A 57671-nucleotide genomic window follows, 5' to 3' on the forward strand; every position below is an offset into this window, starting at 1 on the left:
ATCAATGCAGCAAAAGCAACTATTGACATCATGACAGCACCCGAGCCAGAAGCTCAGGGTGTACCTACTCCAGCAGTTGCTAAAAAGTCTGCAAAAGGTGAAGCCTACGTAGCACCTGTACCGATTGCCCAAGGTGAGCCATCAACTAAACGTATTGATATTGTACAAGACGTACAACCAGCTATGGTTGATATTAACAACTATGCTGATGGTAAAGGTATTGACGGTGAGTACCTAAGCCGTATCGTTAGCAGAGCCAACACAGTGATAATGAATGGTGGTGAACCAGAAGCTGCAATCAATGCAGCAAAAGCAACTATTGACATCATGACAGCACCCGAGCCAGAAGCTCAGGGTGTACCTACTCCAGCAGTCGCTAAAAAGTCTGCAAAAGGTGAAGCCTACGTAACACCTGCACAGATTGCCCAAGGTGAACCGAACATTCCAAGTACATCGGATAACTACGGTACTCAAACTGACCGAGCATATGGTCAGTATATTGATAACATTCAAGAGGAGCTGGCTCTAGAAGAATCAATAGCCTATGCCGAATGGAAGCAGAAGGAAGCCGCCGCCGATTCAACGGCTGAAGCAGATTCATTTCAAGATAGTTTAGATTCACAAACTTACACTGAATCTAAAAAAGATGAACAGGCAGCATTATGGGATAGCTATGCTGAGCATGAACACGTTCTAGAAGCAAAGGCAGATGCGATATATACGCCTGACGATTTGGGGCTTATTGATAATTCTTTCTCTAGTGAAGAAGTCACCGTGGGGACTATACCTGTAGCTTTAACTCCGGAAGTAGTTAAACAGCAGTCCGCATTACTTGAGTCTGTATGTTTGACCAATACACAGCAGTTTGTTGAAACGACAGGTAACTCTACCAGAGGCGGAATAATTATAAATGATGTTCAACTGAACCTTACTTCTGATGAAGATAGACTGAGTTACAGCATGGAAATGTTCGCTATGCTACAGCAACTTTTGGCAAATAACCCAAACTTTCAACAAGCTGAAGCCGGCGTACTTACTGGGAACGGTCGCGGGAATGGGAACCGTAATATCAGAGACAACGATAAAAGATGGACGTTAACAATGGATACTGGCGCCAGCTATACATTATCGACGACTTCATCTCTAAGCTATCAACCGACTATCGAAATCGTTGTAGATAGTAACGGTGCCATTATTTTTAGTGATAGCAACGGCATAGAATCTGCCCGTATTGTTTCTAACAACCCAAATGGCGACTGTACTAACGCATCATATGACGTACAGATCACTCAATACTGATTAGTAGTAAAACCAATGCCCGCTATACATGGGCATTGGTGTATCTATAGGGCCTAAGCTTAGTCCATTAGGTTCAAGCCGACTCTGTGTCGGTACAGAACAGCTTTGTCCTCTTTCACACGGTTTTTAATCACATCAGAAAAATAGACATATCAATGGACAAGATTAATTTTAGAGAGTCTTTATCATGACCGGAACAGCACTAATAATCGGCCTTCTCATCTCAAATATGCTTTACGTTGCTTATAAACTGAGAGCAGATGTTACAAAGAAAAATTTGGATAAAAACATTCGGAGAGAATGGGAAACTCAAGCTCGCACCGCCAATGTAGAATATATAAAACAACAGAAGATTCACGCCGAACTTGCATACCGAGATTTCACGAATAGCGTAAATGAAGGAGCACCTAATAAGGTGTTAGCGACCAAAGCTATAAATGCTATTCAACAACTTGACTTGTTACGGGAACTGGAAGACAGCGTCGATACACTTTGTCTATTCATTTACGTTGATCTCGCTGAGCGTGACGTGCCACTGCTAAAAAAAGTAATTACAGAATTAGGTAAAGAAGAACTACCAATTATTACCGATGTAATGCAATACAGTCTTAATTTATCCTAGAAGCACATAACGATACGTCACCAAGCTTTGAGCTTACCCTGTTTTTATGTGTTTCACGACAGTAAAAGTCAAGCTAGTCAACGCTAATAGTTCAAGTAACCAAAATAGTGGAATCAAACCAAACGGTTCAATTAACACTCCATTTTCATCTATACGTGCACCTATGTAGATGTAGGCAACCAAACACAACCAACCAAGAAGGCTGAAAATGATACTTATCTTATATTTATTAACTATTTTCATATCAAATGCCCCACAACTTAATATGTGACTTATTCAGCAGATAGTTTATTGTCTTGTTGAGTCAATAGTAAAAACTAAAATCCAACTAAGCCCTACGCTCGCCAACTTCAATAAGTGCTTCTTCTGATGTTGCCAGTGTCTCGATGTCATCTCGCTCAATGATACGTGTTTTTTTCCAGCTACCGCGTGCATACCATGCAACCGCAACAAGTGCGACCAATACGTTCGTGACTGTGAACGACCACCAAATGCCTTTTTCTGCTAAGTAGGTATGTTTCGATAGAATGTAAGCCAGCGGGAACTGGAACACCCACTGAGTCAGCAGTGATAGCACCATACTGTTCGTCATGTTTCCCGAGGCCCGGAATGCAGACATGATAGAAAGTTGGACACCGATAAATCCCCAGGACAGACACATCACTTTTAAGAATTCAGCACCTTGCTCAATGACTTGCGGGTTATCCGGTATGAAAAATCTCACCACACTCGGTGCCATCAGGTAAGCAAAAACACCGATAAGCGTCAGCATGATAAAACTCCAGATCGATCCTATCACGGTAATTTTCGCTGCACGGTCAACTCGGTTAGCACCTAGGTTTTGTCCGACGAGTGTCGATACCGCCATAGACAAACCCATCGCAGGTATCGTAATTAACTGGAGGATGTTGGAGCCAACGCCATAAGAGGCAATGGTTACAGTACCAAAGCTCGCAACCAAAAATGACATAGTAATGAGCCCTAGTGCCCTTGCTGATAATTCTACGGAACCGGGAGCGCCCAGGAAAAAGGCACGCTTAATGTATGTCCAATCTGGCGAGAGATCTTTCCACTTAAGGTGTATACCGTGGCGTCCTTTAGAGAGGATATAGAAGCCCGCAAAGGCAGCAAGCGCCTGCGTAACCAGCGTAGCCAAAGCAGCACCAGATACGCCAAGACCTTTGAAAGAGCCCAAACCGAAGATAAACAGCGGATCTAAAACAAAGTTCAAAAGTACCGTTGCCAACACAATATAAAGAGGAATTTTTACCTGCCCAATCCCTCTCATCAGGGCTTGAAACATGTTATAGACAAAAACAAAAATCACGCTGATAAACGAGATGTGCATGAATTTTAGTGCGTTATTGTAAACCGCTTCTTCAACACCAAGCAAAGTCAAAAAGTAAGGTGATAACAGATATCCTAAGCAGCCAAGCACTACGGAAGTAATAAAAACCATCAACATAGTTTGCCCGGCGACATGGTTAACCTTATCCATTTGTCGTGCGCCCATGTACTGGGCTGTGAGTGTTGCGCCAGCCATAGCAAGACCAGCGCCTAACGCGATGACCAGAAACGTGACAGGCATGCTCACCGATACGGCGGCGACTTCATTGGCACCCAATCGACCAACCCAAAAAGCATCGGTTAGCTGATAGGCGGACTGCAACAACTGACCAAACACGATTGGAATCGCAAGAGACAGCAACGCTTTGTTAATCGGACCTTCAATCAAATGCTGTGTCTTATTCATCCTACCCACCTGTATTTTCAACTCTTATCTTTCATTCATCATAGCCCGAGATTTGAGTGAGTTATACCCGATTTCAGATAATAAGTGAGAAAATCAGAATGTTAGATTATGAAATTCAGTGTCATCTATTATGACTATTTTCCAAAGGAAGGGACCCACCAAATTCGATATTTTGGTGGGTTAGATGGCTAAGAAACTATTATTACTTCACTGCAGATAAAAAGCTGCGTAATTCGTCAGTCTGCGGGTTATCGAAAACTTCTTCACTAGGGCCACTTTCCCAAACTTTGCCCTGATTCATAAAGATGACTCTGTCACCCACTTCTCGTGCAAAGTTCATTTCGTGCGTAACCAGAATCAGCGTCATCCCTTCTTTCTTTAATTGCTCTAGCACTTTTAACACTTCACCTACCAGTTCTGGGTCGAGTGCAGAGGTTATTTCGTCGCACAACAGTACCTTAGGATTCATTGCAAGTGAACGTGCTATGGCAACACGCTGTTGTTGTCCACCGGATAAATTGGCCGGATAGGCGTCGAACTTGTCAGATAAACCTACTTTTTCAAGAAGTTCTCTCGCCTGAGCTTCACAAGCTTTCGCCTCCTTTTTGAGTACCAGTTTTGGCGCCAGCATTACGTTTTCACCCACTGTCATATGAGGAAAAAGGTTAAAACTCTGGAAAACCATGCCGACACTTCGACTCAGCAGACGTAACTTATAATCGTCATCTTCCACTGCCTGGCGGTCGACAATGATGGCTCCTTCCTGATACGTTTCCAATCCATTCATACAACGCAACAATGTGCTTTTACCAGAACCACTGCGGCCAATGATAGAGACAACTTCACCTGCCTCAACTTTAATGTCCACACCTTTTAGAACATGGTTCTCACCATAGTATTTGTGTACTTGATCAACACTAACGAGAGACATAAGTTTTTTTCTCCAAATGACGAGCGAATAATGACAGAGGGAAACAGATCACAAAGTAAAGTAAGGCAACCATGGCGAATACTTTAAATGGCTGGAATGTGGCGTTGTTGAGCATGGTTCCGGCTTTGGTTAACTCGACAAAACCGATTATCGAAGCAAGAGCGGTACCTTTAACGATTTGAACCGAGAATCCAATCGTTGGTGCAATCGCAATGCGGTAAGCCTGAGGAATAATGACGTTGCGCATGGTTTGCATGTAAGTCAGTCCCAGTGTTCTACATGCTTCCCATTGCCCCTTTGGCAACGCGTCAATACAACCACGCCAGATATCGTGGAAATAGGCACTGCTATATAACGTTAATGCTAACGCTGCCGCCGCCCATGCACTCACTTCGATACCCAGCAGAGACAAGCCAAAAAATGCCATAAATAGTTGCATTAAAAGAGGTGTGCCTTGAAACAGTTCAACATACAGTTGAATGCCTTTTCCAAGGTGAATGTTTTTCATACTTCTGAGTAGTGTAAGGCCAAGCCCCACCAGACCACCGCCAACAAAAGCAATCATCGAGAGCAAAACCGTCCAACGCGCTGCGAGCAATAAATTGCGCAGGATATCCCAGTCTGTAAATTGCATCATAATCGTTTTCTCCTACAGCGCAGGGTTCTTGAATACACGAGCTTTGATTAATGCAAATAATTGGCGCATCAAGACCGCAAGAACAAGATAAATGAGCGCAGTAACCGCATAAGATTCAAAACTTAAAAAGGTTCTGGATTGCACGAAGTTAGCCGCGAACGTGAGTTCCTCTACAGAGATTTGGGAAACGACCGCTGAGCCGAGCATAACAATAATGCACTGACTGACTAACGCCGGGTAAACCTTCTGATAGGCCGGAGGTAGAACAATACGTGTGAAGATTTGTCGTCTGGTTAATCCTAACGTTTTACCCGCTTCCCACTGGCCTTTGGGTGTCGCGTCAATGCCCGCACGTATTATCTCCGCACTATACGCGCCAAGGTTGAAAACCATTGCAATACAGCCCGCCTCCCATGCACTTAGCTTCACGCCTAGCCCTGGTAAACCAAAGAAAATAAAAAACAACTGGACAATAAATGGCGTATTGCGTGTTACTTCTATGTAGCTTGCACATAACCAACGTAGCCAGGCTTGCTTACTCGTGCGCCCTGCTGCACACAAGGTTCCCACGGCTAAACCTACAACCGTTGAAATAACGGTGAGTTCAACGGTTGTCCGTAGACCCGCCACAAACTGTGGCAGGTAGGGAGCCAAGCCAGTAAAGTCTAACTGGTAACTCATTGAACTTATCCTTATGCGCCAAGATCTTTAGGGAAAGGAGCTTTCAACCATTTTTGTGATAACTCCTCTAACACGCCTTCTTCTTTCGCTTTTGAAATTAGCTTATTCACTTCTTCAACTAGCTCACTTTCTCCTTTCATCACACCTACGTAGCAAGGAGAATTCTTCAGCATAAACTTTGCTTCCGGAGCTTTAGCTGGGTAACGTGTTGCAATTTCCGCAACCACAAGGTTACCAGTTGCGATTAGATCAATCTGGCCAGATAGAAAAGAAGACAGCGTGGCATTGTTGTCTTCAAAACGTTTTATAATGGCACTGTCTGGCGCAATCTTGCTTAGTTCAATATCCTCAACAGAACCACGAGTAACACCAATGATTTTTTGCGCTAGATCAGCGGCTTCACCCACTTTTTCATCTGACGTACCGAACACTCCCAGGAAGAATGGAGCATATGGTTGACTGAAGTCGATGGCTTTTTCACGTTCTGGATTTTTACCCATACTAGAAATCACCAGATCCACTTTCTGAGTTTGCAGATAAGGAATACGGTTGGCACTGGTCACTGGCACTAATTCCACTTTCACGTTGAGCTCTTTGGCCAGATATTTCGCCATGTCGATATCATATCCCTGTGGCTGAAGATCAGTGCCCACAGAACCAAAAGGTGGAAAATCCTGAGGAACGGCAACTTTTAGTACAGCTTTTTCCTTGATAGCGTCCAGCTGATTTGCTGTCGCAGTAGAGATATTGGTGACTAACGCTGCCGCAACGGCGACTAAAGACATTAACTTACATACTTTCATGGTTATTTCCCTATACAAAAAAGATACGATTGAAACACTTTCTAAATACATTGCAACGATCGTACCCATTTGGAATAAAAATAATAACCTTCTGTTTTAAAAGTAAATTAACTCATGATTAGTGTTATAAATTTATAAAATGATAGAAATGCATTAAAACGAAGATCATTTTTGGTGCAAAAACCACCATAATGCAGCAATGCAGATCAACGTTGTTGGTATTCCACTAATTAGTGATTAGTTTCAGACTGGATCGCTGCTTTTCGGTTAACTGCATAACCAAAGTTGGGTAAATTGGAGAGGATATAAAGTGGGTAAGAATGTCTTATTCAAGTTCACTTAGCAGGCGATAATTGGAACTTATCGTTTGGCTGAGATTGGAAGCCTCTTCCTTTAATAACATGAAGGCCTCATTTACAAAGTAATGAATAAGGCTCATAGGAACAGCATAACTATCCAGAGGTAGCTCGTTATTCATATAGCAAACGAAGACTTCGTTTACCATAGACGCATATTTCTGGCCGGATTGATCGGTGATCAATAAGCAATCATAGGGTTTAAGAAACTCTACAATTTGTTCAAAATTCGCCACACGACGACGGATGCCAAATAAAATCACAAAGTCATCTTCACTTATAGACGTTAAGTCTTCACCAATGGTCTGCCCTGGGAGAGGCAGCAGTTCAACCCCTTGACGACATTGAGCCAGTTGCTGACGAAAATGCATCGCTAATGGATAGCTGTTCCGGTAGCCAATAATTTTGACCCGCTTGGCTGTTGTTAGCTTTCTTATAATGTGTTTCGTATTTCCTTCCGCTAACTGGATCCACAATTTTTCAAGAGAAGCAGCGTCCTGACAAAAGCCTGTATCTTGTAGATCACCAGTTATTACAGGATTGCCTTTATCGCGCTCAGACATCATTTCATTTCTCAACGCCACATGATCGTCATAACCCAATTTACGAATAAACCGACTAACACTTGTCTTGGAAACCAGACATGCCTCTGCGATTTCACTGGTGGATAACATCAATATCTTTTCAGGATTTACCTGAAGAAAATCCGCTATTCGTCTATTACCTTCGCTGAGTGAGGAGTAATGCTCCGTAATGCGAGCACTTAATGAGTTGTTATTCGTCATTAGCTATATTCCGTTCATTCACTTAACGACCTCGTCGTTATTATCAATGTCTGTAGTAAATGTTCCAATTGCTAAGACTCTGCTCAGCTATATTCGCGTGACAGAGAAGCAATTGGAACAATATAGCCAAACCTTTGCAACGATTGTACCACCCCAAAATAATAAATTAACAATTTGATTTATAAGAAATTTAATATCATTCACATTCCAATTACTGCTAATTATTCATTATTCCCCTTAAATAATCGGCTTTTAAGTGCATCAATCACCAATATGGGGCGACACAAAATTTGACCTCACTTTCAACCTGTCATTGAAGCGATCATCAGCTTTACAACACTAATCCGCCATCAATCTTTAACACCTGCCCTGTAATGAAACTGGATTGATCACTTGCTAAAAACTCTACGCCATTGGTGATGTCTTCTACGGTTCCCATTCTGCCAAGCGGCGTTTTCTGTTTCATTAGTTCGAGGACTTTAACTGGTAAATCAGATGTCATCGGGGTTTCAATAAATCCCGGAGCAACACAGTTAGCACGAACCTGAGCACCTTTACGTGCGAACTCCTTCGCCCAGCCTTTGGTCATCGCAATCACTCCGCCTTTTGTCGCGGCATAGTTAGATTGGCCAATGTTACCGTCGGTCCCCACCACCGAAGACATGGTGACGATGGAACCATAATTATTGGCCATCATAATTGGCGCGACTGCCTGTGTCAGGTTGAACACACCTTTGAGGTTTACATCAATCACGAAGTCCCAATCCTGCTCTGTCATCTTGTCGAGCAGTGCATCACGAGTGACTCCCGCGTTATTCACCAAGACATCAATTCGTGAATGGGTTTCTCTTATGTGCTCAACCAGCTTTTCTATCTCGTGGCGATCGCGGATATCAATAACAACAGGCTCTACATTTTCATAATCATTAAATGCGCTTTCTAAGCTTTGAGCATTTACATCTAATGCGTAAACATGCGTTGCACCATTAGTTGCAAACCTTTCAACAATGGCTCGGCCAATCCCTTGAGCCGCACCCGTTACTAAGCAGACTTTGTTCTCAAACATTTTCTAATCCTTAGGTGTAAATGAAATAGTTATCCAGCGTTTATAGAGTAAATTCGAATGATGGCTGGAAGATGGCAATTGGCATTACTTTCAGTGACGGACTAATGGCCGGTGTAAATTCCATCTGCTGCAAAATGTCTTTTTCTAAATCCACGCCCGGGGCGATTTCAATTAACTCTAGTCCCGATAGGGAGAGTTGGAACACAGCACGCTCAGTAATGTACATCACGGGTTTATTGTTACTCAGCGCTTGCGCAGCACTAAAAGTGATTTGCTCAACCTGATTAATGAACTTTCTCTGCCTGCCTTCTTGAGTGACAGTAACTTTCTGATTATCCACTTCAATTTGTAAACCTTGCGCAGTAAAAGTGCCGCAGAAATAGACTTTTTTCGCATTCTGGGTAATGTTGATAAATCCGCCACAGCCAGCAATTCTGTTCCCAAAGCGCGACACGTTGATATTCCCCGTGACGTCACTCTGAGCCAAGCCAAGAAACGCTTGGTCTACCCCACCACCATCGTAAAAATCAAACATTTGGTCCTGACTAATTATGGCTTGCGGTAAACAAGATGCACCAAAGTCTAGGCCACTTTGCGGTGTGCCACCGACGGCTCCGGGTTCAACAGTCAAGGTAAATTGATCGAGTATTCCGGCCTGCCTAGCGACCTCAGCGATGTACTCTGGTGCCCCAATGCCCAAATTGAGAATTGAACTCGGCTCCAGTTCCATTGCGGCTCTGCGTGCAATGATCGTTTTTGCATCTAGCTGGGGCTCAGATGAATGGGTTTGCTTTGACGTAACCACATTGTTTCTGTTTTTAATGCCAACAAACTCCGGGTTCATCATGGTCGCGAAAGTTTGCATGTGTTCATTGGGGTCTTCACACACTACGACAGCATCGACGAAGATGCCCGGAATTTTGACTGCATGGGGATCGAGTTGACCCGCAGGTACTATCTGCTTGACCTGCACAATCACCTTACCGCCGTTGTTGCGTGCCGCTTGTGCAGCAGCAAGGCTTTCGACGATCAAACATTCGTCTTCCATGGTGATGTTGCCATTTTCATCTGCTGTGGTGCCACGCAGTATAGAAACGGTAACAGGTAATTTGTGATAAAAAAGGTGTTCCTGACCGCCTAATTCAATCAGTTCTACCCAATCCTTTTCCGTCGCCTTATTGATTTTCCCGCCTTCTAAACGGGGATCAACAAAAGTACCCAATCCGACCTTACTAATTGTGCCCAGCTTACCTGCTGCAGTATCACGTAACAGATGGGAGATAATACCTTGCGGTAAGTTGTAGCCTTGAATGAGGTTATCTACCGCTAATTGCTGCAGTTTCGGAACCAATCCCCAGTGCCCGCCAATGGCACATTTTACTAATCCCTGTTCCGATAAATGGTTGATCGCACGGCCTTGGCCGTCTCCTTGCCCTGCGGCAAATAGCAAGGTTAAATCTCGTGGAGTCTGGGTTTTTCTGAAGCGTTCCCCTATAGCCCTCTCAACCGCCTCTGGCACCACACTACCAATAAAACCGCCAAGTAATATGGCATCACCGTCTTCAATCCAGTACGCCGCTTGTTCTGCCGTTAATTTGGTAACCACATTAACCTTCCTTAGTCACTCTACTTTGTTGACTCTTAGCTTAGTGCGATGTTACCAAGATGTTAATTGCAGAAATAGAGATTAAGAATTTCATATTAGGAACAGTCGCGTAACTCATTCACGCGCTGATAGAGATAAGCTTTAAACCCGTTACAACGTTCTGGCATTGGTGTGCGGGGACGGTAAAACATGTTGATGTCAAAACTGGCGCATTTATGATCCTGAAGAATATGAATCAACTCACCGCGTTTAATCGCGTCAGAAACCAGCGAATGCGGAAGATAAGCAATCCCCGCGTGTTCCAGTGCAAGATCCATCAGCATTTCACTGTTGTCACACTCCAACGTGTCACAAATGGTCACGATTTCTACGTTACCCTGAAACTCAAAACACCAACGATTTCCACCGACCAAAGTACTTGCGTACAGACAACGGTGTTGACTAAGTTGCTGTGGATTCTGCGGTGTCCCATGCTGCTCTAAGTAGTGTATGGAAGCACACAGATATAACGGTTCACTAAGTAGACGACGCCGAACCAGCAGCGAGTCTTGCTCTGGCTCCCCCTGATAACTCGCGCTGGCGCGAAACGCGAAGTCGACATTAAGCGGATCAAATTCTCCTGCCTCAATGAAAATTCTGAAGTTTACCTGCGGATGCAGCGTCATATATTCAGCCACGATCTTGGTTAAATATTGACGCGCAAATAGCGGTGTTGAAGAGAGTTTTATTTCACCTTGCTGCTCCTCAGCCAGGTTCTGTACCTCTTCACATAAGCTGGCAATATCGGGGAGCAAAGGTGCGAATTTGTCATAGAGAAGTTGCCCTGCCTGTGTTGTAACGAGTTGACGTGTACTACGTTTTATCAGTTCGACAGAAAGCGCATCTTCGAGTTCTTTTACCCAACGGCTTCCCGCAGCTGGAGATATTCCCTGCTGTAATGCCGCTTCGCGAAACGATCCTAAACGAACCACAGCACAAAAGAATACAACCTTGTCTAGAATCGGTTGGCGACTGGAGAGTAAGTTGGCAACCATTAGCTGACCAACCCTTTTTGTAAAGCAAGTTTCACTAATGCGGCGGTAGAACTGGCACCGAGTTTCTTTTTTATCCTCAGACGATGCGTCTCTACTGTGCGAACACTTATGTGCAATGAGTCCGCGATCTCCTTGTTACAGGCTCCATTGGTGATGGCTTTAAGTACATCCGACTCACGCTTCGATAAAGTGTTATCGCATGTTTGCGGTTTCTCATTAATTTGTTCAAGAAGTCGATCAGAAGCTTGTGAACACAGATACGATCGGCCCTGAGCAACTTGATTTATTGCCATGACTAACTCTTCCGAACCCACATCTTTTAAAACGTATCCTTTGGCGCCAGCTTTAACCGAACGCATGACATAGTCACGGCTATCATGCATTGAGAGCATAATGACGGCAGTTTTGCTGGGACTTTTCGCCAGCCTCTCTAACACTTCAATTCCATTAAGCTTCGGCATATTGATATCAAGCAGCAACACATCTGGCTTTAAAGTTAATGTGCTGTTGAGAGCATCCTTGCCGTTGCCTACACAATCGAGGATCTCTAAGTTATCTTCACGCTCTAAGCGTGACTTCAGCCCATCTTGCATTAACCTATGATCATCGGCTAAGACCAACTTAATCATATAAACTCCATGTTTAAACTCACACGTATTTCCGTGCCCTGCCCTGGTTCGCTAGTGACGTCAAACATGCCGCCAATGGCTTGAATCCGTTCTTTCATGTTTTGCAGTCCCATATGCTCAAAAGTCGAACGCTTGGATTGATACGCTTTGAGATGGTTTGCTGGTATCCCAACTCCGTCATCACTGACAGTCAGAATCAACATTCGTCCTTCACGTTGCATTATCACATCTACACCTTGCGCATTGGCATGCTTCTCGACGTTATGCAGCGCTTCCTGTACCACCCGATAGAGCGTCGTTTCCACTGGAGAAGCGAACTCTTCGCCTTCGATATCGTGCTCAAACACCAGTTCTAATTGGGTGCGCTCACGTAACTCATTAATATAGGCTTCGATGCCCGCAACCAAACCTAAGTCATCTAACTGAGGTGGCCGCAAGTCTTTCGAAATCCGTCGAACCTCTACAATCGCCTGCTCCATTGCATTTTTGCTGGCGTCTAATTCGAGCTCTTTCTTGTATTCATCACGCTCTTTGGTGACGTTGTCTAATCGGTACTTCGCCGCCACCAGCAATTGGTTTACGCCGTCATGTAATTCACGTGAAACCCGATGACGCTCGTTTTCCTGCGAATCTATAATCTGCTGGTTCAGGACACTGAGCTGTTCATTGGCTAAACGACGCATGTTAAGGTTCAGTGAAGCCCCCAGAGCAGCAATTACCGTTATCGCGACAAACATCAACACAAACAGAGCACTACTGGTTTTCCCTACATTCTGGTCGAAGCCATTTTCCATTTGTGCCACTTGTTTTTCGATATCGTCTATATAAACACCGGTTCCAACCATCCATTGCCACTTATCGAGAGATATCGCATAGCTCAGCTTAGGTAATGGTTCTTTTGTCGATGGTTTATGCCAAAGATAGTTAACAAACCCACCACCCGCTCTCCCTGCTTGAATCAACTCCTGAAGCAACTTTTTGCCCGTAAGATCTTCTACTCCCCACCAGTTTCGACCAACCCTTTCTGGTTGATAAGGCAGAACTAAGGCATCACCCTGCCAAGTGTAGACAAAAAAGTACCCGTCCTCTCCATACGTGAGTTGGCTCAACTTTTGAGCAACAAATTGCTTAGCAGCGTCTTGAGATAGCGAGTCATCTTCGTAGTACGGCGTAATACTTTTCACTGCCATTTCTACGTACTGCTTCAGCTCTTGCTTTTTGACCGACAAAACATTTTGTCGAGTTAATGCGACCTGGTCTTCAACCAACTGTTTTGCCTGACTAAATAAGATACTCGCCACAGTCACTACGACCACAATCAGAGGAACAATAGAAAGCAAAATAATGTTTATTGTAAGTCGGCTGTTACTAAGCAATCCCATTTTTCATTCCAATCTAGTACGTATTTCTACTTAATTTCGGTGCTAATTTTTGCCTTTAGTACTGACACAATTTGCGCAATTTTGCTAATAGAGAGCATCCAATCTACTGCCTACACTAAAGCTCAATGTAACATTTCGTTAACATAATTTAATGCACATTGTTCACATTTAACAAGATTAACAAGGAATACCCAATAAGGAGATCTCCATGAAATTTAACAAAGTTGCCATCGCTACTGCGTTAATGCTTTCCGCCTCTACTCTTTCTATTAGTGCAAACGCTGCTGATAAGAATGTACTGCTGAAAACCCCTATTGCCTTCGGTAGCCACCTTCCTGCTTTAGGTACGCCTATTCAATGGTTTGCAGATAGAATTGAACAAACGTCCGGCGGCACCATCAAAATGAAAATCTACGAGCCGGGAAAATTGGTTAATCCACCAGAAATTCTTGACGCGGTATCAACGGGTAAAGTGAATTCCGGCTACGCTATTTCTGGCTACTGGCAAGGTAAGCTCCCTGCTTCCGCAATTTTTTCTTCGATTCCTTTTGGCCCGGAAGCACCTGAGTTCATGGCATGGTTATTCTTTGGTAACGGCTTAAAACTCTACCAAGAGATGTATGACCAAGGCGGCTTTAACGTCAAAGTAATGCCTTGTGCAATGAACTCTCCTGAAACATCTGGCTGGTTCCGTAAACCGATCGATAAACCGGAGGATCTAAAAGGTCTCAATATGCGTTTCTACGGTCTCGGCGCTTCTGTTATGGAAAAATTGGGGGTAGGCACCGTTCAAATACCTGGAGGTGAGATCTTCGGCGCGCTTGAAAAAGGTGCAATTGACGCTTCTGAGTTTTCTCAACCTGCTGTTGATGACCGCTTAGGTTTCCATAAAGTTGCTAAATACAACTACTTCCCGGGCTGGCATCAGCAATCAACGGTCTTTGAACTGCTGATCAACAAAGACACTTGGAATGGCATGAGCACAGCTCAACAGTCAGCTATCGAAACCACCTGTATGGCGGCCATGACGTACTCGATTGCAGAAGGCGAAGCGATGCAATACGCCGCAATGGAAAAAGCAAAAAGCAACGGTGTAGAGATTCGCTACTGGAGCCCGGAGATGTTGAGCCTGTTCAAGAATACCTGGATGGAAGTTGTAGAAGAGAAGAAAGCTGAAGATCCATTCTTTGACAAAGTTTGGACTGACCTGAACAACTTCCGTAAAGGATACGCACTGTGGTCGGCGAACGGCTTCTTACCTCGTGAAACTCAGAAACAATAGTCGATGTAATGAAAGGCCGGCGTAGCTCGCTGGCCTTTTATTGTAAGGAGTAGTCAATGAGCAAAGTGCTGTATTCTTCCCCTACCGTCCCACTCTATTTTCAGATCGAGAGACTGGTTATTTCCGCGAGTAAAGCGTTAGCCTGGACAAATCTCGCATTGATCGCGGTGATCATCATCCAGGTTGTACTTCGCAAAGTCTTTTCAAATGGCCAAATTGCTCTTGAAGAGTTGCAGTGGCATCTCTACGCCACCGCAGTCATGTTCGGAACCGCCTATGCGCAGGTGACCGATTTACATGTTCGTGTCGACCTGTTCTATCACAAGTTTTCAGCTCGTAAAAAAGCGTTGGTCGATCTGTTAGGTATGATTTTTCTTGCTGTGCCGTTTGTTGTTGTCGTGATTCTGCATTCTTATGACTTCGCTTACGAATCGTGGCGAGTCAATGAGAGTTCGGCTTCGCCGTCTGGTTTACCATACCGATGGATGATCAAAAGTGTCATTACACTGAGTTTCAGTCTGTTGTTGCTTTCGATATTGGCGAAAGTATTACGCGATCTCGAAACCTTATTCAAAGGAGACAGCCATGGAAGCTAATGAGTGGATTGTTCTCGCCATGTTTGGCTCATTTATCTTGTTGTTATTCACTGGTATTCCCGTAGCGTATGTACTCGGTGGAATCGGAGTCGTCTTCGCAGCCATCGGCTACTTTGCTGATCTGTATTTAGGTACGTTTACCGGGCTGGATTACACCAGTATAGGGCTCGTGGTTAACCGCATTTATAAGGTGATGGACAACTGGATCTTAGTTGCTCTGCCGATGTTTATATTTATGGGCAATATGCTCGATAAATCAGGCATTGCTGAAAAGCTGATGTCATCAATGCAGGCGTTATTTGGCAAGGTTCACGGTGGATTAGCGATTACCGTGATGGCTATCGGTATAATCCTCGCCGCTTCTACTGGCATTATCGGTGCGTCAGTCGTGCTACTTACCGTCATGTCTCTGCCAAGTATGATGCGTCAGGGCTACCACCTTCCTTTGGCACTCGGAACGGTTGCGTCAGCAGGTACGTTGGGGATTTTACTTCCTCCATCAATCATGCTGGTTATCATGGCGGATCAGTTAGGGCTATCTGTCGGAGACCTGTTTATGGGAGCCATCATTCCGGGTCTGCTTTTGGGCGCTCTGTACATTATTTATATCCTTACCGTGGGGAAATTAACCCCTCACAAAGCGCCTATTCCGGAAAATGTTGAGCCTGTGGATTGGAATCTCATCCTACAAGTATTTAAAGACATCACCCCGACGGTGCTCCTCATCTTCTGTGTATTAGGTTCTATTTTCGCAGGGATAGCCACGCCAACAGAAGCATCCGGTATCGGCGCTTTAGGAGCCACACTGCTCGCGGCTTACAATAAAAAGCTCAATATGACTGTGCTTAAAGAGGTACTGCTCTCGTCCTACGGAACCACAGCCTACATTTTTATGATCTTCCTCGGTGCTTCCTGCTTTGCACTGGTGTTACGTGAATTAGGCGGTGACGAACTGATTGAATCCTTCCTCAGCGGCTTACCATTCGGTCAATATGGCATCATTGCCTTCATATTGATGATTGTGTTTCTGCTAGGGTTCTTTTTGGATTGGATAGAGATCACTCTGATTGCGTTACCGCTTTTAGCACCGGTAGTGGCTAGTTTGGGTATTGAGCTTGATGGGCATGGTGTGGTGGATAACCCAAGTCTGGTCTGGTTCGTTATGCTCGTAGCAATGGCGCTGCAAACCAGTTTCCTTACGCCTCCTGTTGGCTTTGCCCTTTTCTACCTGAAAGGCGTTTGTCCTGAAGGTGTTTCACTGAAAGACATCTATCGCGGCGTGATTCCGTTTATTGCGATCCAGCTAATCGCGTTAGTTTGTTTGGTGATATGGCCACAATTGGTTCTGTGGTTCCCTAGCGTAGCCTATGGGTGAAAATAAAAACCGCCAGAACACTCTGATGTTCTGGCGGTTTTTATAATTAATTGAGATTGCATTTATTTCTGAAGCTTCTCTTTTGCTTCTACCACTTTTGAGAAGTCCAAGCCTAGTTCTTCAACCGCTTCTTTAATCAATACAGGGCTTTGCATTACCTGCGCCATCAACGCTTGAAGCTGTTCTTGAGGAAGGCCTAGCTGGCTGATGGTCATCATTGCTGCCAGAGGGTTTTGCGTCAACGTCTGGAAAAGCTCATTAACCTGAGCATCACTGATATTGTTCTCTTTCAACATTGCAAGAATCGGGTTCATCAAATTACCTTTAAACTTAAACACTAAGTAAAACAGACGCGTAGTTTAGCACTTGGTTTTGTCTGTTTATAGTAAGACTTGTCCACCTGTGTGCCAAACTCCATATAACCTGAGTGATTCAGGACTCATTTGCTATTAATTCTTGCTGTGCAGCCAGTTCCGCGCTTAACGCTTGTTTCTGTTTTGACTTGACCGCTTCCCAGCTACTACCGGACTCGATAGCAGACACCCGCTCTTCGTATTTCTTACACGCTCTATCCAGCACTTTGCGAGGGTCAATGCCTTTCTCTCTTTCCAGCGCCTTTAACACGTTGAGATAGTTCCAGAGTACGTCACCAAGTTCATCCTCAAGATAACAGAGACGATCTTCCGCAATCTCTTCACGTACCTCTTCCACTTCTTTTCCAATCGCAACCAGATAAGTCTCTACACCTTTAAACCATGTGTTCGTCAGGTCAAACTCTGACTTTCTTGTTGCTATTGAAAGCAATTCATCGAATTCTTTCATATTCCCTCCATGGAATTACACCACTACTAAAGCACAATGCTTATCTTCTTTGACACGACGTGCAACCACGGCAAGCTGAACGCGTCGTTTGATCCAGTAAACTACGTTGAACTTTACAGTAAGCGTTTTTTAATGCCCGACGTGCTGAGAACCAATCATCGGGTTTAGTTAAGATTAAGTAACCGTTAAATCGCTTCACTAAGTCAGTACGATTGCTCTCAATAAACTGGCTATCGAATTCTATCTCGAAATAGTTCAGTGCCTCTTCAATGCACGCAAAACTGGCGATTTTGTCTTGAATAGCAGTTTGGGTCATTACCCTGCACCTCAGTTGGCTAATTAATCGCAGTCTAGTTGCTATTGGAAGTACTTTCTTTGATTTTTAGTTTCTTATTTAAAGCTGACTACTTGAAGATACGTGGATCGAACGCGAATTCAAGCTTTTCGGCTTTGTTAAAAATGTCTTTCATCTTTGGATGATTAGGGTTTACAACGTAATTTTTATCACGTGGAGATATGGTCGATGGCACTTGTAACGCAGCAAACTCAGGATGAGGATCATTTAAGAACTGGTCACCGATGAATTGCGTCGACTCACTGGCTGGTATCGATCGCCAGGAAATAGGAAGGTCTTCATCATCCAGTGTAGCGACTAAATAATCTGGCATTTCGATACGATACAAATCATATAGTCTTGTAATCGCTGGATCGTTGTTGACGTGGACAAATACCTCAAGTGAGCACAGTGATTCCGATTCAGAAAAGTAAAGCGCTTCAGTCCCTTTTGAGTTCCATCGTCCACCAAACAATTTTGCGCCAATCGGGCTGAATGGGGAATCCGAAAACTTCTTTTGTGTCAGTCGGTAGAGCTTCATACTAAGAGAATACCCCGTGCTCTAAACGCCCTATCAAATCTTTTACGATTTCAAAATCAACCGTCGTCGAAACCATATCTAACGGTCTTTTACCGCCTAAACCGTAGACATTTTCTTTCATCCACTTGAGTGCCCGATCTTCATCGTCAAACAGCTCAGTGGCAAGTTTGAGTAACATAGCCAAACGATAGATCGCATCACTTTCCTGAGTATTGAAACGCTCATCATTTTTTAAACGGCGCTTAATCGTGCTGACAGGAATAAGGGTAACGTGTTGAAACTCATTCTGCGAGAGCTTAACCCGATCAACAATATTGCGATAAACTTTTGGCTCAAAGCCTTTGTGAACCGCATCAGTACGACCAGTTTCGGCATCTTCAATGCCCAGCATAAACCAAAAGTTTGCCTTGTCAGGCCGCTTTGGTTTAAAGCTTTTTAATGCTGCACTTGCCATATTGCGCTCCTTTGGTCCATGTGGCCTTGTAATTATGGTCCAAATGAGCTTGACGATCAATTAGGAATAATAAAGAAACAGGCGGACATCATGTCCGCCTGCTTTTATTGTGTGACAATTAACTAGGTTGTTTAAAGCGATTGTGCGTTCACTCGATTACAAATCAAAACGGTCAGCACTCATCACTTTTGACCATGCGGCGATGAAATCAAGAACGAATTTTTCCTGATTATCATCTTGTGCATAAACTTCAGCGTACGAGCGTAAAATGGAGTTTGATCCAAAGACAAGATCGATTCTTGTTGCTGTCCACTTCACAGCATCCGTTTTACGGTCTCGGATTTCATACTTATTCGCACCTGTCGGTACCCACTTGTATGCCATATCAGTTAAGTTAACGAAGAAGTCATTCGACAAGGTGCCAACTCGATCAGTAAATACACCATCTGCACTACCGCCATAGTTGGTTCCCATTACACGCATACCACCAACAAGCACCGTCATTTCTGGCGCAGTCAGTCCCATAAGTTGAGTACGGTCAAGCATCAACTCTTCCGGTTTAACCACATAATCTTTCTTCAACCAGTTTCGGTATCCATCTGCCAATGGTTCCAGAACGTCGAAAGAATACACGTCAGTCATCTCTTGGCTCGCATCACCACGACCCGGCGAGAAAGGAACCGTGACGTTGTAACCAGCAGCGCGAGCAGCCAATTCAACACCAACATTACCAGCCAATACGATAGCATCTGCGACGCTGCAGCCTGATTCTGATGCGATATTTTCTAGAACAGGTAAGACTTGACTTAAACGCTGTGGCTCATTGCCTTCCCAGTTTTTCTGAGGAGCAAGGCGGATTCGCGCGCCATTAGCACCACCACGACGGTCTGAACCACGGAAGGTACGGGCACTGTCCCAAGCGGTACTGACCATATCAGCGATAGATAAGCCGCTGGCTTCAATCTTGGTTTTGACCGCGTTAACATCATAGCCTGTGCTGCCTGCTGGCGTAGGATCTTGCCAAATCAAATCTTCACTTGGAACGTCAGGGCCAAAGTAACAAGATTTTGGTCCGAGATCACGGTGAGTAAGTTTGAACCATGCACGCGCAAAGGCATCTTCGAAAGCCGCTTGGTCGTTTTGGAATCGCTCTGAGATTTTGCGATAGTCAGGGTCCATTTTCAGTGCCATATCAGCATCTGTCATGATCGGGTTGTAACGTTTCGAGCCGTCTTCAACATCGACAGGCTTGTCTTCTTCAGCAATGTTGACAGGCTCCCATTGATGAGCACCAGCGGGACTCATTTTTTGTTCCCAGTCGTACTTGAACAAAAGATGGAAGTAACCGTTATCCCATTGAGTAGGATGTGTCGTCCAAGCCCCTTCCAGACCACTGGTCACGGCATCACGACCAACTCCGCGAGTCTTGTTATTCATCCAACCAAGACCTTGTTCTTCAAGATCCGCACCTTCCGGATCTGGGCCAAGGTTTCCTGCATCACCGTTACCGTGACATTTACCAACAGTATGGCCACCAGCCGTAAGTGCGACAGTTTCTTCATCATTCATTGCCATGCGTGAGAAAGTCACTCGCATGTCGGCTGCGGTTTTTAACGGGTCAGGATTACCGTCGACACCTTCTGGGTTGACGTAAATAAGACCCATCATTACCGCTGCAAGAGGGTTTTCCAAGTCGCGTTCACCAGAATAACGTGTACCTACACCGCCACTTGGTGCGAGCCATTCTTTTTCCGAGCCCCAATACGTGTCTTTTTCTGGATGCCAGATGTCTTCACGACCGAAGCCAAAACCAAACGTTTTGAAGCCCATTGACTCATATGCCATGTTACCGGCGAGGAGAATCAGATCAGCCCAGCTAATTTTATTACCGTATTTTCTTTTAATTGGCCAAAGTAGTCGTCGTGCTTTATCGAGGTTAGCGTTATCTGGCCAGGAGTTGAGAGGAGCAAAACGTTGATTACCCGTTGAACCACCGCCACGACCATCGGCTATACGGTAGCTACCAGCCGCATGCCATGCCATTCGAATCATCAAGCCACCATAGTGGCCCCAGTCTGCTGGCCACCAGTCTTGACTGTCTGTCATGAGGGCTTTTAAATCTGTTTTCAACGCATCAAAATCTAACGTTTTCAATGCTTCTTTGTAATCGAATTCCTTTCCATATGGGTTTGTTTTGGTGTCATGCTGATGCAGAATGTCTAAATTCAAGGCATTCGGCCACCAATCCATCACTGACTTGTCTGTAGATGTTTGCCCACCATGCATAACCGGGCATTTACCTACCGAACCGCCACTTGTGTCGCTCATAAAGTACTCCTTTGTTAAGGGCACAGAAGCCGCCAATAAAAATATTCACTCGATCAAATGAATAGAAAATATTCATTTATAACAGCGTAGTTCAAACGCCAGATTGCTGTTGGTTTTTTAGTTAGTGATTTTGATGAGTAACCATGTCGAAAATGTTATGCCCAGCCGACTTCTCACCTATACTTTTTATGGGTTTTATACTCGTGGAGGCTTTATGACAATCGCAACCCGATTAGATCAATATCTGACTGATCACAACATTCACTTTCAAACAGTGAATCACAGCCATAGTCATAGCTCGCTTCAAAGTGGTGTATCAGCAGGTATACCTTTGATGAACTTGGCGAAAGCCGTCATTCTTGAGGATCATGAAGGTCATCACATGATGGCTGTCTTACCTGCTAATAACAAAGTTAGTTTGTCGAGATTAAACGACGAATTCAACGCTACCTTCCATCTGGTTAAAGAAAGTATGGTGTACCGACTATTCAGGGACTGTGAACACGGCGCGGTTCCACCAATTGGTAGCCCATATCACATGGCAACTGTCTGTGATGAAAGATTAGCTAATTTGGATCACGTCTATCTCGAAGCGGGCGATCATGAAACATTGATCAAACTCGACAGACAATCGTTCAGAGAACTGATGAACGACTGCAAATATCTAAGGTTTAGTAGCGAGGTTCTACACTAAAGTAACCTCAAAGCCTGTCGTTGTTAGAGTGAAAAAGGCTCTTATTGAATATTCATTAAGAGCCTTATTTTATGTACCGCAGGCCTAACGCACCTTACGCTCGCAAGAATGCATTGGTATCCCTTAGTGCTAGTTTTCCAATAGGTGTTTATTTCGATAAACCCGGGTTGGCCGCCCTACTTTCCCGTGTTCCAAAAACGCCACTAGCTCGCCTTGCTCAACCGCTTTGTCCAGGTAACGGCGAGCGGTACTTTTACTGATGGGCAAATGGTCAGAAACACTGGTAGCGGTATGTTCAATATGAGCATGAGTAAATAATTCAACGACCTGACGATACATAAATGGATCAAGCCCGGCCAAATCAATATGCGTCGTTTTTCCGGAATGAAAAAGATCATCTAATTGAGACTGACGAAAAGTCTCTTGGCTTCTCATGTGAATTTTAACTTTTGCAAATCTCTCTAAGCTTTCCGTCAAACGCGAATAGTCAACGGGCTTAACCAAATAATCGAACGCACCGAATCGATGCGCTTTTTGAACAGTAGCCGCATCATTTGCAGCCGTCACTAAGATACATTCTGGCCTGTGCTCGCTATTGAGCCAGCGATAAACTAAATCAACGCCCAGACCATCAGGAAGATAATTATCGACAATAACCAAATCAGGCTGAATCCTTTCAACCAATTGTTGTGCAATATGGATACTGGAAGCGATACCCACCACCTGATATTGATCAACGAGTTCGACAAAGTGGTGATGAAGCTCAGCAATATTAGGGTCATCTTCTACGATGACGACTTTGATCATGAGATCTCCTTGGGAAAATACACGGTGAATGCGGTTTCTAACTCGTCGCTATCAAGTTCCATATGACCAAGGCCTTGTTCAACAATTGAGCGGACGATATGCATGCCAACGCCATGTTCAGATTTAGTTTCCTTAGTGGTATAACCAAGCTCACACAGGGTATCGAGGTCACTTTTGACCATCGGCCCATTGTTGATAACTTGAATTGTATACTCAGCCGCACATTCTGAAATATGAATATCGACACAACCACCATCACCGTCTCGACCTTTCACCGCATCTAATGAGTTTTGCGCTAAGTTACCGATCAAGCCACACAGTTGCTCTTCTGACAAACGTTTAGAAAGATGACTTAAATCGCTTTGACAGTTGATGCGAAACAAAGTGCCAGCTTCATTTGCTTTGCTTGCTTTAGCCAAAATCAAAGCCGATAACGCAGGTCGATTTTGTAGAGAATGTAAAGAATCCAGTTGTGACTGACTCGCTTTAGCTTGGGACAAACATACAGACAATGCTTTGTCATAAGCCCCCATCTGCAATAAACCTGAAATAGTTGAAAGCTTATTTTGATATTCATGCCGAGTGACTCTCATGCTCTCCATGTATTGGTTTACCTGACTGATTTTCTCAGAGAGAACATGCATTTCATTTTGATCGCGCAGACTAAACACAGCGCCATAAGGTTCACCGGCAGAGGTCCGCAGTGTCACTCGGTTAACCACCAAGTTTTTTCCATTCACACGAATTAAGCCATTGATGTAATCTTCTCCTTCAAGGGAGAAGCTGCCCGGATTATCAATACGGTCTAAAAATACCTCTCCGCGCATATCGTTATAGTTGAGCATTGAACGAGCAGAGTCATTAATGAGGTACAAATGACCTTCAGAGTTTATCGCAACCAGCCCTTCATACGTGGCTTCTAACACCCCCTGATACGTCTTTAATGCCTGTTTAAGCTGCCATGGTTCCATCTCCTGCATCTGCTTCCTGACATAGTGTGAGAACTTCCAGGACAACCAAATACAGATACCGACTGCGCCACATCCGAACACAAGCAAGGGTAAGAGTCGTTCGCTGGTCCAAAGATCGAGTGTATCAATCAGGTATCCGACTTTTATCATGCCAATAATCTCACCATCACTGGATAAAATCGGTGAAATATAACGAATGGATGGACCTAATGAACCTACACCATAAGACAGATAAGACTCACCACTCTCAAGTGCTTTTTCAATATCGCCACCAGTGACATGCAGACCAATTCTGTTTTCGACTGGGTGAGCCAGCCTGATACCGTCTCGATCACTCACGGTAATGAAATCCGCATCACTCACCGCCTGTACGGCCGTTATAATATCTGAAACCGCATCAACGCTGCCAGACTGAACTGCTGCCACGAGACTCGGTAACTGAGACAACTGCTGAGACTGCACTTGAGCACGCAAACTGATTTGCTGAGTAAGAATTTCATCCAACTGGTAAGCGCTGTAACTCCACCAGCTCAACATACCGAAAAGCATAACGCTACTAAGTAGTGCGGCCAGTTGTTTGGTGAAGGAGAAAGAGGTGAACGACACGACGGTATTCCTAAAGTTTGAGTGGTTCAAGCTTACCGCAAGTATGGGCAAATTATTGGCTCTGGCACAAAAAAATTTTGAGCCAGGTCTCAATGATGACTTTTATGATTTTTATTAATTTAATGCGTTTATTCTCAATTCATTTTCAGCAATAAGTTGCCGCAACATGCAAGTTAAATAAATACTCAGACAACTCGTTCAGAGAATTGATTTTCCTCAGTTTTCTTATACATCCAAACATTATGATTAGCCAAAATGAAACTTGGAGATGGATGTATGAATAATTCCAAAATGAAAATGATTCTACTGGTGGCGATAGGCTGCATATTGTGGTTTATCCCAACACCAGAAGGACTTACCGATCAAGCATGGCAGATGATGGCGATATTTGTCACCACTGTACTCAGTTTGATCCTTGCCCCATTGCCACTTGGCGCGATGGCCTTAACCGGATTAACAGCAGCAACACTACTTGGTGTATTACCAATTAAAACGGCACTGACTGGTTTTGCTCACCCTACTATCTGGATGATTGCAGCCGCGTTCTTTATCTCGCGTGGTTTTATCACCACTGGATTCGGACGTCGAGTTGGCTACTGGTTTATCTCACGATTAGGCCATAACTCTCTTGGTCTTGCGTACGGTCTGGTATTAACCGATTTGCTCTTTGCTCCTGCGACTCCGAGTACAACTGCACGTTGTGGTGGCATTATCTCACCTTTGTTCCGTTCTGTTGCCAGTGCGTATGACTCTGATCCGGAAAAAGGCACAGAAAATCGAATTGGTGCATTTTTAGTTCAATGTATTTTCCAATGTAATGCGATCACTTGTGCGATGTTCCTGACCTCAATGGCGGGTAACCCTCTGGCAGCTAACTTTGCAAAAGAACAAGGTGTCGAGATTACGTGGGCTGGCTGGGCAGCAGCGGCTATCGTACCTGGGCTACTGTGTTTATTCCTTATCCCGCTAGTTATGTACTTAGTGTTCCCACCTGAGTTGAAGAAAACTCCGGAGATGCGTGAGATTGCTCGTCAAAAACTAGCAGAAATGGGCAAGATGACGCGTGATGAGATCATGGTCGGCATTACCTTCATCGGTATGGTGACACTGTGGGTACTTGGTCCAACATTAGGCATTCATGCGACCGTAACCGCATTGTTGGGTTTAGTGTTCTTACTTCTTACCCGTACTATTACATGGGATGCCGTACTTGGTGAAAAAGAAGCATGGCACACCATCACTTGGTTCGCCGTATTAGTGATGATGGCAGCTCAACTAAATAGCCTTGGCTTTATCGGCTGGTTCAGCCAATCAATGAGCGAGTCCTTATCTGGCTTCGGTTGGGTCACGACCCTCGTCGTTCTCTTGCTGGTTTACTATTACAGCCACTACCTGATGGCAAGTGCCATGGCTCACATCAGCGCCATGTATTCTGCTTTTCTTGCTATCGCGATTTCTGCTGGTGCTCCACCTATGCTGGCCGCTATCGTATTGGCTATTTTCAGTAACCTTTACATGTCAACGACTCACTATTCATCAGGTCCTGCACCGATTCTGTTTGGTGCTGGTTTCCACACTCTGCAAAACTGGTGGAAAATTGGTTTCATCTTCTCACTCATCGTTATCCCAGTCTTCATCTTCGTGGGTGGCGCATGGTGGAAACTACTTGGCCTTTGGTAACGCCTTCATTTACCTCTAAAATAAAAACCGCCTTCATTGGCGGTTTTTTATCCATTCACGTTTAACAGCAACTCATACACACCAATCCGCTTGGAACGATCGAGCATATCAAAGTCATGATCCAAGTAATGTTTTAATTTTGCACCGGAACGCTCCGCTATTTTTATGCTTGCCAAATTGTCTTCTAAGCAGTGGAACTGGATCGAATGAGCGTTTCCTCTTTCTTTAAGGTAATGAATAAGCACAAGCAGAACCTGATCAATAACATTATGGCCTCTCCCCTGATCCGCCAACCAGTAACCCACTTCTGTTACCCGGGTTTCTGGATGAACCCCTTTCGACCCAATAACACCTGTAAAACGACCATCAAAGTAAATAGCAGCCCAATATGCATCAACAGCGTTAGTGCTAACTCTTTGAGATATGTAGTGACAAGCTTCTCGTCGGTTTGTGACAATATCGGTCCAAGGCAAGTAACCAGCAAGCCTCTTGCGATTGGTATTCACTACGTCTAGCAGTACAGAAGCGTGTTTTTTGGATAATGGTTCTATCGATATTCGGTCTGATACCCAAAAGCGTTGCTGTAATTGTTCTGTTCGAAACATAGGAGCCTTTATTTCTGTTCTATCAACGTAAAAGGTGTTAACTGTTTTTTATCCACGTAGTGCATCCACACGTGTTCATAGAGTTGATGCTGATTGGCAAAGGGCGCTAATTGTTTCGCTTCATCTAGCGAGCACCAGCGATAGTCCGTATGCTCATGATTCAGTGTGACACGTTGGTTAGGAACACAGAAAATAACAAAGCAAGGGATCACCATTATTCGGTTCTTTTTAGCTTCATAAAACTGCTCCAAAAAGTCGGCCGTGTGGAGCTCTACTTCTTGAATTTGCGTCTCTTCTTTGAGCTCTCTGAGAATGGTTTGCCAACCCTTCTCTCCTTCTTCGACACCGCCAGCGACGTGACACCAGTAACCACCTTTGACACGTTTTAATAACAACATTTTCTGAATGCCGTCGATTTCTGAGATGACTACGCCTGATACATGGGAAGCTTGTATTGGAATCATGGCTATACCTTCAGCGCTATGTTCATATTTTGTTGTCGTACTGCTCAAAAGTCAGTAAACACATTTATCGGTGATGAATGCTTAATTGATTATGTAAATACATTCTTATTTTATCGGCGGATATGTTTTTATCTAGTAGATTATTTTGATCATTTAGTATGTTAAAGTGAGACCTCACGCAACAAATGAGCACTCGCATGTCTAATTCATCAAGCACCATGATTCCCATTGGTGTGCGCTTTATGGTTCTTTCTGCCTTTGGTTTCGCCTTAATGTCTGCGACAGTGAAACATGTCGGCCAATACGGTCTTCCGGTCTTTGAGATCGTGGCAGCAAGGGCACTGGTTTCTCTGATAATCAGCTACTTAGACGTCAAACGTAAGCGTATTTCAATCTGGGGAAATAATAAACGCTTGTTACTCACACGCGGTGCAGTCGGCACGGTAGCACTGATATGTGTTTACTATTCAGTAACGACATTACCTTTGGCAGAGGCGACTATCTTCCAATATATTCACCCCGCTTTTACGGCCTTACTCGCAGTGTTTTTCTTAAAAGAGCGCATTCAATCTTCGACATTCATTTGTATCGCCTTATGTCTACTCGGCGTGTATGTCATGATACGTCCTGAATCCGGAGCCTCAGCAGAGAACGTACTGCCAACGCTGAGTGTTGCTGCTGCTATTACGGGTGCGCTGTGCAGTTCTGTCGCTTACGTGATCGTAAGAAAACTCAGTCAGACAGAAGACAGTTCCGTTATTATTTTTTACTTCCCATTGGTCGCTCTACCTACATCCATTTTATTAATGGGTGATAACTTCGTTATGCCAGACCTTTACCTGACCGTCATGCTGGTATTGATTGGTATCTTTACACAAATCGGTCAGTTGGGAATGACCAAAGCGATGCAAACTCAGGAAGCGGGCAAAGCGTCAGCGTACTCTTATATTCAGATTATCTTCTCAGGACTCATTGGTATTGTGATCTTCAATGAACTGCCTTCGGTCTGGACTTATATTGGTGGTGGTTTAATAGTGACTGGCGCACTGATTAACGCGTTTGGCCGACACCTGCGATTGCCCTTTTTAAGCCGAAGCGCATCGTAAATGAGATAACGACAAAACTCGCAGCCACTGAATGACAGGCAAAAAAATGCCAACCACAATGCTGTGATTGGCGGTATGTATATGTGAACAATTGGGTTCACTAACAACGTCAGTTGGCTAGGTGACCCTCGGCTTAAAAAGGGTCACTTTATACATAGCACTATCTATGCCAGTTATTGCTCATGCAACATGTGCCTGATATTCAACCAAGTTTATTGAATCGACATCAATAGCGATAATTTGCTTAAGCATTTTGTTGCAATTTGCAAAGCAAACTTAGCATTTAGCAAACAGAAACCATACTATCGTTAAGATTGTTAAAAACAAATCAGGAGGCAATGTTGAGTTACTTACCAGAGCTTGTCATACGGAAGGTAAATCAAATTCAGAACCACTAGCGCGGTAATAATAAGAAAAGTCAATTGCATCCCCTTCACGCGCCCTTTAAAACTCTGTTTAAGAATGCCTCTGGCGTGAATCATTCGTCCAATAACAAATATGACACCAGTCAGGTGAATCCACACCGGTTTTGCACCATTGAACTCCAATAACGCCATTAGAATCAGAGTAATTGGGATATATTCACTGGCATTACCTTGCGCAGTGCGCACTATTTGAAGCGCTTCTACCCCACCATCGGCATAGGCAACCTTATTGACTCGTCTTTGCTTGATGACTTGGATAGCCAACCAGACAAGCAGTACAGCTAAAACACTGGCATAAAGAGCGGTGATCATATCTGTTCCTTTTTATGAACCTGACAAAATGTAACCTAAGTATACTCAAGTTACATTTCTATGCTGCGCGCAAAACCTAGTGAGTTAATCCTTGAACGATCGCAGTAAAACCGCTGACAAAACACAACAAAAGCGCACCAGCACGGATTTTTTCTTTCGGCAGAGACTGAGTCGTTTTCATTGCCAACCAGTAACCAAGTGCAGCAGCAGGTAACAGTGGAAGCGTAAGAATCAGATGGTGTAGTGTAAAAAAGCCTGCAGGAATCTGGACGATAAGCGAAATGATCGAACTAAAGACAAAGAAAGCTGATAGGTTACCGCGTAACTGATTGGCTTCTTGATGTTGTAACAACAATGCCATTGGCGGCCCTCCAATCGCCGAACTGGTGCCAAACAACCCAGAAAAGAAACCAGCTAACGTCATGCGCTGCGGTGTAGGCTCAATTCGAAATGGCAGCACACTCACCAGAACGGCAAACAGCACCAGCGCACCAATCCATAATGTGAGTGCTTCCGTAGATACAAAGAACAGCATAACTCCACCAGCAATAGAACCTGGAATACGGCCGATCAACGCCATTTTTAAACCGCCTATTTCAACACTGCTACGATGCTTCATCACATTCATCAATGAAATAAACAGTGCAACCAAACAGATAGGTGCAGGTACATACTCTGGAGACCAGATAATCAGTAGAGGTGCAGCAACAATCGCCAAGCCAAAGCCAATTGCCGTTTGAACATAGGAACCCAAGAAAATGAGTCCTATTGCTACCGGGTTTATTGTGTCGAATTCCATCGAGATCATTCTTATATTTAACGGGACAACAGAAGCTAGCCACGTACTTAACGGTGTTTGGCAAGCTTAACGTATGTAGCATTCATTAAAGTCGATTAAAATACAACGTATATAAGTGCTTACGTAAAGGTGCTTGGATAACTTCGCTGCCCTTTTATACATCTTCTTTTATACATTGTAAGAGCAAGACTGCCGTTGTTCATGACTTCCCAAGTTTAAGTAGGAATCTTCCGACAATGGAAATAAATTAATTATTTCAATGTATTAAGAAAAATAAGCAAACGCCGGCACCCTTGACCTGACTGGTCAAATTGTACACGATCAGGTCTGTTTTCTAACACCTGATGACCTCAAATTATATGACTTCTAACCCTTCCTTAAATACCCGGTGGTTACTCAATTTTCCTAAAGATAGGCGAGTTGATATGGCAAACGTGTACATCGAAACCATGGGGCAGGATCTCTCTTTGCTGCAAGAGTTATTGGAAGTCTCCCCCATAGGGATAGCTTCGACTTTAACCGTAGTCCACAAGATAAAAGGTGGCACTATACAAATAGGTTTAAAAAAAATTAGTCAAATTGCGAGAACGGCCGAAGCGCTTGGCAAGTTGGAGTCACCTGACTATCCAAATGCTTTGTCCATTCTGGTGAAAGAGATTCAGCAAAGTATCACAGATGTTCAGGACTGGAAGCTTCAAAGCATCAAGAAGCCAACATCGACGAAGCTGTATTGTTACTAGCATTGTCAGATATTCCAATATGTTCATCTCATTAATTACGTTTGACTCCTAGAGGATAGCGCTTATGTCTCTTAATCTTGATACGTGTAAGATTCTGATCGCCGATGACTCGAAAATCATTACGAGTTGCATCACATCTATTCTTAGTCAATCAGGGAAGAATGACATTTACTGTGCTCATACCCCTTGTGAGGTTATCAATTTGTGTCAGCAAATGGATTTTGATCTCATCATCAGTGATTACAACTTTGAGGCACCTATCAATGGTTCCCAGCTACTGGAAGAATTAAAACATACAAGAACGCTGCCTGCGCATACCACATTTGTGTTTCTCACCAGCGAAGATAATCCAAAAGTTGTCAGAACCATCGCCGACAGTGAAGCTGATGACTACTTATTAAAACCAATAAACGATAAAAGCTTTTGTGATCGTTTATCAGCAGTGATGAAGAGAAGAAATACTCTTTTACCCATTTTTGAAAAACTTCAGGCCTTCGATTTTGCAGGAACGATTGAAGCCAGTAACGCCTTACTTCCCGCTCACCCAGAATATGACGTTTACATTCGAAAATGGCGTGCAACTGCCATGGTGAACAACAAACAATTTGATCGCGCGCTTATAGAATATGAACAACTCAATAACGAATTCGGTCTAGACTGGATGAAGGTTGCTCTTGCCAATACTTTGATAAAAAGCGAAAAGCTGGATCAGGCACGTCAGGTGCTGGATACCGTTCACAACAAACAGGGCAACCCCTCTTATCACGACGAGATGTCAAAAATAGCCGTTGAAAATGATGATTTCCCAACCGCCCTTAAACACTTAAAACAATCCATCATGTTGCTTGATTCCGGTGCTGAGCGCGAATTGGTGATCACCAACTTGTCGTTGGCGAACGAGTCATACGACGATGCTGTCACTTACATTCAGCGTTATTACGAAAAGAATCTTCACACGTTCAGAAATGACATTTATACAAAACTCAACTTTACGCGATGTTATCTGTATCGTGCTCTGGATAACCCACTGAGCGTCTGTTTCAACAGCTTATTGTCGGGGCTGAACCCGTTAATCAGTGATATAGAAAATGACAGCCAGTTAAACACGCATTCTATTTTACTTTCTGCACACATTGCTCTCATTAGGGGAGATCTCAGCACGGCAAAATCCAACGTCAAGCAGGTATTGTATGCAAAAGATTTAACGCACTTCTACGACCTTTACCACCTTTGTATGCTGCTTGAGCGTTGCTCATTATTAAATGAGATGGAACTGATTTTACCAAGAGCGCGCGCTTCGATTTCTGAATTGCAACACCCAAGTATTCGTCGTAGTCAGATCCATATGTTGAAAAAATTAGAATTACGCTTACTTGAGGCAAAGGCCAGAGTCGATGTGATAAGAAAACAATTGTATGCGAAGTACAAGCTACGCGAGCATGTGCAAAATGGTCAGAGCACTCAGGCGGTAACCACTCTCGCTTAGCGACAACAAACTCTCACAGCGCTATTGAAAACAATTTAAATCAGGCCATTAATAGACATTTAATGGCCTTTTCCTTCTTTGTCGATCGCGTTTCAACAACGTGATTATTTTCAATATTAAGCCCCCTTTATAGAGGTGAATTTCATTTTTTGAAAATGTCATTTTCCTTCACTTGAACCAGATTTTTCCTACAATCCTAATCAATCCGACGAATTTGTATCCGGACAGACAATTAAGTTAAAAAATTAAATGAGGTCCAGTGTGAAAAACGTTCTTATTATTGATGCACAACCACTTTACAGCGAAGCCCTTGCTTCTCTGGTAAAAAGTGTCATGGACAATGCTGACGTAAAACAGTCAACAAATAGTTCAGAAGTGATGGATTTAGTTCGAAATCAACGGATTGATTTAATTATATTAGATGTCGTGATTGGTGACCGCGACGGTATGCGTCTAGCCAAAAACATTTTGGCTACTGGCTTCCAGGGTAAAATCCTTTTCATTTCTTCAAAAGACTATTCGAGCCTTTCTAAAGCCGCATATGACCTTGGAGCGGATGGATTTTTGAACAAAAATGAAGCTAAGCAAACCATTATGGATGCTATTGTCAGTGTTTCGCGTGGCTATTCGATGTTTAAACTACGCCACACACCATCGTCCAACAATATCGCCTTGTCGAAAAGAGAAGCGATGGTATTCCACTATCTCGCACAGGGCTACTCGAACAAACGTATCTCTGAACAGCTCTCTTTAAGTGCGAAAACCATCAGTACTTATAAAACAAGAATTTTGAAAAAGTACCATGCGACGTCGCTTATCGAATTACTGCATACGCTTCCGAAATCAGAGCAAGTTCAGGTTTACGGTTGAATCGGCATATATTTAGCAATTGCACCAGCTAACAGTTGGTGCACTGCATCGTAACGGTGACTCTGCTTCATCTGTAAAACTACCTTTGGCCGCCCATGCGGAAAATACGATTCAGGCACGCGTATAAAACGATACCCGTCTATGGGGGATTGGAACTCGTGAAGAACCGTTGCAGCTCCCATCTCTTTTACTAATTTCAAAACGGTACTCACATTATCAAACGTGGCAACGCGATTGATAGGTATACCCTTATCTACCATGACTCGCTGGATAATGGGATCCTTGTCTTTCCACCCTAGCATCCCTAGCATGACAAAAGGTAACTGTGTCGCTTGCTCCACTGTAGTAACATCCAACTCTTCTGGCACCACCACGACAACTGGTGCATAACCAATAAAGTGCTGATAAATGGATTTCGGCAACTCATCATTAAAGTAATGCAATTGCACATCTACTTTGCCGAGTAATATATCTTCAACGGTATGATCATTGTTGGTCATCATCGTAATATGCGCTTTGGGAAACAGCGCCATGAGTTCTTTAGCCAGATGGTGGCCAAATGAATACTGAGCAACTTGCGGTAAGGAAATTGTAATCTCTTTATCGTAATTTTCTGGTCGAAATTCAGAACGGACCAAGCATCTTTCTAACTGATCCAGTGATTCAGCGATTTCAGGCAATTGTCGTTTCAGGAAGTCTGTTGGTTCCAAATGGTGCGGATGGCGAATAAAAAGCTCATCGTTAAGCTGAAGCCGCAATCGAGCAAGGTATTTACTGATCGAAGCTTCACTTTTCCCTAGTGCTCTTGCAACAGGCTTTAGCTGACGATGTTTTTCTAACAACACCAGTATTTTTAATAAATTCAGGTCGAGTTCTTTATTCAAAATGAGGCACCACTTACGTCCAATATTCTTTCGCAGAAAAGTAAGGCAGCCACCTATGAAAATAAGTGGCTGCCCTAATATAAAAGACTAAAGTTACCGTTAGGTCAAATTTATCAGATAGTTATGTGGATATCGAAATTAACAGCACTGCAGTGAACGTTTTCAATATGCTTGACTTAATGTCTCAATCTCGCCTTTTTTTCATTTCATACAACTCTTCATCGGCTCTGATGATGACCTCTTCAAGAGTTTCATACTGCGTATTTGTTGCTAAGCCAGTACTCACACTAATTTCAATATCAAGCGTTTTTAAGCGGTTATCCTTTACGACTTCCTGTAGTTTATTAGCCAACAAGGAGGCCTTACTTAGGCTACAACCAGGTAAGATGGCCAAAAACTCATCCCCTCCGGTTCTGACAAGGTAATCACTATTTCGGAACACCTTCTGCATTGATTCGGCAATAATGGCAATGGCGTCATCACCCACGTGATGCCCATATCGATCATTAATTCTCTTGATCCGGTTGCCATCTATCGCTATGACCGTGTAAGGCCCTTCAGTCAAACGATTATGAAAGGAATCATCCTTAAACAGTTTACGATTCGATAGTCCGGTTAACTCATCTGTTGTCGACTCATTCAGTGCAACTTTTAACCGTGTTTGGTTCTCTTTCGACTCATGGGCCTTAGATAAGTAGGACAGGCTAACAATAAAAAAGATAAAAAACAGATAACTATAATCCACCAACACTTTGCTAAACGGGTACTGATACACAATTAAGTTATTGTTGTCTGCCATAAAAGACTGGGTATAGGCGAACTGACGCCAGGGATAATCAGGGAAGTAAATGATGAGTTGTTTGTTACCATTGTCAATGACGGAATCTACCGCTTTACCTTCTTTGTATAACACAGTCAGATTCATCTGTGTGGAAAACTCACCCACTAACTCATCGTTGTAATAGATAGGACTCATGATACTGATAGCGAATTCATTAGTCACACTGCTTTTAAAAGGCTTAGAGAATAAGACTCTGTCCGATAATTGCCCTTTCCAAGCGGTCAATACGCAAGAGATGGATACTTTGCATACTTCCAGGTCAAACACACTTTTATTGTTTTCCAGGCCATCTTCTGGTCGCTCCAATATGAGCTTATTGCCTGTATAGGAGCGAAAATAAAGTATGGAAGAATACTCCTTGTATACGTTCGACAAATACTCTTCTGCTTGGTGGAATACTTTACGGGCGACAGTTTCTACGTAGTTTAGTTTCTCATCGGGGTTGAGTGAATAAATCGCGTCCTGAAAACTATAATCTGTCTTTGATTCAACCTCTTCTATCGTCGCCCCTTCATATTGCTTGAGTTGCGACTCCGTGAGTAACCCCAGCAGAATAACCTGCTGCTTTACTTTTGACACCCCTTCTACATAGGAGTGGAACTGCTTTGTTTCATAAGAGAAAAGCAATGCACCAATCGCAACCACTGAGGTTACATAAAGTGTTGTTGCAATAAATAACGACAAAGAGAGATTTCTTAGATTCACGCTCATACCGCGTCCTTTATATCTCCTGCGACTCTTGTCAATTCAACGATGTTGTTAACATTAAATTTATCAAGAACGCGTCGCTTATAGGTACTGACGGTTTTGTCGCTGATCGATAATACCTCAGCAATATCGCGATTTGATTTTCCCTGCAGCAAGTACTTCATAACGGAACTTTCTCTGCTCGATAACTGTGGAAGATCTCTGGCTTCGCTTGAAACTTGCCTGAATTTAAAGAAAGAGTAACCTTTTGATACCGCCTCGATAGCATCTTTGAGTATTTCGTGATTTTCTGACTTACAAACGTATCCGTCAGCGCCCGAACGAAATGCCATCTGACTGTACATTTGACTCGTTTCTGCAGAAAAAAAGATAACTTTTCCTGCGTATCCATGTGATTTAATTCGTTTATAGAAATCAAAGCCATCACAGTCGGATAAATTGACATCTAAAATGAGTAGTTCGATATCGTCTTCTTTTATTGCTGTCAGCGCAGATTTTGAAGAAGTTGCGGTTACCACTTCGTTTGCCACGCCCAATTCTTCCAGCAAGTATTTAATAGCAACACAAACAAGAGGGTGATCGTCGAAGATTAAACAATTCAATTTATTCATATTTTAACTCAGTATGGTTATTGCTTCTAAAGGCATTGGTTTGTTGATATAGAAACCTTGGCAAAGCTCGATTCCGTACTCACGCATAACTTTCAGAGTGGCCTCGTCTTCCACCCCTTCAGCGACAACATGAATATTCAAACTTTTAGCTAATGCACGTATTGCACTCACGATATTTCTTTTTTTCGGATCGCTTTCGATGCCATGAACAAATGAACGATCGATTTTTAGCTCGTTAAAAGGCAATTGCGCTAATTTCTCAAAAGTCGATGAACCTGTTCCAAAATCATCAATCGATACAGTGACACCGTTCATACGAAGCTTGAGTAAGTTCTTATAAATCGAAGAACAGGCTTGGTATGTATCCCGCTCAGTAATTTCGATCGTGATTTGTTCTGGTTCAATGCCATGCTCATGACATCGCGTAAGAAAACGGTGAGCAAAAAGACCATCTCCCAGATTTGCGTGATCAACATTGACCGAAACTTTCTTAGTGAAACCGCGATTTTTAATATCGTAGATAACATTACTGAATACAGCATTAAACAGATCAGAAGACAGGCGACAGCGCTCGACAATGGATAAAAAATGATAAGGCGACAGCACACCGTGAATCGGATGAATCCAGCGCGCCAGTGCCTCATAACCTAATACTTCACCACTTTTTGTACTGACCAGTGGCTGATAATAGTTTTTTATACGCCCTTCACTTAACGCTGAGATGAACTCATGATCTTCGACATCAATCGGTCGGGAAAACGTCGCTTTCTTTGCAGTCTCTTGCTGCATCTTACGAATGATGTCAGCCACCTCAAGTTGGTCGTAAGGCTTCTGCAGTTTCCCTACCACTTCGAAACTGAATTCACTGCACATGGCTTTTACCGCAGAGATGATCGTAAGATCCATCGCACTGACTATGACTACCTTACCCTGGTAATGAATATGATTAAGCAACTCCATCATGTCGACCCCATCTCTTCCAGGCATCATGATGTCACAAAATATCACGTCAAAATGCGCGGTTTGCGCGTACGAAATCGCTTCATCAACACAGTTAAAAGGGGTAACATTCGCACCATGTCTGCGCAAAGCATGCGCTAGCAATGTTGTCTGAAGAGGATGATCATCGATCACCATCGCATTAAACTGTCTGTTCATTTATTTCTGCCCAACTCTCTATATCTTCGATCTCCTTTTCGATGTGTAAAATCAACTCTGTCGCATAATTATCAAGGTCCTCAGCAGTGACCTTCTCTGCTTCTATGCAGAGATTTGTCAACATCGAAATACCGATGGCTCCTACCGCACCCTTAATTCCGTGAATCACGCGTTTTTTATCTTTATCAGTTGAAGCATTCTTCAACTTGGTAACATCTGCCGCCATTGACTGGCTGAAAACCTGAGCGATCTCTTTGGCATCCTGTGAGGTAAACTTCTCTAGCCAAACTGGAGATGAAGATTTATCTTTCTGTCCGATGAACGGCAACAGTACGGATTTCAATCTACTTAAGTCGTAAGGTTTAAAAAGTACATCATCCATCCCACTCGCTTTAGCTTTCTCACTTGCCAGTCTGGAATCTTCTGCCGTTACGCCAATCACCGGTAAAACAGCATATTTGGAGCAAGACTTCACACGTTTGACGAGCTCATACCCATCCATCTCTGGCATATGAAAATCGGTAAGAAGAGCGATAACCTGATCGTTTTGCTGAATGTAGTCCCATGCCTCACGACCGTTATTGACGATAACCGCTTCGAGGCCAAGTTCATGCATCTGCATAGCAATGATGCTCTGGTTTATAGGATTGTCTTCTGCGATTAAAACGGTTCCCTTCGCCCAATACACTTCATCTTGGTGCAACTCAGCAGGCGTAACATCTTGATGGCACAGGTCAAACAAACTTTGCAGGGCATCTGGGTAATGCATTTCACGCTGCGCAAGACAAACTGGCGGCATTCCGTCCTGACTGAACTGTACACCTTTACAACACCCTTCCAAATCAAGCACAGGTGTCAGATTCGCAAATTCCGTTGACTCATCAACTAGAGGCTGCATCTGCCACAATTCGCACCACTGACGTACATTCAACGGAAGCTCACTACTGTAGGTCCACTGTGGGTAGTGTTCGCTGTTAAGCTGACATACCGTCACAGGCAATTTCACGACAATTGAGGTGCCTAATCCATATTGTGATTCAATAGAAAGTTCACCACCCATGCATTGAATCAGACGATCGACAATACTTAGCCCCAAACCTGTACCGCCGAACTTACGAGTGATAGTGTCATCAGCCTGGACAAACGGATTCAAGACACCAGCTAGTTGGCTTTCTGTCATCCCGATACCAGTATCTGTTACTTTTAAAACCAACTTACTATCGTGCACCATTGCACTGATGCCGATTTCCCCTTCTAACGTAAACTTGACGGCATTCGACAGTAAATTCGTAATGATCTGGATTAACCTTAACGAATCGATTTCCACAAGTCGGTGACTAAAAGGTTTAATCGTCACCTTGTAGACCAATCCTTTATCTAAGGCTTTAGGCTCAAAGCTACGGAACACATCACACAGTGTTGAAAGTAAATCTGTTTTCACCGGAACTACAGTTAGCTGCCCTGACTCAAGCTTTGAATAATCCAGAACTTCATCAACAAGAACATTTAAGTGATTGAGTGAACGCATCGCTTGAGCAATCAAAGATCGGTTCGATTCATTGTCAATCTGGCGTTCAAGCAGATCGAGAAGACCATGTGCTGCTGCGAGTGGTGTTCTTAACTCGTGACTCATGGTTGCCAAAAAATTCTCACGAGCACGTACTGCGGTTTGAGCCTTTTCTTGCGCATCCATAAGCGCTTGTTCACGTTGTTTTTGTTGTGTAATGTCTTGAATTATCGTCAATACAAACTTTTTGTTACCGCTAGGCGACGAAATAGCTTTTCGCTCGCGGTAAACATGATTGATGCCTAAGTTACAGCCAGATGACGCCACTTCCTCCATGATCCGCCCACCACCGATGACCTTGGCTAATTCATTTTCGTTATCAACAAGGCCTATTCCAGTAACACAGTTTTTAAGACAGCACTCCTTGCATTGCTGATTTTTGTAGCGCGCGCAGTTACTCATCTCCAGTTGGTTATTTTCATCATGAATAAACACCAAACTATTGATTTCCTGAATGATATCGACCAACCATTGCTTTTCTTTTTCTTCATTGTTCGCATTGATCTCAGCCAGTTTCACCTTTAATCTCAAGTGCTCCAATACCAGATAAGCCACAATTATCAACACAACAAAGGCGACAGTCGCAAACAAAAAGACTTTTGCCATGTGTTCATTGTCATAGCCATACACGAGGTTAAAGTTTCTATGCGAGCGAAGTAGCTTTTCGATCTCATTCGAGTCAATTGTGTTAATAACGCTATCGAGCAGGTTTTTAAGCTGTGTATTGTGGTTTGCTACGGCAAAGGCGATAGAGAATGTCAGTACATCGTGCTCGTTAACAACAAAACCATCCACTTGATCCTGTGCAATCAAACTCTGAACAATGTCATCAGGGAGGTAAGCGATATCTAATTTGCCTGATTTCAGGTCCAGCAGTAACTGTTTTACGTCATCGTAACGAGTGAAACGATCATGTTTCCAAGAGTCCAGATGTACCAGACCCTGTTTTTTTAGACTGATCAGAATGCCCAGTTTTGAGTTTTCAGTTACGTCAACGTTACGCTCCTCCGCTCGAATAGAGACAAAATTGTTGCGCATAAAAGGTTTGGTTACTAGCCAGTCGGAGACTGGCATTTCGTCCACAAACGCAACTGGCACGAGGTCAGAATTAAACGATGTCAGGCCACTGCTTAAGATAGCGTTAGGCTTAACATACTCGAATGCCAAGCCAGTGCGAGACTGAAGTAACTCAATGAAGTCAGGAAGAAAGCCGTCTAGTTGACCGGATTGTTCATTCTTAAATAAGAACGGGTATGCTTCTTCACTACTACTGTAGGTGATTTTGTGGTCAGATCCGATATTGCGGCGGTACGCCACCAACATCTTGTCGTTAATATGGTATGGATTTTGGGATGCGACTGAGCGAATATTTTTGCCGCTTTTTTCCCAACTCAGAATCTTATCAATTCTATCAATCAGATTTTGATTACCGAATGAGGTTATGAAACTGACCTGCTCTTGGTTTAGCCAGTCAGGAACGTCTACCTCGCCTTTTACAATATTGTGTTCATCCAAATACTGGTTGATCACAACATATGTCGAAATCAGTGCATTGGCACGACCGCTACGCACTTCATCAAAAGCTTCCAGCCGAGTTTTGACAAAATTAACGTTGTGAAAACCACGAGCAATTAGATTGTCACAGTAAGAGCTACCTTCAACGCACACCCATTTGATGTCTTTGCGATCTCGTTGCTTCTGTTGGGCATCGCTGTACCAAACGGCAATCGTGCTGGAAAAGAACGGCTGGGAAAAGAGAAAACGCTTTTCTCTATCATTTGTTTTGCTAAAACCTACCGCACCATCAATTACACCATTTTCTACATCCTGCAACATTGGGGGGATACGGTCGTAGGCGCGAAGTGCTAGCTTTAGGTTGAGTACTTTTGCAATGTTGTCTAAATAATCGAGGTTGATACCATAAAAAGGACCAATACCGTCTAATAATGAGTCTGTCGAACCACCTTGTGTAATCACACCCACTACGATAGTGTCTTTTTGGTGTTCAATTGCAGATGCATTAAAAGAAACCGCGACGCTAATAAACGTAACGATTAACAGCATTAATTTTCTTAGAATGCGTGACATAAAGACTTCCTCTGATTGGGAAGTCAGACTAATCTGAACAGCTTAAAAGTCAAATTTACAACCTTGACCAAAGGTGTAGTATCTATTTGTTTTTAAAAAATTAAATATGATTACGTAAGCAGATTCCTACAGCACTTTCCACCTTAGACTACATGTTATTTGCGCTCGAAATCTCAGCAAATAATATTTGTTTCATTGACTGTCTCACTTTCATTTACATCGTATGAGCGGCTATGAGACAACGTAAAATAAATCCTTCAGAAGTTCTTTACGTTAATTTAGCCGTGTTGCTGCGCGCAAAGTTCTGCCATAAACCGATTTACAGAGCAAGATTTACCCGCTCTCCTATTTCAAGCTCCCATCCGCTAAGGCTAACTAAACAGACTGGTGAAAGAATCTAATTGAGTGTTTACTGATGCACCAGACCTTGAGTTTGACTTAGCGGCTTACCAAGGTGCATGGCTGATGTCATGAACACTCGCACCTAAATCATTTAATCGCTTTGCATCTAATGATGGTGCTCTACCGAACATGCGCGTGTACTCTCGACTAAACTGGGAAGGGCTTTCATATCCGACTTCGTAGGCGGTTTCACTCACCTCTTTTCCTTCAACCAACAGTTTTCTGGCTTCTTGTAACCGCAGCGTCTTCTGATACTGTAAAGGTGTCATGCCCGTAGCAGAACGAAAGTGACGGTGTAATGAAGCCTGACTCATCCCAGCCTGCTCCATAAGATCTTTTATCGTCATTGATTCATTAAAGTGGTCTTTTACCCAATTAATGACTTCTCGGACTTTATTCACTCTAAAATCATTTCCAGATATCTGGCGCAAGATAGCGCTATGTTCACCCCGTAAAAGTCGATACAAAATTTCCCTGTCTACCATAGGAGCGAGAAACATTACATCATCTGGATTTTTGAATAGATCAAGCATGCGTGATAACGGTTCAAGTAAATTTTCGTCTGCGCAAGAGAGTAAGAAACACTCATCACTACTCCCTTTGAGGTTACTAACCTTAGTCTCAGTAATGATCTGAGCAAGCTTATCCGGGTCAAGATTTATGCTTATTGATATATATGGTTGGCTTAGACTCGATTCAATAATTCTGGTTGAGATGGGAAGTTCTACAGAGTTAATGAAATAGTCTCCGGGCTTATACGTAAATACCTGGTCACCAACACTCACTTCTTTAGAACCTTGTAAAACTAAACAAAGCATCGGTTTGTATAACACCGTTACCGGGCAGTTCGTGCCAGTCGCAGCGAAAACGCTATAACCCGGATAAAATTCGGCACTTTCTCCAAGCGAAATATGTTGTTGAATTTTATCTCTTAGATTTATAACTAATCTGTCCATACTCTGACCTCACATTCATTTAGCCGTTAGTCTCCCATAACCAGTCGTTGATAGGATTAGGCATACTATTGAGATTATCAGGAGAGAAAAGCGTTTAAAAGATGGAGTAAATTAAATACTACAACACAGAATTATTTTTACTGCCTTCTTAATAGACTTAAAAGGAATCTATCATGACAAACTCGACAATCCGAGTAGGCTTCATCGGTCTAAACCCAGACAGTCACTGGGCTGCAATGGCGCATTTGCCAGCACTGCAATCTCTTGGAGGCAAATATCGCGTTGTTGCTGTTGCCAATAGCAGTCTAGAAAGCTCACAACGCACTGCGAAAGCGTTAAACCTGCCTCATGCCTTTGCTTCCGCCCAAGAACTCGTTCAATCAGATGAAGTTGATCTGGTCGTAGTCACAGTTAAAGTCCCTTTTCACTTTGAGTTAGTCTCTGCGGCATTAAATGCTGGCAAGCATGTTTATTGTGAATGGCCATTAGGAAATGGACTTGAAGAAGCGCGTCAGCTTACCTCACTTGCCAAATCTAAAGGTGTTGTTGCGGTAGCAGGAACTCAAGCGCGCACTGCTCTAGAGGTTGAACATCTCGCCCAATTAATTAAAGACGGATACGTAGGTAAAGTGCTCTCTTCCACCATTATCGGTTCTGGAGGAAACTGGGCAGCAGATACTATTGAAGAATATTACTATCTGTTCGAAGATAAAAATGGTGCAACGATGCAATCTATTCCACTGGCACATACATTGGCAGCAGTAAAAGATGTTCTGGGGGATTTTGCAAAGTTAGACGCTCAGTTTGTGAGTAATTTTAAGACGGTCAATGTATCTGATGCAAATGAAATCCGACCTAAATCTACACCGGATCAAATCATGGCTCAGGGTACGCTGGAGAGCGGTGCCGCCATTTCTGTTCACTACCGCGGCGGAGTGTCACGAGGAACCAACTTATTATGGGAAATTAACGGCACTGAAGGTGATATCCAAGTCACTGGGGATTTGGGACATGCACAAATGATCCAACTAACCGTTAAAGGTGCCAAAGATGAGAATAAACAACTAGAGCTACTGATGCCGGATAACTCACATTACGAAGGCTTGCCAGAATTTGCTGGTGCTCGAAATATAGCGGTTATATACGATCGTTTATATGACGATATCCAACACGGTACAGAAACTGCTCCAACATTCCAGGACGCGGTAAGGCTGCACGAAATTATTGACGGTATTGAACAATCGGCAAACCGTAACAACTGAGCAAATTAAAACCATTCTCCTACTCTAAGGTCATAGCAAATTCATGGTATGACCTTATAAGCTAGCCTGAGGCGTTTGTGATATCGTCAATCAAGTCTCGAGGGAATATTATCCACGACCAGATAATTTGCATGTACAACGATCGGATGACATTTTTGCCTATTTCTACGGACATTCATCTTTATAGGCAAAAATCGTCCCTATCACACACATAAATCTACATGTCCATACTCATCATCAGAGGGACTAAAAGGACTTACATGCAAGGCACTCAGCAACCTCAGCCTTAAACTCTTCAATTTTTCCTTCTGAAACGTCCATAACATCATAAAACGCTAACGGTTCTGCAAAGCTCATCCCTACATAGAGAGCACTCGCTTTCATCGGTGAAGTTATCTCCGCAATCGTACTTTGAACCAGCCCAGAATGAGAGTAAGTATGTTCACTTGCGCCTGCAGTCACAATCAGACGCATTTCTTTGCCCTTAAGTGCATCACCTTCCGGACCAAATGCCCATCCATAACTCCATACCTCATTTAAATACGCTTTCAGCATAGGAGTAAGGTTGAACCAATGAATTGGAAACATGAACACCACTCTATCCATTCCGGCGTAAGCCGCTTGCTCTGATGCGACATCAATGGCGCTGGTATTGTTACCATAGAGCGACTCTAGATTTCTTACTGTGATACCAGCCATGTCATGGCCGACTTGCTCCAGAGATTTAATAACGTTTGATTGTTCCGGATATGGGTGAGAAACAATGACTAAAGTTTTCATATAATGTTTTCCTCGGAGATTAATCTTTTTTTTATAATTCCAATGCTATCGACGAATGCTTAGCTTGCGATATGCTATTAATATTTCAACGTTTTTGAGTGGTGCTGAATCCATAATTTTCTGAGTGATGGCTATTGCTTGTATTGCATGACAAGTATCTAAAAGTTCGCAGACGGACATTTAATGTCTATTTAAGCCGTAAGGATATGAGCTATAGATATGACCAACATGAGTTACGAGTTAGCATTTAATATCTGCTTATTATGTGTAGATCTGCGCGCTCTCAATATAATGAAAAGAAGCAAAGCAATACTGGCCATTAGTCCACCAGCATAAGAGACATATGAATAGCCTAAATCTGCTTTCAGGACACCACTGCCAACCCCTGCACCTAAAGCGTTTCCTAAGTTAAAACCAGCAATATTGATAGATGCAGCTAAACTTGGCGCGCCTGATGCCGCGTTCATCGCTCTTATTTGCAAAGGAGGGACAATAACAAAAGCAGCCACTGCCCACACAAACATGCCAATAACAGCAATTAAGGGGTTAACCGCGAGACTCGGCATTAAAATAAGAGAGCTCATTAATAACGTAAAACCAATGATTGTTGAGCCATCCAGTGACCAATCACTTAACTTGCCACCTAAATAATTGCCGAGGGTCAGACCTAAACCAATGATCACCAAAGCCATGGTGATGTAATTGCTTGAAGCATCTGCTTTGTCTTTTAAAAATGGCGCTATGTATGTGTAGAGAGAAAAGAATGCTCCAGCAAACAGCACGGTGTAAATCATTGCTACCAGCATATCAGTGTTCAGAACTGACTTAACTTCCGAGTAAAGGTTGACGGTTTGTTGTTTTTCATCGCGAGGCAAATTTTTGAATAGGCTTAAAAATGTAAATATCCCAAGAAGAGTAATCCCCCAGAACGCGACTCTCCACTCAGCCTGCTGACCAATGTATGCAATAGCTGGAACGCCAATAATATTAGCAATGCTTAATCCCATAAACATGGTCGCAATTGCGCTACCTTGCTTTTCTTTAGGTACAACACTAGTCGCAACCACTGCGCCAAAACCAAAAAACGCGCCTTGACACAAACTGGTAATCACTCGGCCTGCAATAAGAGAGAAAAAGTTTGGGGCGATTGCAGAAGCAATGTTACCAACAATAAAAACTCCCATCAGTCCTAATAAGGCAGTTCGCTTGCTTAGCCTGCTTAACAGTAAGGTGATAATAGGCGCACCGATCATTACGCCAATGGCATAGGCTGTCACTATCATCCCTGCATCAGGAATAGAAACAGATAAACCTTCTGCGATATTTGGCAGTAACCCCATCGGAGCAAACTCGGTAGTCCCAATAGCGAAAGAACCTAATCCAAGAGCTAATAGTGACTTGTTAACGGAAGTTGAACTGGAAGCCAATTTAAATTTACCTTTATAGTATTCAGACTAGATTCTGAAATTCAAATATATGCTTGACCACAGATAAAAAAGACAGACCTAAGCTGCCGTTTAATAAGCTAATTGCGTTTGTTAATCTGCATTCAATAGAAAGATATTAATGGCAAAAATGAAGGAAGTGACCTAATTAGAGTGTCTTTAATCACAACCCATATTTAGCAATATCGTACCAACGTATATTAAATGAATATCGCAAAGGTACGTTTGCCTATACCTCTATAATCAATGCACATAACTACAATTTTGTTAGCTATTGTTTGGTCGTAACCAAAAGATATGTCAGCGGAGATGGCTTATTGCGTTGACGGCTTGCTCAACAGAAAGCTCTCCATCTGTCAACTCTAGAATCTCACGTCGAATAGTTGGCGTATCTATTAACTTAGCAAGAACAGATGCCACATTGCCTCGCTTAACTGTGCCATATTTGATTGCATGTCCTAACGTAACTCGATTATCGGCTTCATCGTGTAATAGTGTTCCGGGTCTAACAATCACCCAATCTAATCCACTATTAACCACAGCGACATCGGCTTCTTTTTTAACTCGCATATAGTGTTCGAAAGCCTCGCCAAGATTGTTGTTACGAGCTGACTCCGGAAACGCAGAAACCAAGTAAACCTTTTTAATACCGTTCTCAGCCGCAGCCTGAATCATTTTAACCGGACCTAACCCATCGATCACCGACGTTCTATCAACACCGCTACCTGCAGCCCCAGCGGTAAACACAATAACATCGCTGCCTTTTGTTAACTCCGTAAGTTGCTCAGACGTTATATCCATTAAATCACCCTGAACAGGGTAAACCCCCAGGTCACGTAACGCTTCAGCTTGATCTTGAGAACGGTGTAAGCCAGTCACATTATGACCATTATTAATAAGCATCGGACATAAGTACTTACCAACTCCTCCGGTAGCTCCAATTACAAAAATGTTTGCCATAATACGGTTATTCTCCTATCAGAAAGTTTGCTAGCTAGTTTGTTAAGTAACGTCTACTAGTTACTTTTCATCCGGTTCAATGTATAAACATAATCGTTGTCGGCTTGAGATTTATGACAAGAAAAACAACGTGATAAGTTTTCTTCTGTATTCACTGAGCGATCAGCATGAAACGCCTGATACTCCCACTCGCCGTTACGCAAATCATCTGTGTATTGACTTCCCCAGCCTGCTCTCTTTTCCATCACGACATAGCGATATAATTCATTATCACGATAATCAACTAACGTAATGACAGTTCCACTTGGGATTTCCAATCCGTTTTTCACTGCTTCAATGGCTTCCTGATTTACATAAATATCTTCTTTTATGTTACCCCTATGTACGGTGGTATAAAGAATGCCGTTAGAATAATCATTTGGAAACTGGACTAATTCACCACCCGCCCATACTGAGGCGCAAAGTGAGAACAATCCAAAATATAATAAAGACAGACTTCTATAAAAACGTAACACTAAAGTCACTCCTTGATTATTAATTTCTTCTTTAACAATAGTTCAAAGTGCTAACTCAATTTAATCGTCACCACGAAGCTTCTTCTCTCGATAAATAATTGTGTTTAAATAAATCGCGATGAAAAACACGCCGTTAAAAATTGAAGTATTGAAATGACACTGTCCAAGAAAGAGAAATGCGAGTAAAAACTCAGGATTTCTCTCTGAATCACGCACCTTGAAGTTATTTATCTATCTGTCTAAATAGTTGATGAATCTATAACGTAACGATATCTCGCTTCTTTATTCACAACGCTTTTCCATGCATCAGAGACTTTCGACGCATCAATAATTTGTATCTGCGGGTATATCTTGTTTTCAGCACAGTAGTCCATAACATCCTGAGTCTCAGCGATGCTACCAATCAAAGAACCATTGATATTGACTCGGTTACGAATCATAACGAAATTATTTACCGTTAACTGACCATGAACAGGCATACCGACCTGAGTCAACTGATGGTACGGTTTAGCCAGACTCGCATAAGACGCTATGTCAAAATCATATGGGATCGTCGAGATAACATAGTCCATCATTCCATTATATGGACGCAGTTTACTGATGTTATCGACAACAATAACCTCTTTCGCACCAAAAGATTTAATATCCTCCACTTTGGAAGGTGACGTAGTGAATGCGTAAACTTCAGCGCCTTTTGAAACAGCTAACTTAACTGCGATATGTCCCAGACCACCAATACCAGCGACTGCAACTTTATCGCCTGGCTTAAAGTCCGCCTTAATAAGAGGAGAGTATGTCGTTACACCTGCACACAATAAAGGCGCAGCATGCTGTAAATCAATGTTATCAGGAATGCGGATCGCGAAATGGTCCCGAACAACAAGGTTGTTCGTGTAGCCACCTTGAGTAATACCAGAAGGCGACGTTTCATCTGGGTAACCGTAGGTCCAAACGGTTTGCCCTCTAGCACACAAGTGTTCTTCACCGCCCGTACAGCTAGCACATTCCATGCAACTGTCGACCATACAGCCAACACCGGCTTTGTCACCTACTTTGAATTTAGTAACATTCTTGCCTACAGCAGAGACTATGCCAGCTATTTCATGCCCCGGAACTTGAGGATATTTCTGAGGGCCCCAATGCCCCATCTCTTGGTGAATATCCGAATGGCATATACCGCTGTATTTAACTTCGATAAGAACGTCATTATCACCAACAGCACGTCGCTCAAATTCCCATTGGCGAAGTTCGCCAGACTCATCGAAAGCCGCGAGACCTCTGCTCTTAATACTTTTGTTTAATTCTTCAGCACTCACACTTGATGATTGTAGTGCAGCCCTTCCAGCCAGTGCCATACCTGCACTTGCTAGTACCGTCTTTTTCAGAAACTCACGACGTCCGTTTACTTTGTTATCATCCATTTATCAAACTCCTAATCGCTATGGTCTTAACGCATATTTACTGCGTACCCCTCGACCCGATGTTGAACTTACATTACAACTATCAACTCACATGTTTAACGTGTGAGCACAGATAAACAAAAGTCTCTATTAGTATCCTAAATGAATCGTCACAAATTACATTTGCCTAATGCTGTTTAATTATTGCTCACTCCTCCAGTAATTGAGTTGATAAACAAAGCAAACATCCATTACTGTTTATCCGTCTGACGACAGCGTAGATTTGTGGTTTCAAATAGCTAAGCTGATGAAAAATGAAATAAGGCGGGAATAAAGCAAACTCAAAAAGAGATTTAATCAGTCAGCTTTATCTGCAAGCTAGATAAATACGCACCGCAAGGGTGGTCACCGTCTTGCCTTCAGGACTCCCCGGTTAAACCGGGGAGTGGTTCAAATTGAATTACGGCGCAACACATTGATAGTTACTGGCATTATTCTTATCACCGCCAGTAAACTTGGCATAATTAGGATAAGCACATAATGGCATTTCTCGCTCTGGCATGGTTGGAGCTTTGGCTATCATTGCTTTTGGTTTTTCACCTGTCTCTTTCCATTGTTCCAGCGCTGTTAGCGGATCAAAATCTTCAAACGCCGGGCCACCACCGCAGTGAGTCATGCCAGGAACCATAAACAACTGCGCCACATCGGTGCCGGTATCTTTACTGGTCTGTTCATACCAACGGGCAATATCCGTTGCGGAAAATATTGGGTCAGCTAAACCCTGGAATATCACCATCTTGCCGCCACGCTGAGCAAATGTAGTAAGGAAAGTTTCATCAGCATTAAAGTAACCACCAACATCTGCAACATCTGCAGCAAATTTACCATAGTCTGGTGCGCTTGGCGTTGCTTGCGGCGGTGTCATAAACATTGCGCCAGCAGAAGGAATACTCATACTTTCATGCAAACCTGGATGATCTGCAGTTCCCAGTTTCCAGGCTCGCCAACCCGCAGAGTTGATACCAGGATCCCACGGCCACCCAGTATAAACAGGGTTACCTGCACTGTCATGAGCACCTTTCATAATGGCCGTTATTGCCGCGAGCTTTGGCTCGGATAACTTGCCTTTTAAGCTATCTGTCTGGAACTGGCATTGCGGATAATTAGCGACAATACCATCTTTAACACCATCCAGAGCGTCGCATTTTTCCAGTATGCCGTTAGAAACTATATCCAGGTCATCCTGAGTAAGCGCTTGATATAATTTACCTTCAGGTGCAATGGCGCGCAGATGTTCTACATCCCAGACCGCTCCTATTGCTGCACGGGTCAGATGAAAACCAGGGTTCCCGACAACCACACCATCAAACTCTAGTGGGAAGCGGGAAGCTGCCATCATCGCTTCTCGTCCACCATTGGAACAGCCCATAAAGAAAGATTCATTAGGAGACTTTTGATAGTAAGAGTGAATTAACGCCTTGGCGGTGTGAGTCACTTTGCCAATTGATGCATAAGCCAGATCCAGCCTTGCTTGCTGATCAGCAGTAAAGTCCATGTTAAAACCATCATGACCGCCATCCATGCTAACTACCGCATAACCTCTTTCGAGGGCTGGCTTAGCGGTTGAGCCCGTACTCGGGATCGTGCCAACTGCTGGCGCAATAAAGCCATCGGTACCGCCACCTCCCTGGAATAGGAAGCGACCATTCCAGCCGACAGGCATTCTTAACTGAAATCGAATGCCATAACGCCCATTCACACCTTCGCGATCTTCAATCTTACCTTCTACCAGGCAATGCTCTCCAACTTCGACTGCGGTGGGCGATGCGCCGGTCATAGCACTCATAGGATCAGGAGGCAGCGTCTGGGCAGCTTGAGTTTTTGCTGACGTAATATCAACATTGACTAGCTTAACATTAGCCAGCTCTGAACAGTCAGCAGCATGAGTTGCTCCTGAAAAGGCGGTAAACAATATTGCAGTAGTAATCAGTGATTTTTTCATCCATTTGCTCCAATGGTTATAAATAACCTACTGTCTATTATGGGTGAAAGAACAACAAACCTCGTGTCTAATTCTCCACGTTACATGCCTTATCCTACAAATTAACGGGGGAGTTGATTGAACGCGTTTTGTTAACAATTGGTATAAAAACTGGAGCTGCAGCGGGCTCATAAAATAAAACTGTTGAATGTTATGCAAATGAGCAACTAGTGATGCTATTGATGTCGGCGACTCCAACAAGCAGCATCGCAGAGCAGAGTCGCTGTGATTGTGGTATCCATAGACCAGCCTTCGGTTGTGCTAGCTTATTGAGCTTAAGCATCTTAGTACACTTTGCCAGTTATCCAGATACAGATGTAAACGATCTAGCTACAAACAATTTGATCGTCAGTATTCTCTCCGTCAGCTTTACCTATTTACTTAACGTTATTATCCTTGATGCATAACCAAGAACCGCTCGCCCAGTACCACCAGCCAAACAACATCATCGTGCAAGATACGAAGTGTTGCTAGGCACGTATATTAACATCCTCAAACTAAAAATCCCGACACATTAGCGTGCCGGGTTAAGTTTGCTAATCAAGCCTCTACTGAGAGTGGCTTACTACTAAAGTTACGATCGACTAAAATCATAGAAATAGTAGCGATGATCCCAGGAACAGCAAGGACCAGGAAGTTTACTTGGTGAGGAAGAGCCATAGCTAAAAGTGTGCCACCCACCATAGGACCAAAAATAGCACCATTACGACCAACTCCAGATGCCCAACCTAAGCCTGTAGATCGGATGTTAGTTGGGTAGTATTGAGCGACATACGCATACAACAAAATCTGCGAACCGATGGTTGCGGCTCCCGCGATACCTACGAGAGTATAAAGAACCCAAGTTGGGTTATTGTAGCCAAGCATGACCAGCGAAATAGAGCCAAGAATAAAGAAACATACCAGTACAGAGCGTAAAGAGAACCTATCCGCAAGCCATCCACCACCGACAGCCCCGATAATCGCACCAACATTGAGGATCATTAAGAACATCAGGCTTGAACTTAATCCATAGCCAGCCACCGACATCAGTTTTGGCAGCCAAGAACCTAGTGCGTAAACCATCAGTAAACAACAGAAAAATGCCGTCCAAAACATTAGGGTGCTAAACATTCGTCCGTCACGAAATAGTTCTAATACCGGAGCTTGTGCTTTTTCAGCTGATGAGACAACGAGTACTGAGTCCTGATTAATTTCGCAGCTGGGCTCTACCTTAGCGAGTAGCTCTCGGGCCTCTTGCTCACGGTTCTGCGTGACTAGGAATGTCAGCGATTCCGGTAAATATTTAATCATCAGTGGAAGCAGGGCTAGAGGGACCGCTGCAAGGAAGAACATAATTTCCCATCCGAAGCGAGGTACGATCCAGATTCCCAACCCTGCTGACATCATCCCGCCGACAGCATAGCCAGAAAACATCAACGCAACTAATGTACTTCGGCTTTTTTTCGGTGAGTATTCTGTCATGAGTGAAACGACGTTAGGCATCACGCCACCTATACCTAAACCAGCAATAAAACGCAGAATACCGAACTGCCATGGTGTGCTAGCTAAACCATTAATCGCGCTAACGGCACTAAACAGTACCACGCACATCAGAATGGTCTTTTTCCTGCCAAGTTTGTCCGACAACATGCCGAAACCCATTGCGCCAAACATCATACCAAACAATGCGGCGCTTCCCAGCATGCCTGCAACATAAGGGTCGAGGTTCCACTGGCTCATTAATTTAGGCAAAACAACGCCATAAATAACAAGGTCATAGCCGTCAAAAATGATAATCAAAGTACACCAAAAGAGTACTTTCCAATGGAATTGGTTAAATTTCGCGTTGTCGACAGCTTCATTGACATTAATATTACTCATACGCAGCTACCCCTTTTGAGTTGGTAAGATGCTGGAATTCGTTGTTCATTGTGCTCTCCTTGCATGTTCTTTATTTTGTGTTTTTACGTTATTAAAACCTGTTCCTTTTCTTTACTAACCTAAATCTCCTCCTGCCACAGGAAGCACTGTTCCAGTGATGTAACCAGCGGCATCAGATGCCAAAAACAGGATTGGTTCAGCCTGCTCATCGAGCGTTCCATAGCGATGCATAAAGCTGGTGTCATTCGTCTGGTCGATAAGTGTTTGATACCACCCTTTTTCCCTTTCCTGCTGGGGTTCACGATTGCGCGGAGTTAACCTTGTTGGAGCTTCTGTGCCTCCGGGTGCTGTGGCGTTTATTCGGATCCCGCGCTCGGCATATTCGAATGCCATATTCACTGTCAGTGCATTGACGCCTCCCTTAGAAGCGCCATAGGGAACACGCATCAATCCTCGGGTAGCGACGGATGAGACATTGACGATAGCCCCACCCTTTTGCTCCAACATGTAAGGAATGACAGCCCGGCAACACCAAAGCGTAGGAAACAGTGACCGCTGAACTTCCTTCTCTATTTGCTCTGGTTGGTAATATTCGAATGGCTGAGCCCAAATGGTTCCGCCCACATTGTTGATGAGAATATCGATACGACCATATTGTGCGTACGCTTTCTCCATAACGGATTGTGCGCCTTGCCATGTTTCCAAGTCAGCTTGAAGCGCCAGTACTTCCGTTCCTTGCTCTTGCAGTTGCGAAGCCACGCCATGCACATAGTCGGCGATATCGACCAGAACCAGCGTTGCACCTTCGCTCGCGGCCAGTTCGGCTACGCGTTTACCAATACCTTGCGCAGCCCCGGTGACAATCATGACCTTATTGATAAAACGGGCGCTCATGCAGCCTCCTCAGAAGCAGGAGTGACGCTCGCAGTAAATTTCTCATAATGGAAAGAGTTCGGTTTGATTCCCTGAGATTCGAAGTGGCCTAATACCGCATTCACCATTGGTGGTGGCCCGCAAAGGTAGACGTCAACATCACCATCATTGAAAGGCGCGTCTTCCATATGATTGATCACGTATCCTTTGCGCGGATGATCGCTTTCTTCACTCGCGACAACCGTTTTAAAACTGAAATTAGGGATACTGGCGGCAAAGGATTCCAAGGCAGATACGCACACCAGATCGTCGTCGTTGGTGACGCCGTAGATCAGATGTACCGGTTGGTCGCACCCTTTTTCCTTTAGATATTCCAGCATAGAAAGAAATGGAGCTAATCCCGTACCACCAGCGAGCATCACAACGGGACGCTCAACCGGACGTAAATAGAACACGCCCATTGGACCAGTTAACGTGACTGTATCGTTGGACTTGGCTTTGCCGACCAACCAAGAGCTCATCAGACCACCTGGGACATTTCGGATTAAGAAACTCAATTCTCGACTTCCAGGTAGTGAGCTGAATGAATAGGCTCTGGTTTCATTACTGCCCGGAACCTGTATATTTACGTATTGCCCAGGAAGGAAGCCGATATCACTTTGGGCGGTTATTTTTAGCTCGATGGCAGTCGGCGAAATGAGATTGACCACATCGACGGTTCCCGCAACTGTACTGTTTGCAGCCTTGCTGCACATTGAAGAAACCGCTGGGATTTCAACAACACAATCGCTGGACGGTACCATTTGACAGGTCAGGATAAGCCCTTTTTCAGCTTCTTCATCCGTTAGCGCTTCGTCGATATACTCTTCGCCTAAATCGTATTGTCCTTGACGGCAAGTGCCCTTACACGTACCACAAACTCCGTCTGAACAGTCCATAGGCAAGTTTAATTGTGCGCGGTATGCTGCATCGAGAACCGTCTCGCCGTCGTTACAGTTAATAACACGGGTGACGCCATCTTCGAAATTGAGTGCAATGTTATAAGTCATATTGATACTCCCGCAATCCATTACAAGTGGTAAACATCAACTGCCTGATTGATGCAGTCGTTAGTCAGCACGATTTTTTTGAATGTGATTAGAGGGGTATCGGTGCTGATATCTAAGGTGTAAAAAGAAGTACCGTAGTATTCCTGTGTCTTCTTATAGCGATAAGACTTAGTCAGCCAGTTGAAACGCAGCTGCAACTCATTCCCTTGATGTGACAGGATCTCCAACCCGCTGATGAAGTGTTTAGTGCGTGGCTCTGGCAACGAGCTTGCACCAGAACGTTCCGTCTTCAATCGGTAAACTCGGTCTTCTAAACCATCTCGGTTCGGGTAGTAAATCAGTGATATTTCGGTCTGTGGATCCTCAGTCAACTGATCGTCGTCATCCCATGCTGGCATCCAGTAAGTCACATCTTTGTGATAACACTCTAGCCAGTTATCCCAATCTTTATCATCGAGGTAGCGGGCTTCACGGTTGATAAACTGTTCTATATCTTGGTAATTCAAGCTCATGCGTCAGCCTCCTTGTTAAGTACCGGAATAATTTGGTCAGATTCAGCTTCAATAGCCCTTAGCATTTCGTCCTGCCAGTGGCGGTGATGATTAACATACAAACCTTCGTCTTCTGGTTTAGTACCACTCATCAATGGCTTCATATCTAACTGGTTAGCATGGTCATCAGGCCCATTCATCCAATGAGAGGCACCACGGCTCATGTCATTCCAACGTGCACCTCTTGCCTCATATCCGTCCTGGCATGCGCGGAACTCTTCCAGATCATCCGGGGTCCCCATGCCAGATACATTGAAGAAATCTTCGTACTGGCGGATACGCTTGGCACGTAATTCTGCTGGTTCATTCTTTGGTGCGAAGGCATAAATAGTGACTTCAGTTTTGTTCACATCAATAGGACGGCTTACCCGGATTTGGGTAGAAAACTGATCCATCAGGTAAACATTCGGATATAGACAGAGGTTTTTGGTTGTGCGGACGATAGAGTCGGCTCTTGCCTCACCAAAGGTCTTTTCCAATCTCTCTAGTTGGCTGAACACCGGACGGACCTCAGGATTTAATAAGCGGGTCCAGAGCATCATGTGGCCGTTTTCAAATGAGTAGAAACCGCCTTCAGCTGACCAGCTTTTCGCATCTACTGCCTCAGTGCCGCCTTTTTCATAGTTTCTCTGGCCCATGGTCGATAAGTAGTTCCAGTGCACTGAACTCACGTGGTAGCCATCAGCGCCATTCTCTGCCGTTAACTTCCAGTTGCCTTCGTAGGTGTAAGTTGAACTGCCACGCAGTATTTCCAACCCATCTTCTGCCTGATCAACAATGTTATCGATGATTTTGGTCGTTTCACCCAGGTGCTCTTCTAACGGGAGTACATCGGCGCTCAAACTACCGAATAGAAATCCGCGATAGTTGCCGAACTTCGCCATCTGCTTCAAATCGTGGGAACCGTCAGTATTGAACTGCTCCGGATAACCACCCTTTTTCTGGTCTTTGGCCTTGAGAAGTTTTCCGTCATTGCGGAACGTCCAGCCATGAAACGGACAAGTAAAAGAAGCCTTGTTACCGCGCTTCTTACGGCACAGAGTGGCACCACGGTGGGAACAGGTGTTTAGGATGGCTTTTAATTCACCGTCTTTGGTGCGAGTGATGATAACTGGCTGTCTGCCGACAGTGACAGAGTAGTAGTCACCTGGATTTGGTATTTGGCTTTCGTGAGCAAGATAAACCCAGTTACCTTCAAAGATGTACTTCATTTCCAGTTCAAACAGTTCGCGGTCGGTGAAAATGCCACGATCACACTGGTAACGTCCGGTATCTGGATCGGCAACAACGGCGTTTCGTACGTTGTCTGCTAGTTGCTTAAGTTTGCTATTCATTATATTTATTCCTTTTGCATCCTGGGTTTCGGGTACAGGGGTGCTGTAACCACCTCCACATTGAGGTGGTTAGCACAGGGCAATAAGTAGGGGAAATGGGTTAAGCCTGTTGACCCTCAAGAGCGCGAAGGCGGGAGTGGCGAACTTGAAGCTCTGACTTTTCTGTGCTGACCAGCTGGATATCAAATTCCACCTGAGTGAATGGACCTTCGAAGCCTAGTGCGTCAGCCTTAGCTGGATCTTCGATGCGTTGCGCTTCAACAACCAACTCTTCCAGGGTTGCAAAAGCGAAATCATCGTATGTGTATTCATCGCCAGCGAGGTTGATCTGAGTAGTTAGGTGCTTGTAACCCGGCTTAGAAATAAAGAAATGAATATGTGCAGGTCGGTTACCATGACGTCCTAGCTGGTTAAGTAGTTGCTGAGTTGAGCCTTCAGGAGGACAACCGTAACCTGCCGGAATAATTGAGCGAGCGGTGTAGCGGCCGTTTTCATCCGTCTCGATTCGGCGGCGCAGATTGTAGTCACTTTGGGATTTATCAAAGTAAGAGTACGCTCCCATACTATTTGCATGCCAAATATCTACTACTGCATTGCAAATCGGGTTGCCTTCTTGATCCGTAACCTGTCCAGTCAGTAGCATCACTTCTGATTCTGTGTCGGTGCCATCATCCATGCGAGCAAAGCCTTCACTCTTCGGCGCACCTGCTACATATAGCGGGCCTTCAATCGTTCTTGGTGTTCCGCCGTAGAGGCCAGCTTGCTTATCCGCCTCGTCCAAACGAATATCTAAGTACTTGTCGATACCAAGACCCGGAGCCAACAAAGCTGCCTCGCCATTCGCCCCCAGTTGGTTGATGTAATACACCGCAGTCCACAATTCATCCGGTGTAATGTCCAGATCTTCTATAATCTGGTAGACATCGTGCATTAGGCGATGCAGGATGGTTTTAACCCTTTCATTACCGTCAGAGTTATTGAAACCCGACACTTTTTCTAGTAGATCCTGGACTTCCGGTGTGTGCATAGTCTTAACGTTCATGATTGCTTCTCCTTGCTTTATTTTCTTTTTTCTTCAGTGAGTTAACATTGCTTGATTAACTTATCGGTCATCTTCGTGAATGGACGAAGGGTGACGGCATAATGGGGATACACTGATATCCATGTAGGGGAACAGCGGTAACTGGCTTATTAGGTCCTGCAGTTCAGCGTTATCTTTTACGTCAAAAATGCTGACGTTGGCGTAACTGCCCGCCACGCGCCACAAGTGTCGCCACTTGCCAGATTGCTGAAGTTGTTGTGAGTAAGCCTTCTCTTTTGCTTTGATTTCAGCGACCGTATCTTCCGGTAGTGAGTGTGGAATTTTCACGATCATTTCTACTTTGAATAACATGAGGGGTTCTCCGTAAAATTAGCTTCGGCGGTAATAGGCAAATTTATCTTCGTCAATCTCGATACCGAGGCCCGGGCCTGTCGGCAAATCGACGCCGTTATGATAGAAG

Annotated in this window: 57 protein-coding genes (1 of these 57 running past the window's edge); 13 read left to right on the forward strand and 44 right to left on the reverse strand. The window is 43.8% G+C overall.

Going from position 1 to position 57671, the window contains the following annotated elements; all coding sequences use genetic code 11:
* Positions 1-1299: hypothetical protein (locus tag ACWYU8_RS05905; RefSeq protein WP_457517979.1), on the forward strand; the 1299-nt coding region annotated here is incomplete at its 5' end.
* A 187-nt stretch (positions 1300-1486) separates the two neighbouring features.
* Complete coding sequence (locus ACWYU8_RS05910; RefSeq protein ID WP_457517980.1) at positions 1487-1921, forward strand: hypothetical protein; 435 nt, start codon at positions 1487-1489, stop codon at positions 1919-1921.
* A 33-nt stretch (positions 1922-1954) separates the two neighbouring features.
* Here ACWYU8_RS05910 and ACWYU8_RS05915 read toward each other — a convergent pair whose 3' ends face one another.
* The 12 genes from ACWYU8_RS05915 to ACWYU8_RS05970 form a co-directional block, all read right to left on the reverse strand.
* Positions 1955-2164 (reverse strand): DUF3955 domain-containing protein, encoded by a 210-nt coding sequence (locus ACWYU8_RS05915; RefSeq protein WP_457517982.1) that lies wholly within the window; start codon positions 2162-2164, stop codon positions 1955-1957.
* Positions 2165-2249: 85 nt separating this feature from the next.
* Positions 2250-3674, reverse strand: a complete 1425-nt coding sequence (locus ACWYU8_RS05920; protein WP_457517983.1) for an MATE family efflux transporter — start codon at positions 3672-3674, stop codon at positions 2250-2252.
* 202 nt (positions 3675-3876) lie between these two features.
* Positions 3877-4605: an amino acid ABC transporter ATP-binding protein gene (locus tag ACWYU8_RS05925; RefSeq protein ID WP_457517985.1), complete on the reverse strand. Its 729-nt coding sequence runs from the start codon at positions 4603-4605 to the stop codon at positions 3877-3879.
* Positions 4592-5242 carry an amino acid ABC transporter permease gene (locus ACWYU8_RS05930; protein WP_457517987.1) on the reverse strand — a complete coding sequence of 217 codons (651 nt, stop codon included), beginning with the start codon at positions 5240-5242 and terminating at the stop codon, positions 4592-4594. Before ACWYU8_RS05930 ends, ACWYU8_RS05925 begins: the two co-directional genes overlap by 14 nt.
* 12 nt (positions 5243-5254) lie before the next feature.
* Entirely contained in the window at positions 5255-5923 is a 669-nt protein-coding gene (locus tag ACWYU8_RS05935) for an amino acid ABC transporter permease (protein WP_457517988.1), read from the reverse strand.
* Positions 5924-5934: 11 nt separating this feature from the next.
* Entirely contained in the window at positions 5935-6726 is a 792-nt protein-coding gene (locus tag ACWYU8_RS05940; RefSeq protein WP_457517989.1) for a transporter substrate-binding domain-containing protein, read from the reverse strand.
* A 325-nt stretch (positions 6727-7051) separates the two neighbouring features.
* Positions 7052-7867, reverse strand: a complete 816-nt coding sequence (locus ACWYU8_RS05945) for a MurR/RpiR family transcriptional regulator (RefSeq protein ID WP_457517990.1) — start codon at positions 7865-7867, stop codon at positions 7052-7054.
* A 331-nt stretch (positions 7868-8198) separates the two neighbouring features.
* A complete protein-coding gene (locus ACWYU8_RS05950; RefSeq protein ID WP_457517992.1) occupies positions 8199-8933 on the reverse strand; it encodes a beta-ketoacyl-ACP reductase in 735 nt (244 codons plus the stop codon).
* Positions 8934-8973: 40 nt separating this feature from the next.
* On the reverse strand, positions 8974-10539 hold the full coding sequence (locus ACWYU8_RS05955) for an acyl CoA:acetate/3-ketoacid CoA transferase (RefSeq protein WP_457517994.1): 1566 nt from the start codon (positions 10537-10539) through the stop codon (positions 8974-8976).
* Positions 10540-10634: 95 nt separating this feature from the next.
* The gene (locus ACWYU8_RS05960) at positions 10635-11573 is read right to left on the reverse strand and encodes a LysR family transcriptional regulator (protein WP_457517996.1); all 939 of its coding nucleotides are present in this window, start codon (positions 11571-11573) and stop codon (positions 10635-10637) included.
* Positions 11573-12202 carry a response regulator gene (locus ACWYU8_RS05965; RefSeq protein ID WP_457517998.1) on the reverse strand — a complete coding sequence of 210 codons (630 nt, stop codon included), beginning with the start codon at positions 12200-12202 and terminating at the stop codon, positions 11573-11575. The genes ACWYU8_RS05960 and ACWYU8_RS05965 overlap by 1 nt, the downstream gene beginning before the upstream one ends.
* Positions 12199-13584 carry a cache domain-containing protein gene (locus ACWYU8_RS05970; protein WP_457518000.1) on the reverse strand — a complete coding sequence of 462 codons (1386 nt, stop codon included), beginning with the start codon at positions 13582-13584 and terminating at the stop codon, positions 12199-12201. Before ACWYU8_RS05970 ends, ACWYU8_RS05965 begins: the two co-directional genes overlap by 4 nt.
* A gap of 208 nt (positions 13585-13792) precedes the next feature.
* Between ACWYU8_RS05970 and ACWYU8_RS05975 the strand changes: the two genes are divergently transcribed.
* Genes ACWYU8_RS05975 through ACWYU8_RS05985 form a run of 3 tightly spaced genes read left to right on the forward strand, consistent with a single transcriptional unit; the run spans position 13793 to position 16837 of the window.
* Positions 13793-14866 (forward strand): TRAP transporter substrate-binding protein, encoded by a 1074-nt coding sequence (locus ACWYU8_RS05975; RefSeq protein ID WP_457518002.1) that lies wholly within the window; start codon positions 13793-13795, stop codon positions 14864-14866.
* Positions 14867-14922: 56 nt separating this feature from the next.
* Positions 14923-15462, forward strand: a complete 540-nt coding sequence (locus ACWYU8_RS05980; protein ID WP_457518004.1) for a TRAP transporter small permease subunit — start codon at positions 14923-14925, stop codon at positions 15460-15462.
* Positions 15452-16837: a TRAP transporter large permease gene (locus tag ACWYU8_RS05985; RefSeq protein ID WP_457518005.1), complete on the forward strand. Its 1386-nt coding sequence runs from the start codon at positions 15452-15454 to the stop codon at positions 16835-16837. Before ACWYU8_RS05980 ends, ACWYU8_RS05985 begins: the two co-directional genes overlap by 11 nt.
* A 62-nt stretch (positions 16838-16899) precedes the next feature.
* Here the strand turns inward: ACWYU8_RS05985 and ACWYU8_RS05990 are convergent, their stop codons facing one another.
* The 6 genes from ACWYU8_RS05990 to katG form a co-directional block, all read right to left on the reverse strand.
* Entirely contained in the window at positions 16900-17151 is a 252-nt protein-coding gene (locus ACWYU8_RS05990) for a DUF2999 family protein (protein ID WP_457518007.1), read from the reverse strand.
* A 118-nt stretch (positions 17152-17269) separates the two neighbouring features.
* A complete protein-coding gene (locus ACWYU8_RS05995) occupies positions 17270-17659 on the reverse strand; it encodes a MazG nucleotide pyrophosphohydrolase domain-containing protein (protein WP_457518009.1) in 390 nt (129 codons plus the stop codon).
* A gap of 40 nt (positions 17660-17699) precedes the next feature.
* On the reverse strand, positions 17700-17975 hold the full coding sequence (locus tag ACWYU8_RS06000; RefSeq protein ID WP_457518011.1) for a nitrogenase-stabilizing/protective protein NifW: 276 nt from the start codon (positions 17973-17975) through the stop codon (positions 17700-17702).
* Positions 17976-18063: 88 nt separating this feature from the next.
* Positions 18064-18534 carry an RES family NAD+ phosphorylase gene (locus ACWYU8_RS06005; RefSeq protein WP_457518013.1) on the reverse strand — a complete coding sequence of 157 codons (471 nt, stop codon included), beginning with the start codon at positions 18532-18534 and terminating at the stop codon, positions 18064-18066.
* A gap of 1 nt (position 18535) precedes the next feature.
* Entirely contained in the window at positions 18536-18988 is a 453-nt protein-coding gene (parS, locus tag ACWYU8_RS06010; RefSeq protein ID WP_457518015.1) for a type II RES/Xre toxin-antitoxin system antitoxin, read from the reverse strand.
* Positions 18989-19144: 156 nt separating this feature from the next.
* Entirely contained in the window at positions 19145-21316 is a 2172-nt protein-coding gene (gene katG / locus ACWYU8_RS06015; protein ID WP_457518017.1) for a catalase/peroxidase HPI, read from the reverse strand.
* Positions 21317-21530: 214 nt separating this feature from the next.
* Here katG and ACWYU8_RS06020 point away from each other — a divergent pair, with 214 nt between their 5' ends.
* Entirely contained in the window at positions 21531-22010 is a 480-nt protein-coding gene (locus tag ACWYU8_RS06020; RefSeq protein WP_457518019.1) for an aminoacyl-tRNA deacylase, read from the forward strand.
* Between the two features lie 129 nt (positions 22011-22139).
* On the opposite strand, the gene ACWYU8_RS06025 is transcribed toward ACWYU8_RS06020, so the two are convergent.
* Both ACWYU8_RS06025 and ACWYU8_RS06030 read right to left on the reverse strand, forming a co-directional pair.
* Entirely contained in the window at positions 22140-22817 is a 678-nt protein-coding gene (locus ACWYU8_RS06025; RefSeq protein ID WP_457518021.1) for a response regulator, read from the reverse strand.
* On the reverse strand, positions 22814-24394 hold the full coding sequence (locus ACWYU8_RS06030; RefSeq protein WP_457518023.1) for an ATP-binding protein: 1581 nt from the start codon (positions 24392-24394) through the stop codon (positions 22814-22816). Before ACWYU8_RS06030 ends, ACWYU8_RS06025 begins: the two co-directional genes overlap by 4 nt.
* 276 nt (positions 24395-24670) lie before the next feature.
* Here ACWYU8_RS06030 and ACWYU8_RS06035 point away from each other — a divergent pair, with 276 nt between their 5' ends.
* On the forward strand, positions 24671-26074 hold the full coding sequence (locus ACWYU8_RS06035) for a DASS family sodium-coupled anion symporter (RefSeq protein WP_457518025.1): 1404 nt from the start codon (positions 24671-24673) through the stop codon (positions 26072-26074).
* A gap of 47 nt (positions 26075-26121) precedes the next feature.
* Here ACWYU8_RS06035 and ACWYU8_RS06040 read toward each other — a convergent pair whose 3' ends face one another.
* A complete protein-coding gene (locus ACWYU8_RS06040; RefSeq protein ID WP_457518026.1) occupies positions 26122-26679 on the reverse strand; it encodes a GNAT family N-acetyltransferase in 558 nt (185 codons plus the stop codon).
* A gap of 8 nt (positions 26680-26687) precedes the next feature.
* Complete coding sequence (locus ACWYU8_RS06045; RefSeq protein WP_457518028.1) at positions 26688-27143, reverse strand: NUDIX hydrolase; 456 nt, start codon at positions 27141-27143, stop codon at positions 26688-26690.
* A gap of 197 nt (positions 27144-27340) precedes the next feature.
* Between ACWYU8_RS06045 and ACWYU8_RS06050 the strand changes: the two genes are divergently transcribed.
* A complete protein-coding gene (locus tag ACWYU8_RS06050) occupies positions 27341-28249 on the forward strand; it encodes a DMT family transporter (RefSeq protein WP_457518030.1) in 909 nt (302 codons plus the stop codon).
* A 350-nt stretch (positions 28250-28599) separates the two neighbouring features.
* Here ACWYU8_RS06050 and ACWYU8_RS06055 read toward each other — a convergent pair whose 3' ends face one another.
* Together ACWYU8_RS06055 and ACWYU8_RS06060 are read right to left on the reverse strand one after the other, a co-directional pair.
* A complete protein-coding gene (locus ACWYU8_RS06055) occupies positions 28600-28986 on the reverse strand; it encodes an MAPEG family protein (RefSeq protein WP_457518031.1) in 387 nt (128 codons plus the stop codon).
* 76 nt (positions 28987-29062) lie between these two features.
* Positions 29063-29785 carry a sulfite exporter TauE/SafE family protein gene (locus tag ACWYU8_RS06060; RefSeq protein WP_457518033.1) on the reverse strand — a complete coding sequence of 241 codons (723 nt, stop codon included), beginning with the start codon at positions 29783-29785 and terminating at the stop codon, positions 29063-29065.
* A 425-nt stretch (positions 29786-30210) separates the two neighbouring features.
* On the opposite strand from ACWYU8_RS06060, the gene ACWYU8_RS06065 reads away from it, so the two are divergent.
* From ACWYU8_RS06065 to ACWYU8_RS06075, 3 genes are all read left to right on the forward strand, one after another.
* On the forward strand, positions 30211-30525 hold the full coding sequence (locus ACWYU8_RS06065; protein ID WP_457518035.1) for an Hpt domain-containing protein: 315 nt from the start codon (positions 30211-30213) through the stop codon (positions 30523-30525).
* 64 nt (positions 30526-30589) lie between these two features.
* Positions 30590-32011, forward strand: a complete 1422-nt coding sequence (locus tag ACWYU8_RS06070) for a response regulator (protein ID WP_457518037.1) — start codon at positions 30590-30592, stop codon at positions 32009-32011.
* Between the two features lie 261 nt (positions 32012-32272).
* Positions 32273-32881 carry a response regulator gene (locus ACWYU8_RS06075; protein ID WP_457518039.1) on the forward strand — a complete coding sequence of 203 codons (609 nt, stop codon included), beginning with the start codon at positions 32273-32275 and terminating at the stop codon, positions 32879-32881.
* On the opposite strand, the gene ACWYU8_RS06080 is transcribed toward ACWYU8_RS06075, so the two are convergent.
* The 6 genes from ACWYU8_RS06080 to ACWYU8_RS06105 form a co-directional block, all read right to left on the reverse strand.
* Positions 32872-33765, reverse strand: coding sequence for a LysR family transcriptional regulator (locus ACWYU8_RS06080; RefSeq protein WP_457518041.1), 894 nt, complete (start codon positions 33763-33765; stop codon positions 32872-32874). The genes ACWYU8_RS06075 and ACWYU8_RS06080 overlap by 10 nt on opposite strands.
* Before the next feature lie 184 nt (positions 33766-33949).
* A complete protein-coding gene (locus tag ACWYU8_RS06085) occupies positions 33950-35311 on the reverse strand; it encodes a GGDEF domain-containing protein (protein WP_457518624.1) in 1362 nt (453 codons plus the stop codon).
* Positions 35312-35313: 2 nt separating this feature from the next.
* Entirely contained in the window at positions 35314-35925 is a 612-nt protein-coding gene (locus ACWYU8_RS06090; protein WP_457518042.1) for a response regulator, read from the reverse strand.
* Between the two features lie 3 nt (positions 35926-35928).
* Positions 35929-37083 carry an EAL domain-containing protein gene (locus ACWYU8_RS06095; protein WP_457518044.1) on the reverse strand — a complete coding sequence of 385 codons (1155 nt, stop codon included), beginning with the start codon at positions 37081-37083 and terminating at the stop codon, positions 35929-35931.
* Positions 37067-40738 (reverse strand): ATP-binding protein, encoded by a 3672-nt coding sequence (locus ACWYU8_RS06100; protein WP_457518046.1) that lies wholly within the window; start codon positions 40736-40738, stop codon positions 37067-37069. Before ACWYU8_RS06100 ends, ACWYU8_RS06095 begins: the two co-directional genes overlap by 17 nt.
* 446 nt (positions 40739-41184) lie before the next feature.
* On the reverse strand, positions 41185-42096 hold the full coding sequence (locus tag ACWYU8_RS06105; RefSeq protein WP_457518048.1) for an AraC family transcriptional regulator N-terminal domain-containing protein: 912 nt from the start codon (positions 42094-42096) through the stop codon (positions 41185-41187).
* Between the two features lie 173 nt (positions 42097-42269).
* Here ACWYU8_RS06105 and ACWYU8_RS06110 point away from each other — a divergent pair, with 173 nt between their 5' ends.
* On the forward strand, positions 42270-43358 hold the full coding sequence (locus ACWYU8_RS06110) for a Gfo/Idh/MocA family protein (RefSeq protein WP_457518050.1): 1089 nt from the start codon (positions 42270-42272) through the stop codon (positions 43356-43358).
* A 246-nt stretch (positions 43359-43604) separates the two neighbouring features.
* Here ACWYU8_RS06110 and ACWYU8_RS06115 read toward each other — a convergent pair whose 3' ends face one another.
* The 6 genes from ACWYU8_RS06115 to ACWYU8_RS06140 form a co-directional block, all read right to left on the reverse strand.
* The gene (locus ACWYU8_RS06115) at positions 43605-44138 is read right to left on the reverse strand and encodes an NAD(P)H-dependent oxidoreductase (RefSeq protein WP_457518052.1); all 534 of its coding nucleotides are present in this window, start codon (positions 44136-44138) and stop codon (positions 43605-43607) included.
* Positions 44139-44371: 233 nt separating this feature from the next.
* Positions 44372-45565, reverse strand: coding sequence for an MFS transporter (locus tag ACWYU8_RS06120; RefSeq protein ID WP_457518054.1), 1194 nt, complete (start codon positions 45563-45565; stop codon positions 44372-44374).
* 318 nt (positions 45566-45883) lie between these two features.
* Positions 45884-46543: an SDR family oxidoreductase gene (locus ACWYU8_RS06125; RefSeq protein WP_457518055.1), complete on the reverse strand. Its 660-nt coding sequence runs from the start codon at positions 46541-46543 to the stop codon at positions 45884-45886.
* A 56-nt stretch (positions 46544-46599) separates the two neighbouring features.
* Complete coding sequence (locus ACWYU8_RS06130; protein WP_457518057.1) at positions 46600-47058, reverse strand: cytochrome P460 family protein; 459 nt, start codon at positions 47056-47058, stop codon at positions 46600-46602.
* 239 nt (positions 47059-47297) lie between these two features.
* Positions 47298-48479 (reverse strand): NAD(P)-dependent alcohol dehydrogenase, encoded by a 1182-nt coding sequence (locus ACWYU8_RS06135; RefSeq protein WP_457518059.1) that lies wholly within the window; start codon positions 48477-48479, stop codon positions 47298-47300.
* Between the two features lie 439 nt (positions 48480-48918).
* Positions 48919-50460: a tannase/feruloyl esterase family alpha/beta hydrolase gene (locus tag ACWYU8_RS06140; RefSeq protein WP_457518061.1), complete on the reverse strand. Its 1542-nt coding sequence runs from the start codon at positions 50458-50460 to the stop codon at positions 48919-48921.
* Between the two features lie 212 nt (positions 50461-50672).
* Between ACWYU8_RS06140 and ACWYU8_RS06145 the strand changes: the two genes are divergently transcribed.
* Positions 50673-50906: a DUF2955 domain-containing protein gene (locus tag ACWYU8_RS06145; RefSeq protein WP_457518626.1), complete on the forward strand. Its 234-nt coding sequence runs from the start codon at positions 50673-50675 to the stop codon at positions 50904-50906.
* Between the two features lie 133 nt (positions 50907-51039).
* Here the strand turns inward: ACWYU8_RS06145 and ACWYU8_RS06150 are convergent, their stop codons facing one another.
* The 8 genes from ACWYU8_RS06150 to ACWYU8_RS06185 all read right to left on the reverse strand — a co-directional run.
* Positions 51040-52362: an MFS transporter gene (locus ACWYU8_RS06150; RefSeq protein WP_457518063.1), complete on the reverse strand. Its 1323-nt coding sequence runs from the start codon at positions 52360-52362 to the stop codon at positions 51040-51042.
* Between the two features lie 114 nt (positions 52363-52476).
* A complete protein-coding gene (gene benD, locus ACWYU8_RS06155) occupies positions 52477-53256 on the reverse strand; it encodes a benzoate diol dehydrogenase BenD (protein ID WP_457518065.1) in 780 nt (259 codons plus the stop codon).
* Complete coding sequence (gene benC / locus ACWYU8_RS06160) at positions 53253-54284, reverse strand: benzoate 1,2-dioxygenase electron transfer component BenC (protein WP_457518067.1); 1032 nt, start codon at positions 54282-54284, stop codon at positions 53253-53255. Before benC ends, benD begins: the two co-directional genes overlap by 4 nt.
* A 20-nt stretch (positions 54285-54304) precedes the next feature.
* Entirely contained in the window at positions 54305-54796 is a 492-nt protein-coding gene (gene benB, locus ACWYU8_RS06165) for a benzoate 1,2-dioxygenase small subunit (RefSeq protein WP_457518068.1), read from the reverse strand.
* A complete protein-coding gene (locus ACWYU8_RS06170) occupies positions 54793-56169 on the reverse strand; it encodes a Rieske 2Fe-2S domain-containing protein (protein ID WP_457518069.1) in 1377 nt (458 codons plus the stop codon). The genes benB and ACWYU8_RS06170 overlap by 4 nt, the downstream gene beginning before the upstream one ends.
* Positions 56170-56269: 100 nt before the next feature.
* Positions 56270-57211 carry a catechol 1,2-dioxygenase gene (gene catA / locus ACWYU8_RS06175; protein WP_457518071.1) on the reverse strand — a complete coding sequence of 314 codons (942 nt, stop codon included), beginning with the start codon at positions 57209-57211 and terminating at the stop codon, positions 56270-56272.
* 60 nt (positions 57212-57271) lie between these two features.
* Entirely contained in the window at positions 57272-57562 is a 291-nt protein-coding gene (gene catC, locus ACWYU8_RS06180) for a muconolactone Delta-isomerase (protein ID WP_065300938.1), read from the reverse strand.
* 18 nt (positions 57563-57580) lie between these two features.
* Positions 57581-57671, reverse strand: the 3' portion of a protein-coding gene (locus ACWYU8_RS06185; protein WP_457518073.1) for a muconate/chloromuconate family cycloisomerase. The gene runs 1028 nt beyond the window's last position; 91 of the gene's 1119 nt are visible here — the last part of the coding sequence; its start codon lies beyond the right edge, outside the window; the stop codon is at positions 57581-57583.

This window comes from Vibrio limimangrovi, assembly GCF_054064025.1.

Bases quoted from the DNA above. Each gene is read 5' to 3' on its own strand.
- ACWYU8_RS05910 (WP_457517980.1), top strand. From the start codon at position 1,487: ATGACCGGAACAGCACTAATAATCGGCCTTCTCATCTCAAATATGCTT.
- ACWYU8_RS05915 (WP_457517982.1), bottom strand. From the start codon at position 2,164: ATGAAAATAGTTAATAAATATAAGATAAGTATCATTTTCAGCCTTCTT.
- ACWYU8_RS05920 (WP_457517983.1), bottom strand. From the start codon at position 3,674: ATGAATAAGACACAGCATTTGATTGAAGGTCCGATTAACAAAGCGTTG.
- ACWYU8_RS05925 (WP_457517985.1), bottom strand. From the start codon at position 4,605: ATGTCTCTCGTTAGTGTTGATCAAGTACACAAATACTATGGTGAGAAC.
- ACWYU8_RS05930 (WP_457517987.1), bottom strand. From the start codon at position 5,242: ATGATGCAATTTACAGACTGGGATATCCTGCGCAATTTATTGCTCGCA.
- ACWYU8_RS05935 (WP_457517988.1), bottom strand. From the start codon at position 5,923: ATGAGTTACCAGTTAGACTTTACTGGCTTGGCTCCCTACCTGCCACAG.
- ACWYU8_RS05940 (WP_457517989.1), bottom strand. From the start codon at position 6,726: ATGAAAGTATGTAAGTTAATGTCTTTAGTCGCCGTTGCGGCAGCGTTA.
- ACWYU8_RS05945 (WP_457517990.1), bottom strand. From the start codon at position 7,867: ATGACGAATAACAACTCATTAAGTGCTCGCATTACGGAGCATTACTCC.
- ACWYU8_RS05950 (WP_457517992.1), bottom strand. From the start codon at position 8,933: ATGTTTGAGAACAAAGTCTGCTTAGTAACGGGTGCGGCTCAAGGGATT.
- ACWYU8_RS05960 (WP_457517996.1), bottom strand. From the start codon at position 11,573: ATGGTTGCCAACTTACTCTCCAGTCGCCAACCGATTCTAGACAAGGTT.
- ACWYU8_RS05965 (WP_457517998.1), bottom strand. From the start codon at position 12,202: ATGATTAAGTTGGTCTTAGCCGATGATCATAGGTTAATGCAAGATGGG.
- ACWYU8_RS05970 (WP_457518000.1), bottom strand. From the start codon at position 13,584: ATGGGATTGCTTAGTAACAGCCGACTTACAATAAACATTATTTTGCTT.
- ACWYU8_RS05975 (WP_457518002.1), top strand. From the start codon at position 13,793: ATGAAATTTAACAAAGTTGCCATCGCTACTGCGTTAATGCTTTCCGCC.
- ACWYU8_RS05980 (WP_457518004.1), top strand. From the start codon at position 14,923: ATGAGCAAAGTGCTGTATTCTTCCCCTACCGTCCCACTCTATTTTCAG.
- ACWYU8_RS05985 (WP_457518005.1), top strand. From the start codon at position 15,452: ATGGAAGCTAATGAGTGGATTGTTCTCGCCATGTTTGGCTCATTTATC.
- ACWYU8_RS05990 (WP_457518007.1), bottom strand. From the start codon at position 17,151: ATGAACCCGATTCTTGCAATGTTGAAAGAGAACAATATCAGTGATGCT.
- ACWYU8_RS05995 (WP_457518009.1), bottom strand. From the start codon at position 17,659: ATGAAAGAATTCGATGAATTGCTTTCAATAGCAACAAGAAAGTCAGAG.
- ACWYU8_RS06000 (WP_457518011.1), bottom strand. From the start codon at position 17,975: ATGACCCAAACTGCTATTCAAGACAAAATCGCCAGTTTTGCGTGCATT.
- ACWYU8_RS06005 (WP_457518013.1), bottom strand. From the start codon at position 18,534: ATGAAGCTCTACCGACTGACACAAAAGAAGTTTTCGGATTCCCCATTC.
- parS (WP_457518015.1), bottom strand. From the start codon at position 18,988: ATGGCAAGTGCAGCATTAAAAAGCTTTAAACCAAAGCGGCCTGACAAG.
- katG (WP_457518017.1), bottom strand. From the start codon at position 21,316: ATGAGCGACACAAGTGGCGGTTCGGTAGGTAAATGCCCGGTTATGCAT.
- ACWYU8_RS06020 (WP_457518019.1), top strand. From the start codon at position 21,531: ATGACAATCGCAACCCGATTAGATCAATATCTGACTGATCACAACATT.
- ACWYU8_RS06025 (WP_457518021.1), bottom strand. From the start codon at position 22,817: ATGATCAAAGTCGTCATCGTAGAAGATGACCCTAATATTGCTGAGCTT.
- ACWYU8_RS06035 (WP_457518025.1), top strand. From the start codon at position 24,671: ATGAATAATTCCAAAATGAAAATGATTCTACTGGTGGCGATAGGCTGC.
- ACWYU8_RS06040 (WP_457518026.1), bottom strand. From the start codon at position 26,679: ATGTTTCGAACAGAACAATTACAGCAACGCTTTTGGGTATCAGACCGA.
- ACWYU8_RS06045 (WP_457518028.1), bottom strand. From the start codon at position 27,143: ATGATTCCAATACAAGCTTCCCATGTATCAGGCGTAGTCATCTCAGAA.
- ACWYU8_RS06050 (WP_457518030.1), top strand. From the start codon at position 27,341: ATGTCTAATTCATCAAGCACCATGATTCCCATTGGTGTGCGCTTTATG.
- ACWYU8_RS06055 (WP_457518031.1), bottom strand. From the start codon at position 28,986: ATGATCACCGCTCTTTATGCCAGTGTTTTAGCTGTACTGCTTGTCTGG.
- ACWYU8_RS06060 (WP_457518033.1), bottom strand. From the start codon at position 29,785: ATGGAATTCGACACAATAAACCCGGTAGCAATAGGACTCATTTTCTTG.
- ACWYU8_RS06065 (WP_457518035.1), top strand. From the start codon at position 30,211: ATGGCAAACGTGTACATCGAAACCATGGGGCAGGATCTCTCTTTGCTG.
- ACWYU8_RS06070 (WP_457518037.1), top strand. From the start codon at position 30,590: ATGTCTCTTAATCTTGATACGTGTAAGATTCTGATCGCCGATGACTCG.
- ACWYU8_RS06090 (WP_457518042.1), bottom strand. From the start codon at position 35,925: ATGAATAAATTGAATTGTTTAATCTTCGACGATCACCCTCTTGTTTGT.
- ACWYU8_RS06095 (WP_457518044.1), bottom strand. From the start codon at position 37,083: ATGAACAGACAGTTTAATGCGATGGTGATCGATGATCATCCTCTTCAG.
- ACWYU8_RS06100 (WP_457518046.1), bottom strand. From the start codon at position 40,738: ATGTCACGCATTCTAAGAAAATTAATGCTGTTAATCGTTACGTTTATT.
- ACWYU8_RS06105 (WP_457518048.1), bottom strand. From the start codon at position 42,096: ATGGACAGATTAGTTATAAATCTAAGAGATAAAATTCAACAACATATT.
- ACWYU8_RS06110 (WP_457518050.1), top strand. From the start codon at position 42,270: ATGACAAACTCGACAATCCGAGTAGGCTTCATCGGTCTAAACCCAGAC.
- ACWYU8_RS06115 (WP_457518052.1), bottom strand. From the start codon at position 44,138: ATGAAAACTTTAGTCATTGTTTCTCACCCATATCCGGAACAATCAAAC.
- ACWYU8_RS06125 (WP_457518055.1), bottom strand. From the start codon at position 46,543: ATGGCAAACATTTTTGTAATTGGAGCTACCGGAGGAGTTGGTAAGTAC.
- ACWYU8_RS06135 (WP_457518059.1), bottom strand. From the start codon at position 48,479: ATGGATGATAACAAAGTAAACGGACGTCGTGAGTTTCTGAAAAAGACG.
- ACWYU8_RS06140 (WP_457518061.1), bottom strand. From the start codon at position 50,460: ATGAAAAAATCACTGATTACTACTGCAATATTGTTTACCGCCTTTTCA.
- ACWYU8_RS06145 (WP_457518626.1), top strand. From the start codon at position 50,673: ATGCTATTGATGTCGGCGACTCCAACAAGCAGCATCGCAGAGCAGAGT.
- ACWYU8_RS06150 (WP_457518063.1), bottom strand. From the start codon at position 52,362: ATGAGTAATATTAATGTCAATGAAGCTGTCGACAACGCGAAATTTAAC.
- benD (WP_457518065.1), bottom strand. From the start codon at position 53,256: ATGAGCGCCCGTTTTATCAATAAGGTCATGATTGTCACCGGGGCTGCG.
- benC (WP_457518067.1), bottom strand. From the start codon at position 54,284: ATGACTTATAACATTGCACTCAATTTCGAAGATGGCGTCACCCGTGTT.
- benB (WP_457518068.1), bottom strand. From the start codon at position 54,796: ATGAGCTTGAATTACCAAGATATAGAACAGTTTATCAACCGTGAAGCC.
- ACWYU8_RS06170 (WP_457518069.1), bottom strand. From the start codon at position 56,169: ATGAATAGCAAACTTAAGCAACTAGCAGACAACGTACGAAACGCCGTT.
- catA (WP_457518071.1), bottom strand. From the start codon at position 57,211: ATGAACGTTAAGACTATGCACACACCGGAAGTCCAGGATCTACTAGAA.
- catC (WP_065300938.1), bottom strand. From the start codon at position 57,562: ATGTTATTCAAAGTAGAAATGATCGTGAAAATTCCACACTCACTACCG.